Source organism: Stenotrophomonas sp. YJH_SMC_48-3 (genome assembly GCF_059369375.1).
The window spans coordinates 1-56294 of sequence record NZ_JCAFSQ010000002.1 but is presented as its reverse complement, the minus strand read 5'-3'; the positions used below and the strand labels follow the sequence as shown (position 1 = coordinate 56294).

Here is a 56294-nt window from a genome sequence, read left to right as displayed (position 1 = left end):
GCGTTGTTGCTCGCCAAATTCTTCCACTTGAACGACTGATAGGCGAAAGAAATCTCTAAGCCAAAGTCGAACAAAAGTGGCCACAACACGGGTACGTGACCACCTTGGCAAACGGAGTTCGTACTCACGAATGCAAATTCTGCGCTGCTGGCGTTGGAGTACATCGCCGCCTTGAAGAACCATCCTGTCACATAGTCGAGCGTGCCGGTTCTGCTGGTGTACTTTCCAAACACATTCTGAAGATCCTTCTTTTCTTCTGCCGACTGGTTTTTCGTCCCCTTGTATGGAGGGTTCCCGCAGATATAGGTTTCTCCTCCCTCATTCTCGAAATCGATCTCGGCCTGTTCCTTTGGAGTGTTGAACAGGTCGTTAGCAACCAGCTTCACGCCTAATCCAGTCGGCGGACATATTCCTAGCCAATCCACTTGCAAGGCATTTCCACACGTAATCCAGTTCTGGCTATCCAGCGGCAACACGTCCTTCAGCGCTTCCTTTTGGCCGCGATACAGCACGTCGCACTGGAACTCGGCGATGATCAAGGCAAGCCGTGCAATCTCAGCGGGGAAGTCGCGCAACTCGATCCCGCGGAAGTTGTTGATCGGGATCTCAGAGGGCAGATCCGCTTCACCGCGCAGCCGGTTGATCTGGGCTTCGATCTCGCGCATCTGCTTGTACGCGATGACCAGGAAGTTGCCGCTGCCGCACGCCGGATCGAACACGCGAATGCGGGCCATGCGCTTGCGAAGGTTCAGCAGCTTGATCTTGTTGTCGCCCGCCGCTTCCAGTTGCGCCCGCAGGTCGTCCAGGAACAGGGGGTTGAGCACTTTCAAGATGTTGGGCACGCTGGTGTAGTGCATGCCCAGGGCGCCGCGCTCCTCATCGTCGGCAACAGCCTGGATCATTGACCCGAAGATGTCCGGATTGATCTCCTTCCAGTCCAGCTGTCCCGCCTGATACAGGTAAGACCGCGCAGTGCGGGTGAACTTGGGCACGTCAGTGCTACCGGAGAACAGCCCGCCGTTGACGTAGGGGAATTCAATGGCCCAGCGCGGGATGCCAGCAGCCACTCGGTCTTCCGTCTTGGTGTTCATGGCACGGAAGATCGTGCCCAGCACCTCGTGGACGTTGGCCCCGTCACGCTCGCTCATCTGGTCCACGGTGGCCGTGAACATCGTGGCGCCGGGGAAGATGTCGGTGTCTTCGGCAAAGAAGCAGAAGATCAGGCGGGCCATAAAGTGGTTCATGTCCGGCCGACGCGCGGCCGTTGCCCAATCGGGGTTTTCGCGCAACAGCTCGACGTACAGCTTGTTCAGGCGCCCGGTGGCCCGAACGTCGATGGGGTTGTCCTTTATCTCCCGGATCGTGGAGATACCGGCCAGTGGCAGGAAGAAGCCGAAGTGGTCGGGGAACTGGCCGAACTCGCAGGCGATGGCGTCGCCCGTGGCTAGTTCCTCGGCCTCCAGAGTCGTGCCGTCGGTGGCCAGGACGAACTTGGCCCTGGCCTGGACGGTCTTGGGGCTGGCCTTCAAGGCGGTGAGGGTCTGCCCCACTTGGCCGGGCTCGGCCACGGCAATGTGGATGTGGTTGCGTTGCAGCACGCCACCCGGCACGTCCGAAGCGTTGCTTTCGCCCTTGCGCAAGCGGGCGATGGTGGTTGTCTTGTTGCCGAACGCGGCCAGAAACTGGAACGGGAACTCCGCGCCGTCGAACGCTTGCGCGGCAAGGTCTGATAGTGCCTGTTCGATCTCAACAGCATTCATGCAAGTGTGATTTCCAGCTCGTAGAGCGACCCGGATGGGTCAAAAATGGGCAATTTTGATTGTCCCACGCCACCACCGTGGAACAGAAGCCCGCCGCGCGTGAAACGTCCCACTTGGCCGGCTCAGGCAAACACTATTAGTCCAGCCGATGCCCATGCACAGTCTCTTCTCTCCGTGTCTCACTGGGTGATTCGCGGACTGCCCAGCATCCGCCGCTCTGCTCGTCCAGATCCCTCTACCCAGCCGATCAGGAGCCCTCCCCTGGTGGCCGTGCGAGGCGATCTATTGCCTCCCCAGCCCCATTGAGATCTAGGCATGTACGAACCAGCTGACCCGCTCCTGCTCGACCGCAACGCTTCTCAGGAGCAAGCCCGCGCTGTTCTGGGCGAACCCCTCGCGTTCCTGACCGACCTAGTGAATTACGGAACGCACCTGATCATCAAGGCGCTCGGTGCCGGGGAAGACGATACCTCCCGGCTGGTGGTGTGCGCCGGTCTGTTGAAGCACATCGTCGGCATGCTGGACGCTGCCGTCGTGCTGTTAGAGAACGGGCACTCGACCACGGCCCTCACGCAGGTTCGATCCGCATTCGAGGCCTCGCTTTACCTCGAACTGATCCTGCAGGAGGAAACAGAGTACAGGGCTCGGGTTTACCTAGTGGGCGAGTATCGAAGGAGGCTTGCGTTCCTCCAGCGGGCGCTCGATCCATCTACGGCGCCAGGCTCCTTCAATCACGACTACGCGCACATCGGGATGAGTACCCAGACGCTCAGTGAAGAAGCGAAGGCCTCAGGCGTTGACCATGTCGCCCACATTCAATCCGTCCTGGCTCAGCCCGGCTTGGCCACCATCGATGCGGCCTACCAGAAGAAGCGCGGCAACAAGCCCTTCGATCCCAACTGGTATGAGTTGCTGGGCCACAAGAGCATTCGACAGGTCGCCAAGGCGTTGAAGGAAGGGGCCGCATACGATCTTTGGTATGGTGGCGGCAGCCAGGTCGTCCACGCCCAGTCGCCCACCCAACATTGGTCTGTGCTGGGCGATGTCGCGGCACTGAAAGCCATCCGCCACTTGGAAGACGCCCACTCCGTGAAGGATGGCGTGGCGCAAGTGGCCCTGCATGCCTACAGGCTCGTCGTCCGAAAGTACCTCCCTGACGACTTCCCGGCCTTGCAGCAGAAGTATCTGGCTGACTGGCAAAAACCCTTCCGCAGCAGCGTCAAGGTTCAATACGAGTACCGGGGACAGTAAGGCCCTAGGCGGCTCACAGGTCTTTGAGGGGCCCTGGATCGACGTCGTTTGCCAGAGCAGCAGCGACGGCCGCCAACTGCGCGCGCCGACGCTCCGCTCGTTCGCGGAGATAAGCCCCAACCTCACTGTCGTACAAGTCCTGCGCCGCCTGGTCCAGCATGTCGGCAGTATCCATATCGCCCAAGGCTCGGGCCACCTGCGCCCAGAAGCGGTCGCGGTGGTAGTTCATGACGACCGCCTTGCGGCGGCGGGCGCCGCCCACGATGACGGGAGGCGACGGGATCTGTGGCGCCTTGGGCGTGGGCTCCAGATGCTCGGCCAGGTCAGGAAGCGGCATCTTCCAGGTGCCATCGCGCTTCACTGCCCCTGGAAGCTCGCCGTTGCGCATCCGCTCGCGCACCGTGTACGGGTGCTGCATGAGAACCTTGGCCGTCTCTTCTGCCGACAAATGCGTCTTGCCCGGCCATTGCCGGATCAACAGATCGAGCATGCGTTCGGACATCAGGCCCCCGACATCATCCTGTCCAAAGCCTCGCTGATCCGAGCTGCGCCGTCCACTTCCACCACGCGACCGGCCCCGTCAAAGTCGTGCAGGACCTCATGCTCCCAGGTGGCGTGATACGGCATGTACACGCCCCATCCGCCCAGCTCGACTACGGGTGCGATATCCGATTTCAGGGAGTTGCCCACCATGGCGAACTCGTGGGGCTGGACCTCGAACTCTTCCAGCAGCCGGCGATAGGTGGCCACGTCCTTCTCGGACACGATCTCTATGCGCTGAAACGCGGTCAATCCGCACAGCGCCACCTTCCGCTCTTGGTGAAACAGATCCCCCTTGGTGATCAGGACAACGCGGAAACGCTGGGCGACCTGCTCGACGGCTTCGGCAATCCCCGGCAGCAACTCCACGGGATGGACCAGCAGGTCCTTGCCCATGTCCATGATCGTGCGGATGTCCTTGGCCTCGATCCGACCACCCGTCAGATCAATGGCCGCTTCGACCATGGACAGGATCATGCCCTTCACGCCATAGCCGTACTGGGCCAGGTTGCCGCGCTCGGTGGCCAGCAGCGTTGCCCGCAGTCCCGCGGAGTCCAAGTCGATGTAGCGGGCGATGATCTCCTCGAAATCCAGCTGCGCCTGGTCGTAGAACTCCTGGCTGCGCCACAGGGTGTCGTCCCCGTCGAACCCCACGATCCGGATCATGCCGCCCCCGAAATCGTGGCAAAACCGAGGCAATTTTGGCTTACAACAGGCGCCATCTGACTACATGAACGCCCCTTTCGCAGGCGCATCCGCAAAGTTGAACTCATATAATTCAATCGCTTACAGCTCTTGGCACGCCTCCTGCTTGGGGGTACCTTCCGTTCCTGGTGGAACAGGTCGCCCTTGGTGATCAGCACCACCGGGTAGTGCTCGGCGATGGCCGCCACCGCTTCGCGCACACCGTCGATCAGCTCGACCGGGTGGCGCAGGGTGTCGTGGCCAATCTCCAGGATGCGCTGGATGTCCTTGGCCTCGATGCGCTGGCCGGTGATGTCGATGGCCGCTTCGATCATCGACAGGGTCATGCTCTTGACGCCGTAGCCGAAGGTGCCCAGGTGGCGCTGCTGCACTTCCAGCAGGTGGCGCGCGGTCTGGGTGTCATGCACGTCGACGTAGCGCGACAGCAGGTCAAGATAATCCTGCTCGGCCTTGCGGTAGTAGTCCTCGCTCTTCCACAGCGTATCGTCACCGTCAAAACCGACCAGGCCGATGGCGCGCGACGGCGCAGGCGTGGAGGTGTTCATCGCGCAAGGATACAGGGGCCGTGGTGACGAAAAAAACCCGGGCGGCCGAAGCCGCCCGGGTTCCCATACGCCCCGATACGGGTCTTACCTGCCCTGCGCACCCTGCGCTGCGCCGCCGGCGCCGGCCTGCTGGGCGGCCACATAGGCCTTGTACTCATCGGCGCTCAGCTCACCGTCCTTGTTGGTATCGGCCTGGTCGAACACCTGGGCCAGGCCGGCGTTCACCTGCGCCTCGGTCTTGCTGATGGTGCCGTTGCCATCGGTATCGATGCTGGCCCAGGTCTGGCCACCGCCGTTGGCCTGGGCCGAGGCCGCTGCGGCCGCATTGGTTGCCTGGTCAGCCGCCTGGCCCGCCTGTGCCGCTGCCTGCTGCGCCTGGGCGGCCTCGTTCTGTGCCTGCGCGGCCTGCTGCTTGGCCGACTGGGCCATCGCCGGGATGGCCAGCACGCTGCCGGCGGCGACGATCAGGGCGATCAGGGGCTTGCGGTTGCGAATAGTCATCAGGGGTGTCTCCTACCGATTGGGTGGTGTTGCGCGGCGTGTTGATTCCGCACGGCACCTACCCTGCCACCGCGTTTCTGAATCGATTTTGCGCCGCGACCGGCGCCCACACGCGCGATTAACCACTGGCCTCCACGCATGCTTTAGCGCGGTGGTTAGGGTGAAGTGAGTGGCTCATAAGATGCGCATTCAGCGCCTCTGCATTTAACCGGCAGGCAACGAAAAACCTGCGTCAGTCGACGGTTTTTTCCGATGACCGCGAACTGAACAACACCCATGCAAGAGCAACACCGGCGAGCGCACCGGCGATTTCCAGCACCACACGGCTGCCGAGCTCGTTGGGATCGTGGATGGTGGCCAGGAAGATGCGCGCGTACAGCGGCGATTCCAGCCGCACGATGCCCATGTAGAACAGCTTCCATGCATCGATGCCGGCGGAGATGATCACGGCGATGACGCAGGACCAGCCGATCGCATGCCCCGCTGTCCAGTGCAGGAGCCGGCACAGCTGCAACCACAGGAAGTACACCAGCAGCCCGACCAGCAGGGCGATGGCGCCAGCTTCCAGGGTACCGAGCAGGCCGAAGTGCAGAGGAAGGTTCATCGGGTGGGCAGGGATGAAGAGGCGGCCAGTGTAAGGGATCTGCGCCGGACCCAATCCGGCAGCCATAGTAGATCCACGCCATGCGTGGATGAATCTCCATCCAAATCGAATATCTCGACGATTGAACAAGGAGCAGCCGAGCATGGGCTCTGCTCTACAACGGACCACGCGGGAAACTGTCAGAGGCGAGGCGGTGCCGGAATGCGGGGTGTCAGCCGCATGGATGCGGCTGCCAAGCCTCCATGGACGGATTTACGGCGTCCCCGCACTCCGGCACCGCCCCGCCAACCCACGGAAAGCAAGCTGTTGCTGTTGCGTCTGATGTTGCCGGCCAGCGGCCGGCACTACCGCGGGTGCAAGGCGCAGCCCTGCCGATACCGCCTAAAGCACTGGCACGTCGTACGCGGTGCCGGAATCCGGTTCGGGCTGCAGGGTGTAATGCCACCACTCCTGCGGATAGTTGACGAAGCCACGGCGCGCCATCGCCTGCACCAGCTGCTGGCGGTTCGCCTGCTGCACAGTGCTCAGCCCGCTCGTCTGCGTATGCGCACGTGGCCCGAAGAAGTCGAAGTCAGTGCCCATGTCCAACGGCGCACATGCACCGCTGCGGCAATCCAGCAGGCCCAGATCCACCGTGGCACCGCGGCTGTGGCCGGAGCGCTCGGCGATGTAGCCGTCAGCCAGCAGGCGTGGCTTGTCCAGATCCGGGTACTGCTGCGCCTTGCGCGAGAGCTCGCGCGGATCGTTCACCCAGGCCATGAACGCCTGCACTGAACGCACCGGCCGGTAGCAGTCGTAGAGGCGCAGGCCGAAGCCATCGGCGCGCAGGTCCTTTTCCACCTGTGCCAGTGCCTTTGCCACCGGCGCCAGCAGATAGCACGATGGCGCCTCGTAGCCGGGCACGCGCGCACCGGTGAAGTTGTTGGCACCCGCATAGCGGATATCGAGCTCGATGCGCGGCGACAAAGTGCGGATCTCCACCAGTCCGGCGCTGGCCGCGTCGGTGGCCGGTGAAACGCGCGGTGGCTCAGCGGCGCCGGCGGTCGCCGCCAGGGCAATCGCCAGTACGAGTGAAATGCAGGTCCTGGAAGTCATAGCTGAAGTCGATGTCCGGATCGATGGCGCGCAGGTCCAGTGTCGGTGCCGGGCCCTCGCCTGGCCGCAGCGACGCCTGTGCATCGTCACCCAGCGTATCCCAGCGCAGCAGCCAGCGCCCCTGCAGCTGCAGCACGGCCCCCTGCAGGCGGGGCGACTTGTCCACGCTGAAGCGCAGGCCGTCCTTGCCTGGGCACAGCGATGCGGGCCCCAGCCAGGGATCGCTGTAGCGTCCCTGCCAACGCGGCAGATCGGAAGCCGACGCCTGCCGCGCATCCGACATCGGCGGCCGCTGGTGCCCGGTTGCCGCTCGAGCGGCCTGGTCCGCCTTCAGTTCGGCCAGGTATTCCATCGCCGGGCGCGCATCATTGGGGGCGGTGAAGCGTTTCAGTGCGGCCTGCATCAATGCGGTGCGCGCATCCTCGCCTTCACCGTTGATCAGCATCACCACGCCCACCTTGCGGTCAGGCAACAGTGCCAGCGACGAGTACATGCCCGACAGGGTGCCGGTGTGCGCCACCTTCCACTGCCCATCCATGTCCGACACCCGCCAGCCATAGCCGTAGCCATAGAAATGCGCGTTGTCCCAACGCCGCTGGCGTTCACCCAGCGCCATCGGCATGTGCAGGGTCCACAGCGTACGGCGCTGCTCAGCGTCCAACCAGCCAGGTGCCAGGGCGGGATCGAGCAGCACCTGCATCCAGCGCGTCATGTCGCGCAGCGAACAACGGATGCCGCCGGCCGCCATCGACGGCAGGTCCGGGCTGATCGCTCCATCCGCGTTCACTACCGCGTTGCGATCACCGCGCCAGGCATGCGGCTGCGCCACGTTGCCCACGCGCTTCACCGACCACGCCCCCACCTGGCAGCGCGTCATGCCCAGTGGTTCGAACACCTGCTCGCGCATCAGCTGGTCGTACGGCTTGCCATCCGCTGCCGCCGCCACTTCCCCGGCCACCACGTACATCAGGTTGTCGTAGGCGTAGCGGCTGCGGAAGCTGCTGACCGGTTTCAGGTGCGCCAGCCCCGCGATGATGTCCGCACGGGTGAACGCGTTCGGTTCCGGCCACAGCATCAGGTCACCGGCGCCCAGGCCCAGGCCGCTGTTGTGGATCAGCAGGTCGCGCACCTGCATCTGCTCGCCCACCCACGCATCGTGCATGCGGAAGCCCGGCAGATATTGCTGCACCGGATCCTCCCAGCGCAGCTTGCCCTGCTGCACCAGCCGCGCCAGCAGCGCGGCGGTCATCGCCTTGCTGTTGGAGGCGATCTTGAACAGCGTGTCCTGGTCGATGCGGCCGCCGTCGCCACGCGCGCCTTCGGCGTGGCGATAGACCACCTGCCCGTTGTCGACCACCGCCATGGCCAGCCCGGGCAGGTGCTCGTGCTGGACCACGGCGGCGACGTCGGCATCGAGGGAGGCGATATCGGTCGGCGAAGCAGACGGTGCGGCCAGTGCCGCCGCGACGATCAGCAGGTGGTACATGCGCGCAGCCCCTCCATTGCCCGCGCCGTCACGGTGGGCGGCGCGGATCGTGGCCTCAGAAGTTCCAGGTCACCACCAGCTGTGTATAGCGAGGGGCCTGCCAGCGCGTCCCGGTGGCGAACGTCGCTTCGCGGTACTGGCCGGGCTGCGCTTCATAGCGCTGGTGCACGTTGATGGTCTTCTGGTTGTTGAACAGGTTGTACACAGACAGCCGTGCACTGAGATCGATGCCCTCCACCGGCAAACGCCAGGTCACGTTGGCGCCCATGGTCCAGGTCCACGGCAGGCGACCGAACGCACCGCGTGGGCTGTACTCGAACTGCCGCTGGTTGTACGGGCCGGAACAGTTGGCCACGCACAGCCAGCCGGTACCACCGCCGCTACCCTCGCTGGAAGTACTGCCACCGGCGATGGAATCGTTTGGCCACATCACGCCGTAGGCAGTGATCGGGCCACCGGACTGCACCTGCAGCGTGGTACCGAACGACCATTGCTTGTTCAGCGCGTAAGCGGCACGCAGCTTGAACTGGTGGCGGAAGTCGTTGAACAGCACGCCATAGCGCTCGTTGGTGGCCGGATGGTCCCAGAACTGGACCATGCCGGTGTCGCCGTAGTTGGTATCGGAATTCACCGGGCCTTCGAAATTGCCCTCGCTCTTCGACCACAGGTAGGACGCGTTGAACATCCACTTCTCGTCCCAGGCACGGTCGATCTGGAACTCCAGTGCCTTGTAGGTGCGCTTGGGCTTGGAGTAACCGATCACCTCGCCGCTGCCGCCCTTCCGATAGCCGCTGTTGGCGGTGTCAATGGTGATCCAGCCTTCGGTGGCGCAGCCGATGCTCTTGTCGCCCCAGATCGTCAGGCTCTCGCCCGGGTTGGCGATCGGCCACAGCGTGCTGGGGGTCGGGCCGCATGGGGTGTAATTGAGGCGGATGTCGTCCAGCGCACGGGTCATGCGTCGATAGGTGGCGTTGACGCCCCACGACCATGCCTGGTTGATCATGTTCTGGAAGCCCAGGATGTACTCGTCCTGGTAGACCGCCTTGAGGTCGCGATCCACACTCTGGCGCAGGTCGGCACCGCCGGTGTTCATGCGGGTGTCGGTCGGCCCGATCTGCTGGCCGACGACCGGTGCCATGTACGGTGAGCCGGTCGGCGAGGTTTTCCGCTCCCAGCCATTGAGCACGTAGTAGCTGTACTCGTCGGTCAGGCCACCTGCGAAATTCACGTTGATGTTGTTGGTGACAGGCAGGTAGTAGCGGCCGGCGTTGCCGAACAGCTTGGTGCTGCCATCACCGCGCATGTCCCACGAGAAGCCGACGCGAGGTGCGATCAGGTCATCCATCTTGATGAACGCCTTGCCGGCGGCGGTACGGTTCTCGAAACGGTCCCAGCGCACGCCCAGGTTCAGCATCAGGTTCGGGGTGATGTTCCAGATGTCTTCCACGTACAGCGCATTGGCTTCGGTCTCGAACGTGCCGCCCGACTTGCGGTTGCGCGCACGCAGCATTTCGGTAACGCCAGCCGGTACGTAGGCATTGGCACCGTCCCAGACTTCATCGCCGGGGCGCGCCACGTAGGCGGTGTAGCTCAGTTCGGTCGGGCCGGGGTAGCGGGTGGACTGCTTTGTGGTCATCAGCTCACGGTCGACACCGAAGCGCAGCAGGTGGTCACCCAGCTGCCATTCGAAGTCCAGTCGCGCCACGTCACGGGTATCGTCACGCTCGGCCACTGCCGTGCCCGTGGGGTGGCAGCCTGCGCGCAGGCCCTGCAGCTTGCCCAGGCGCGGGCCGTAGGTACTGTCGGTGAACACGGGGCTGCAGGCCTGATCCAGCGATGAATTGGTGAACGCACGCTGGTTGTTCTGGCCGACCATGGCGCGCGCGGTGAAGTTCTGTCCGAAGTGGCCGGTGTAGGTGGCCGACCAGTTGCGGCCGCCGGTCTCGGTGACCGAATCGCCGCCCCAGGCGCCGAGCTGGTCGGCGTTCCAGTTGTAACCGTACGACGCATTGGTGACATCGCCCTCATCCGAGAACGCCAGCAGCGCCAGGCTGTGGTTGTCGTTGATGTTCCAGTCCAGCTTGGTGCCCCAGAAGCCGTTGCCGGAATCGTTCTTGAACCAGGTACTGCCATCGGACGAGGTGTTGTGTCCCTTGTCGCTGCGGTCTTCGTACATCGCGAACAGGAACAGCTTGTCCTTGACGATCGGGCCGGAGCCCCACACGTTGGTCTTCAGGAAGGAGTTGTTGTCGCGGCTGCCGTAGGAATGCGGGGTGCCGTCGCGGTGGAAATGATCGCCGCCACTGGCGCGCCACGCACTGGGCTCGGCGGTGACTTCAACACCGCCCTCGAATTCGTTGCTGCCCGAACGGGTCACCGCATTGATCACGCCACCGGTGGAGCGGCCGAACTCGACCGAGTAGCCACCGGTCTTGACCTGGAACTCCTTGAAGAAGGCGAACGGCGCGGTGCTGAAGCCGCGACGGGTATACATGTCGGTGACATTCAGGCCATTGATGAAGACCGCATTCTCGGCCACCGATGAACCAGCGAATGACAGGCCGCCGAATGACGAGTTGCCGCCGACCACGCCCGGCGCCATCAGCGCGACCGCAGACAGGTCCTGCGCCACCGGCAGCCGCGAGATCTCTTGGCGGTTGATGTTGAAGGATGTCTCGGTGGAGTAGACATCCACGCGGTTGACCACGCGGGTGCCGACCACCTGCAGTGCATCGAGATTGGTGACGCCGCCGCCACTGGCCAGGTTGACCGTGGTGGTACCGCCTACTGCCACACTGACACCAATCTGATCGCCCAGCTTCTGGCCATCGCGGCTGAGCTGCAACTGGTAGTCACCTACCGGCAGCTGGCCGAGGCGGTAGCTGCCGTCGGCGCCGACGGTGACGGTACGGGTCAGACCCGTACTGTTGCTGACCACGGTCACCTGGTCGCCCGCGGTTGCACGGCCGGCAACTGCGCCGCTCACGTTCTGTGCCATCGCGATGCCGGGCAGCACTACGCCCAGACACGCCCCAAGGGCGACGCACAACGCCGCCCGCTTGATGCTGTAAGCCTTCATCCCCTGCTCTCTCCTGCAAGAATTGAATGGTGTGGAATGCGGTGTGTCGCGCTAGCGTTGCCTGGCTGGCAGTACCCGCCACTGGAAGTCGTAGCTCCATTGGTCGAAGTACAGGTTGCCGCCTGCCCACTCGGCCTCGCCGCGCTGCGAGTCGACCGTTTCCGAGCGGAAGTGCTGCTTGGCCGGCACGAAGGGCTGGCCGAAATCGTCGTTGAAGGCGATGCGGTAGCCGTCGAGGCCACCCAGGTAGAAATCGCGCAGTGCAGGCACATCGCTGGCAAGCGCGCCGGTGGTCACGTCCATCGGCAGCCAGCCATACGGCGCCAGGTAGACCTGCCCCCAGTCATGCAGGTTGTTGTAGCCGCTGCCATCGCCGGAGAACACCATGCCCGACTGCCAGCGCGCGGGAATGCCGTTCATGCGCAGCAGCGCGATCAGCAGCAGGGTCTGTTGGCCGCAGTCGGCATGGCCGGCATGCAGCGCGTAATCGCTGATGTTGCTGAGCGTGGAGTATTCGCGCGCACCGGCCCAGGGAATGCGATCCACGGCAGCAAACAGCTTGCGCAGCACTTCATACGGACGTGTCTCGCCCTGCAGTACCTGGTCGGAGAACAGCTTCAGCGCCGGGGTGAAGCGCACATGCGGCAGCTGCTCGGCCAGATAGGGCTTCAAGGCCGGATCAGCCGGGGTTGGCTGTACCTTGGCCGGGTCGATCGCGGTATGCCGGGCGAGGATCGTGACCGCGTAGCGGATCTCGAAGCGCGTCGGCTGCCCAGCCACTGCCTTGGCTTCCAGGTACGCGGTGCGCTGCAGGGTACTGGCCGGTGCCACCCGCGCCTTGCCCGGGGTGCTGCCCAGCCACTGCACCTGTTCCTGCTGCCCGGGGATCTCGCGCGGGTACGGAATCCACGCGCGGATCGTTTCACCGGCGGGCACCACATCGGATTTCACCGTGAGCGACTGGGTGAATTCGTAGCGCTGCGGCAGTACCGACGCCTGGCCACTCTGTTCGGCCGCGGCAACCACGCCTGCGTGGTGGGCGTTGAGCACTTCGTTGGGGCCCGGAGGCGGCATCGGTGCATCCGTGCGGCGGCGCGCGCGTGCTTCGTCGCTGAGCAGGAACAGGTTCGACGGTGCGCGCTTGAAGTACCAACGCTCGCCATCGGTATCGAGATGCTCGATCAGGCCGAGTTGGTCCCAGCGCGCAAATTCCTCGTCGGTCAGATCGGGAATCCAGCGGCGCACGGCCGCCTTGGCCGCGGCCTCGTCGAGGGAAAAATCCAGGCGGATGCGGCGCATGCGCTCGCGCTGGAAGGTCCCCTCGGTGGTATCGCCTGCCGTTGCCAGCAGCGCTTCGGCATCGCTGAAGCGACCGCTGTCGATCAGATCGATCACCTGCGTCTGGCGCGCCCGCTGCTGGCTGCTATGCCCATCCGTCGCCTGCGTGGCCGACACCCACAGCAGCAACACGGCACCCAGGCCGGCGGCGGCAGTCAGACGCGGTTTGCGAACGGCAGGATCCACAGCGACACTTCCCCAGCGCGGGTGGTAATGGCTGTGTAACACGGGCCGGGATGCCGGTCAATAATTTATTCTTGCTTTCCATGCCGAAAGGAATAAATATTCCAACAGGCATTCGAGGAGGGTGTGCACCGCATGAGCCTGGCTTTCCGCGAACGGCACCGGCATTGGCCGCGCCGCTTGACCCTGGCCCTGTGCCTGCTGGCCGCTCCGGCCTTTGCACAGGCGGCCCCACCGCCCGACCCGGGTGCGCCGCTGCCCTATGTGATCGGCCTGCACGAGGCCTATCTGACCCCGCAGTACTGGGCCGCGCGCCTGGACAACGCCGATGCGCCGATTCTGGATCGCGCGCAGATCGAAGCACAGAACGCGCGGATGCGGGCGCAGGACAGCCACATCCAGGACATCGCCGCACTGCCCGCCCAGCTTGATGCGGCGACGGTTCGCGCCAGCATCACCGCGCTGTCGAGCTGGCCCACCCGCGCCCTCTACAACGACAAGGGCCAGGCGATCGCACCCGCGCTGCGCAGCGCGATCGAAGCCAACCTCGGCCTCGATGCGATTCCCGTCCAGGTGGCACCGGCCTACGGGCTGGTGGTGAAGCGCGCGGCACTGCGTACCTTCCCCACCCGCGAGCGGGTCTTCAGCACTGCCGGTGACACCGACATCGACCGCTTCCAGGAATCGGCACTGTTCCCCGGCGACAAGGTGACCGTGGTCCATCGCAGTACCGATGGCCATTGGCTGTTCGTGCACAGCGAGCGCTACAGCGCGTGGATCGAAGCCGACGCCATCGCCGGCGGCGACAAGGCCACGGTGCTCGGTTATGGCGCGAAGGGACCGTACCGGATCGTCACCGGCGCCACCGCACAGACCGCCTATACCCCGGAGGAGCCGCGCGTATCGCGCCTGCAGCTGGACATGGGCGTGCGCCTGCCGGTGCTGGCCGACTGGCCCGCTTCAGAACCGGTGAACGGCCAGCAGGCGCACGCCTCGTGGGTGGTGCAGTTGCCGGTGCGCGAAGCCGATGGCCGCCTGAAGCTGGTGCCAGCGCTGCTGCCGCGCTCGCAGGACACCGCCGCCGACTACCTGCCACTGACCCCGCGCCTGCTGCTGCAGCAGGCCTTCAAGTTCCTCGGCGAGCGCTACGGTTGGGGCCACGACTACGACACGCGCGACTGCAGCGGTTTCGTTTCCGAGATCTACCGCAGCTTCGGCGTGCTGCTGCCGCGCAATACCAGTGCACAGGCGGTCAGCCCGGCACTGGATCGCCTGCCGTTCACCGACAAGGTCGGCAAGGCCGCGCGCGACCGTGCGGTCACCGACCTGAAGGTCGGCGACCTGGTCTACATCCCCGGCCACGTGATGATGGCCATCGGCCACGTCGACGGCCGCACCTGGGTGATCCACGATACGGCGGGCGGCAGCTGGTTCGGTGCCGACGGCACGCGCGTGCAGGCCCATCTCAATGGTGTTTCGGTCACGCCGCTGGAGCCGATGATGGCCAGCGACACCGTCCGCTACATCGACCGCATCACCAACATCCAGCGCCTGCGGGCCAAGACTCCCGAATGAAGATCACCGCCATCGAACTGGGCATGCTGCGCGTGCCGTTGAAGACACCGTTCAAGACCGCGCTGCGCACGGTGGAAACCGTGGAAGACGTGGTGGTGCTGATCCGCACCGACAGCGGCAACACCGGCTATGGTGAAGCCCCGGCCACCGCCGTGATCACCGGCGATACGCACGGCTCGATCATCGAGGCGATCCGCCACTTCATCGCCCCGCGCCTGATCGGCCAGGACGTGGTCAACCTCAACCACCTGTGCACGCTGGTGCAGACCGCGATGGAGCGCAACACCAGCGCCAAGGCCGCGGTGGAGATCGCCCTGTACGACCTGTGGGCGCAGCTGCACGGTGCGCCGCTGTACCAGATGCTCGGCGGCGGCGACCCGGTGATCACGACTGACATCACCATCAGCGTGGACTACATCGACAAGATGGTGGCCGATTCGTTGTCGGCGATCGAACGCGGCTTCGAGTCGCTGAAGATCAAGGTCGGCAAGGACATCGGGCTGGACATCGAACGGGTCAAGGCGATCCATGCCGCCGTGGAAGGCCGCGCCCTGCTGCGCCTGGATGCCAACCAGGGCTGGACCGCCAAGCAGGCGGTGCATGCGATGCGCACGCTGGAGGAAGCCGGCGTGGTACTGGAGCTGCTGGAGCAGCCGGTGAAGGCCGCGGACATCAGTGGCCTGAAGTACGTCACCGACCGCGTCAACACGCCGGTGATGGCCGACGAAAGCGTGTTCAGCCCCAGCCAGGTGATGGACCTGATCCAGCAGCGCGCGGCCGACATCATCAACATCAAGCTGATGAAGACCGGCGGCCTGTCCAACGCTATCCGCATCGCCGACATCGCCGGCATCTACGGCGTGCCGTGCATGATCGGCTGCATGATCGAGTCGAGCATCAGCGTGGCCGCAGCCGTGCACCTGGCCGTGGCCAAGAGTGATGTGATCACCAAGGTTGACCTCGACGGTCCCTCGCTGGGCCAGTTCGACCCGGTCAGCGGCGGCGTGCATTTCAACGAATCGGAGATCAGCATCAGCGACGTGCCGGGGTTGGGCATCACCGAAGTGCGTGGGCTGGAGATGCTGGGGTGATTTCTGCCTTGCGGCTGACGTTGCGTGCCACTGGCGCTGGGTCGCGCGTTACTTTTCTTTTCGCGAAAAGAAAAGTAACCAGAAGAAACGCTCCGCCGGCCGCGAGCCGGTGCTACGCACCGGTTCCCTGCGCTCCTCGGCCCGTCGAGGGACGGCGCGGGAACTCGCTACGCTCAGACACCCGCGCCTCTTCGCCCTCGCCGGACCTGCGGTGCCCGGCTCGCTTGAAGGCGGACTCAACGTCAAAAGCAACAACTGCGCTCCGTAACCTCTTCGAGGCTGGAACCCGCTCGACCCATTCCATGACACGCTCTACGCTGCCAGCCGCAACGCGCCCACACATGCCCGGACACCCCGCATGCCGCCCCTGCTGAAGATCCGCACCGAGCGCGGGCAGATGTCGGCCATCGAGCGCCGCATCGCCGACTTCATCCTCGACAACGCCCACCTGCTGCGCGACTACTCGTCACAGCAGCTGGCCAGTGCGCTCGGCATCAGCCAGTCCAGCGTGGTGAAGTTCAGCCAGAAGCTCGGCTTCAAGGGCTACCCGGACCTGAAGTACTCCATCGGCCAGGACGTCGCCCGCGCCGGTGCCGATCCGCAGCAGGCGCCCGACGAACCCGACAGCGGCGATGACTACCTGCGCCTGGGCGAGGCGCTGCGCCGCAGCAAGGCGCAGGCCGAGGAGGAAACACGCCAGGCCAATCCACGCGCGGAGATCGAGCGCATCGTGCAGCTGCTCGACGGTGCGCCCAAGCTGTTCGTGTACGGCCTGGGAGACGACGGCCTGTTCGCCCGCGAGTTTGCCATGCGGCTGTCGCTGCTCGGGCTGCTGGTGGTACCCCATACCGACCCGATCCTGATGCTGGCCAACCTGTCGGCCGCGCGCCCGGGCGATGCGCTGCTGGTGTTCTCCGAATTCGGCAACCTGCCGCAGCTATCGCAGCTGTCGCGCCAGTTCCAGGACATGGGTGGCAAGATGATTTCCATCACCCGCCATACCGCCAACCCGCTGCGCGCGCATGCTGACGCAGCGCTGGTGGTGTGCGCGCACGATCGCACGCCGCAGGTCGCGCAGCTGCTGTACCGTAGCGCCATGCACGCCCTGCTCGATTTCCTGTTCGTGCTGCTCTGCCACACCAATCCGGATCGCCAGCAGCAGCTGGCGGTGAACCTGGAGCGGATCGACCACCTGCTGGATTCCTGACCGGAGCACCTGTTGATGAAATCGCTGGTCCGTCTCGCTACCGCTGCACTGCTGCTTGCCGCGGCGGTCTCCGTCCACGCCGCGCCGCTGGATGGTGCGCGCCAGCTGATCGTGGTTACCAGCGATGGCTGGGACAGCACCGAGGGCCAGCTGCAGGCCTATGTGCGCGATGGCAAGGGCTGGCACGCGCATGGACAGGCGTTCCCGGTGGCGCTCGGCCGCACTGGCAGTGCCTGGGGCCTGGGCCTGCACCCGGCGCAGGCCGACGGCCCGCAGAAGCAGGAAGGCGATGGCCGCAGCCCTGCGGGCGTGTTCGCGCTCGGCAGTGCGTTCGGCTATGCCGTCACCCGCCCGGGTACCGCCATGCCCTACCAGCCGATGCTGGACAGCAGCTACTGCATGGACGTACCCGGTTCACCGTTCTACAACCGCATCGTTGATGAAAAGAAGGTCGGCAATGCAGCGGTCAAGGGCTCCACCGAGCCGATGCGGCTGGATCTGCACAACAAGGGCGACGTGCGCTACCGGGAGGGCTTCGTGATCGCCCACAACCCGGACAACCAGCCCGGCAAGGGCAGCTGCATCTTCGCCCACCTGTGGCGCCAGCCCGGCGAGGCCACCGCCGGCTGCACGGCCATGCCACAAGCGCGCATGCAGGCGCTGCTGGACTGGCTGCGGCCGCAGGATACGCCGCGTTTCGTGCTGCTGCCGCGCGCGGAGTACAAGCGCCTGCAGGCGCAGTGGCAACTGCCCGCGCTGGCCGGAGACGTCCGTTGAGCACGCAGGACGAACCGCAGCTGCAACGCGCGGTCAGCCGCTGGCAGATCGTCGGCCTGTCGATCAACGATGTGATCGGCAGCGGCATCTACCTGCTGCCGGCCGCCACCGTCGCCCTGCTCGGCCCCTTCAGCCTGTGGGGCGTGGTCGCCGCCGGCATCGTCGTGGCCTTGCTGGTGCTGTGCTATGCGCAGGCCGCCAGCTACTTCGATGAACCCGGCGGCAGCTACCTGTATGCACGCGAGGCGTTCGGGCGCTTCGCCGGTTTCGAGATCGGCTGGATGATCTGGCTGACCCGCATCAGCTCGGCGGCCGCACTCAGCAACGCGCTGGCCGATGCCGTCGCGCGTTTCTGGCCGTGGGCCGGTGCCGGCATGGGGCGCATCGCGGTGATCGTGGTGTCGCTGGGCTTCCTGACCGGCGTCAACATCATCGGCGTGCGCTCGGCCGCGCGTACCGGCGTGGTGCTGGTGATCGGCAAGATGCTGCCGCTGCTGCTGTTCGTGGCCATCGGTGCGTTCTACATCGACCCGCAGCTGGCCTTCTCCGGCCAGCGCCCGGACCCGAACGACCTGCAACGGATGGGCGAGGCCGCCTTGCTGCTGCTGTACGCCTATGCCGGCTTCGAGAACATCCCGGCCGCCGCCGGCGAGTACCGCAATCCGCGCCGCGATATTCCGTTCGCGCTGATCACCATGATCATCACCGTCACCGTCATCTACGGCGCGGTGCAGGTGGTGGCACAGGGCACGCTGGCCGGCCTGGCCAGCTCGGCCACGCCGCTGGCCGATGCCGCTGCCGGCTTCGGAGGCGAAGCACTGGCGCTGATCCTGACGGTCGGCGCCACCATCTCCATCCTCGGCACCAACAGCAACACGATGATGATGGGCCCTCGCTTCCTGTTCGCACTGGCCCGCGATGGCTATGGGCCGAAGATCCTGGCGCAGGTGCATCCGCGCTTCCACACGCCGGCCGCGTCGATCCTGTGCCAAGGCCTGATCGCGCTGGGCCTGGCCCTGTCCGGTTCGTTCGTGCAGCTGGCCCTGCTGTCGATGACCACGCGCCTGTTCGCCTACATCGGAACGGCCGCTGCGGTACTGGTGCTGGCCAAGCGCTATGCGGACCGGCCGGGCGCACTGAAACTGCCGGGTGGCCCGCTGATTCCGGTACTGGCGCTGCTGCTGTGCCTGGCCCTGTTCGCCAGTGCCAGCTGGCAGAACATCGCTGCTGCGCTGGTGGCGTTCGCCATCGGCGCGGTGATCTACAAGCTGCCGCGCAAGGATGCCGACGCCGGATGACCGGTAGCGCCGGGCCATGCCCGGCGGATTGATCTGGTTATCACGCTGCCGGACCGGGCCGTTAACCGCCACGCAGGCACGATCAGGCTTCGTCCACAACGGAGCCTTCCATGACCGAGTACCAGATTCCCGGCCGCGTACCGGACGACAGCACGCCGCGCGACGCGGTCAGCAACTATTGGCGCGAACGCTACACGGCCGAGCCGTACTACGACGACCAGTTGTTCTTCGAGGACTACGAGCCTGCCTACCGCATCGGCCACGCCGCGCGTGCGCAGGACATGATCCGCGCCTACGAGCAGGTCGAAGCCGAGCTGGAATCGCGCTGGGCCAATGAACGTGGCCGCAGCCGGCTGGAATGGGCGCAGGCACGCAATGCCGTGCGCCGTGGCTGGGACGAAGCGCACCTGGCGGACCCGCTGTTGAAGCGATAGCGCCATGCTTCTGTAGAGCCGGGCCTACGCTCGGCTCTCGCACCACGCCTGTAACGTCGAGCCATGCTCGACTGAGCCGAGCATGGCTCGGCTCTACACCGGATCGATCACTCCTGTTCCGGCAGCGGCGGCACGATCGCGCGGTGCTTGCTCCCGCCACCACCGGCGGCGATCAGGTCGCGGGTGTTCTTCTGCACGGCCACCGCGCCGAACAGCGACAGTGCATACGCCATGCCGTAGAAGCCCTTCTCGCTCGATGCCAGCGTGGCATTCCACAGGCCAACCAGCAGCAGCATCAGCGCCGACAGCAACGCGAACCAGCACAGCGCGTAGTACAGGCCACTCACCGGAATGCCTTCGACGCGGTCGCGCACGCTCTTCTGCAGCGACACCGCCGCGAACAGGCCGAACAGCAGCAGGGTCAGGTAGTAGCCCTTCTCGTTGAGCGCCATCGTGGCGTTGAACAGGCCGATCAGGTAGGCCGCCGCACCCAGCAGCAGGGCCACCCATGAGGCGGCGATGAAGGCGGTGGAGGGCTTGTGGGGCATGGCAGTGTTCATTGCAGGTCCTTGGCAGGCAGACGGGCACGCTTTGCCCGGGCGTGCCCACCCTAGACGATCCCGCCGCGCTCGCACAGGGGTCGCAGGACCTTCGGGCCACGACGCTCACGGCGCCAGTGGTATACAAGGGACAGCCCGGCCATCCGCATCCCCGCACTGGAGATACCCATGACCCGCACGCCCCTGCTGCTCGCCCTCGGCCTGGTGCCGATCCTTGCCACCTCCGCCTGCAATGCCGCCGACCCGGCCGCCAACGGCGCCCAGACCGCAGCGCCTGCAGCCTCCACCACTGCCGACCAGCGCCCGTTCACCGCCACCGAAATCAGCCGGTTCGACCAGCCCTGGGCGATGACCTTCCTGCCCGACGGCAGCCTGCTGGTCACCGAAAAGCGCGGCAAGCTGCAGCACCTGGATCCGGCCAGCGGCCAGAAGCATGAGATCACCGGCGTTCCGAAGGTCGCTTACGGCGGCCAGGGCGGCTTCGGTGACGTGATCCTGCACCCGCAATTCGCGAGTAATCACGTGATCTACCTCAGCTACGCCGAGGAAGGCACGCTGGACACCCGCGGTGCTGCCGTGGCCCGGGCCACGCTGGCAATGGATGCCAACGGCGGTGGCCAGCTGAAGGACCTGAAGGTGATCTGGCGGCAGAGCCCCAAGGTCAGCGGCGAGGGCCACTACGGGCATCGCCTCGCGTTCGGCCCCGACGGCAAGCTGTGGATCAGTTCCAGCGAGCGCCAGAAGTTCGATCCGGCCCAGGACATGGGCGGCAACCTCGGCAAGATCATCCGTCTCAACGACGATGGCAGCCTGCCCGCCGACAACCCGTTCGCCTCACAGGGCGGCGTTGCCGCGCAGGTGTGGTCGCTGGGCCACCGCAACATCCTTGGCATGGCCTTCGACGCCAACGGCAAGCTGTGGGCACACGAGATGGGCCCGGCCGGCGGCGACGAACTGAACCTGATCGTGCGCGGCGCCAACTACGGCTACCCGATCGTTTCCAATGGTGACCATTACGACGGCCGGCCGATTCCCGACCACGACACGCGCCCGGAATTCGCCGCGCCGAAGGTGACCTGGACGCCGGTGATCTCGCCGGCCGGCTTCGTGATCTACAGCGGCAACCTGTTCCCGCAGTGGAAGGGCAGCGGCTTCATCGGTGGCCTGTCGTCGACCTCGCTGGTGCGTGTGGCCTTTGACGGCGACGGCGCGCGCGAAGCTGAGCGCTTCAACATGGGCGAGCGCATCCGCGAAGTGGAACAGGGTCCGGATGGCGCCCTGTGGCTGCTGGAAGACGGCAGCAAGGCGCGCCTGCTGAAGCTCACCCCGAAGACCTGATGCCCCGGTACTGCCGGCCGCTGGCCGGCACCTGGATCCTTCCGGCATCCGGCGGTTGCCGGCCAGCGGCCGGCACTACCCTGCCAAACGGCCCCGCACGCGGGGCCGTCTGCGTTTACTGGATGGTGATGACCTTCACCTCGGTCTTCGTGCAGGCCTGGTCCAGGCACTGGCCGCTCAACCACACCTGGCCGCTGCCGATCATCACGCCCTGCTGGTTGACGAACACCTTGCCGAAGTCCTGCTCGGACACCGCCTTGACCACCTCCGGGGTGATGATCTTCTCGTAGTTGCGCTGGAACTCTCCGGGGCCGGAGATCTTCTTTCCGCCGCTGATGTTCAACGGGAATCGCACTTCCTCGACCACCGCAGCGCGATCCCCGCCAACCACGGCGGTCTTGAACGCATTGAAGACCTTCTCGAACTGCGCGGCATCCCCAAGCAGCGACTCGATGCGCGCACGCGCATCCTCGGCGGGCGCCTCGGCTGCCGGTGCGGGCGGTGCTAAGTCGGCGGGTCCAGCAGCCGGCGCTGTCGGTTCAGCGGCAGGCGTCGCTGCCGCGCTGGCCTCCATCGGCGGCGGCGCATCCGCCGCAGGCTCGGCCGGCGGTGCCGCCGGCTGCGAACAGGCGGCCAGCATCAGGGCGGGAATCAGGTAGGCCATCCGGCGCATGCGCGCACTCCATCGAAACAGGAGGCCCGATGGTAGCGCCGCCACAGTGACGGCAACAAAAAGGGGACGGAGGGATTAAGTCGTTTGTGCCACTAACGACTTAATCCCCTCCGTCCCCTTTTTCTTCAATCAGGCCTTCAGCAGTTCGAACTGCACCGCTTCGCCAGCCGCCGAGGACGCGCACACCCACAGGTCGAACAGGCCCGGCTCGGCACGCAGCACGCCGTCGCGGCCGGTGAAGGCCAGCTGCTCGCGGGTCAGGGTGAACACCACGTCGGTCGACTCGCCCGGCTGCAGTGCCACCTTGCGGAAGTCCTTCAGTTCGCGCACCGGACGCACGCGGCTGGCCACACGGTCGTGGATGTACAGCTGCACGACTTCCTCGCCAGCAACGCTGCCGGTGTTGGTCAGCGTGGTGGTGATGGTCAGGGTGTCGTCCCAGCCGAGCTGTGCAGTGCTCAGCTGCGGCACGCCGTAGGCGAAGGTGGTGTAGCCGATGCCATGGCCGAACGGGTACAGCGGTTCGTTCGGAATCTCGCGCCAGCGGGCCTTGAACTCCGACATCGTCGGCAGTTCCGGGCGACCGGTGCGCGGGTGGTTGTAGAAGTACGGCTGCTGGCCGGACACCTGCGGGAAGCTGACCGGCAGGCGGCCGGACGGGCTGTAGTCGCCGAACAGCACATCGGCCACGGCATGGCCGGTCTGCGTGCCCAGGTACCAGGTCACCGCCACAGCCTGTGCATTGCGCACCGCGCCCTGCAGCGCCAGCGCGCGACCATTGCGCAGCAGCACCACCAGCGGCTTGCCGGTCATCGCCACGGCCTCGGCCAGCGCCTGCTGTGCCGGCGGCAGGGTGATCTCCACGCGCGACTGTGCTTCGCCGCTGTAGCGCTGCGGTTCGCCCAGCGCCAACACCACCACATCGGCGCGCAGCGCGGCAGCCACCGCCGCTTCGGTACCGCCCGGAATGGCCGCTTCCAGTTCGCAGCCCGGCACGATTTCCAGCATCGCTTCGTCGCCGATGGCGGCACGCACGCCGGTCTCCAGGTCCACGTAACGCTGCTTGTCGCCGAACAGCGTCCAGCAGCCTTCGATGTTCTCGCGGTCCTGCACGAACGGGCCGATCAGCGCGATCTTCTGCCCGGTCTTCTGCAACGGCAGCACGTTGTCGCGGTTGTTCAGCAGCACGATCGAACGCCGCGCGGCGTCGCGCGACAGTTCGTCATGCGCGTCGAGGTACGAGGTATCGGCTTCGCGTGCCGGGTCAAGCGAACGGTACGGGTCGTCGAACAGGCCGATGGTTTCCTTCAGCCACAGGATGCGCCGCACGCCCTCATCCAGCACCGCCATGGGCACCTCGCCGCTCTCGACCAGGCCCGGCAGGTGCTCGGCGTAGAAGCCGCTCTGCATGCTCAGGTCCAGGCCGGCGGTGAACGCCTTGGCGGTGGCATCGCGATCGTCGGCGGCATAGCCGTGGGCGACCAGCTCCATGTCGGCGGTGTAGTCGGAGATCACCACGCCCGGGAACTTCCATTCGCCGCGCAGGATGTCGGTCAGCAGTTCAGCGTTGGCACTGGCCGGCACACCGTTGATGTCATTGAACGAGGACATCACGGTGATCGCGCCGGCGTCGAAGGCGGCCTTGAACGGTGGCAGGTGCACGTCGCGCAGGGTCTGCGGCGAGATGTCCACCATGTTGTATTCCATGCCGGCCATCACCGCGCCGTAGGCGGCGAAGTGCTTCGGCGTGGCCAGCAGCGAATCGGCGGCGCGCAGGTCGCTGCCCTGGAAGCCGCGCACGCGGGCGGCGGCGAACGCACAGCCCAGCACCACGTCCTCACCGGCCCCTTCGGCGCCACGGCCCCAGCGCTGGTCACGGGCGATATCCACGGCCGGGGCGTAGGTCCAGTGCAGGCCAGCGGCCGTGGCCTCGATGGCGGTGGCGCGCGCGGTGCGCTCGGCCAGGTCCGGCTCGAAGCTGGCGGCCTCGCCCAGCGGAATCGGGAACACGGTGCGCATGCCGTGGATGACGTCGGCGGCCAGGATCACCGGGATGCCCAGGCGGCTCTCCTCGGTGGCGACCTGCTGGATGCGACGGCCCAGCTCGGCGCCCACGCCATTGAACAGCGAGCCGACCTTGCCCTCGCGCACCTGCTGCAGCACCTGGTCGGCATTGCGCACGTTGGCTTCCGGGTTCACGTCCGGGGCGAACGGGCGGACCATGTCCGCGAAGACACCCAGCTGGCCGACCTTTTCCTCGACGGTCATCTGGGCAATGAGGGATTCGATGCGTTCGGAGGCCACCGGCAGTCCTTGATGAAAACGTTTACAAGCCCGGCATTCTAGCGATCCCGAGCCATTTGGCGAGAGGTTTCTTCATTCAGTTTCAGCCACCAGCGGGGTCCGTATGGCTCCGCCGGGGCCACCGCAGCTTACTCCGAGCCGGCCAACTGGCGCTGCCCGGCCATCAACATGGCGTCGCTGGACGCCTGGAACACGCGCAGCCCGAAGGCTGGCAGGATCGCCAGCAGGTGGTCGAAGATGTCCGACTGCACGGCCTCGTACTCGCCCCAGGCGGTGCTGCGGGTGAAGCAGTACAGCTCCAGCGGCAGGCCCTCGGTGGTCGGCTGCAGCTGCCGCACCAGCAGGGTCATGTCGGTATGGATGCCCGGATGGCTGCGCAGGTAGCGCTCCACATACGCGCGGAACGTGCCCAGGTTGGTCACCCGGCGGCTGTTGACCTCGGCCATGCCCTGCTCGCGCAGGCGCCCGTTCCACTGCCCCAGTTCCTGTTCCTTGTCGCGCAGGTAGTCGCGCAGCAGCGCGAATTCGCCGAGGAAGGCCAGGTCGCCCTCGTCCAGGAAGCCGACGCTGTGCTGGTCCAGGTACAGCGCGCGCTTGATCCGGCGGCCACCGGCTTCCTGCATGCCGCGCCAGTTCTTGAACGACTCGGTCACCAGCTTCTTGGTCGGGATGGTGGTGATGGTCTTGTCGAAGTTCTGCACGGTGATGGTGTGCAGCGCGATGTCGATGACGTCGCCGTCGGCGTTCTGGCTGGGCATCTCGATCCAGTCGCCGATGCGCACCCGGCCATCGCCGCTGATCTGCACGCTGGCCACCAGCGACAGGATGGTGTCCTGGAAGATCAGCATCAGCACCGCCGTGGCCGCGCCCAGGCCGGTGACCAGATAGCGCAGGTCGACGCCCGCCAGGGTGGCAACGATCGACAGGCCGGCGATCACGAAGAGGACGATCTTGGCGACCTGCAGGTAGCCCTTGATCGGCTTGTTGCGTGCCTCGGGGCGGCGCTCGTACAAATCGTTGGCCGCATCCAGCGCATGCGAGATGGCCAGCACCACGGTCAGGATCGCCCACGCCTGGCAGGCGCCGATGATGAAGCTGACCAGGCCCGGCGGCAGGTCCGGCACGATGCGGATGCCCGAGGCGATCACCTGGCTGGGCACCACGTTGGACAGGCGCGAGATCACCCGCATCAGGTGGCTGCCGCGGCCGGTGTCAGCGCCGGGGAGGCGGCTGAGCAGGCGCCGCAGGCCACGCAGCAGGATGCGCTTGGTCACCCAGTTGGCCAGGCCGGCCGCGATCAGCAGCGCCGAGATCATCAACGCCAGGTAGGCGCCGGGATAGGGTTCCAGTGTGTTCTGCAGCCGTTCCAGCCACTGTACCGCCACCACCGCATCCACCATCAGTTGTCTCCTGTCTGTTTCGTTGTTGCCAAGGTTGCTGGCCAGCGGCCGGCACTACCGGGGTTGTCGGCCAACGGCCGGCACGACCGGGTCAGTCCCGCGTGCGTTCGATGATCACGCCCACCGCACGCGCGCCGCGCACCGCGCCCGGCTTGCTCAGCTTCAGGCGCAGCCACTTCACGTCGAATTCGTCCAGCACGATCTGCGCGCAGCGCTCGGCCAGCGTCTCGACCAGGCCGAACTCCGACTCGCGCACGAACTGTTCCAGGCGCTTGCTCACCGCCTTGTAGTTCAGGGTGTGGGCGATGTCGTCCGTGGCCGCGGGGCGACGGTTGTCGAAGCCCATTTCCAGGTCGAACACCAGGTCCTGGCGGATCCGTCGTTCCCAATCGTAGATACCGATCAGGGCGTCGATCGTCAGCCCTTCGATGAAAACCTTGTCCATTGCGCTTACCGGCACGAATACAGGCGGCCATGGTAACGGCACGGCGGTGAGCCTGCCCGGAACGGGCGGTGGGCCACCGGCGTGGGGCGGCCCGGAAAAAACAAAGGGCCCTGCTAGCGGGGCCCTTTGGTACTACCGTTTGTCCCCAGGGGGAGCTGGAATCCAGCCGCGAGTCCCGGTGGCGCAGGCACGCAGATTAGGCAAGGACCAGATCGCCGGTCAAGGCCAAATCCGACAGGACAGGTCAGGTATTCGTCCGAGGCAAAACGCAGAAAATCAGCCGCGCGGACAAGGACGTTCCCTGATGGTCGCCGCCGCCCACTCTCGCGAACATCGATCCCTTCTTCACCACCGCACATGACGATGGCTCCATACGATGTACTGCGGCGCGCGTTGTCAGCGGAGCGTCTGTCTACTTACGAGAGAATCGCATCGACCTGCGGCCCCGACGTCACAGCCGAATCCCTCTACCTCTGGAACATGCGGCTGTGCAGTGCACTGATGATGCCGGTCCATCTGTGCGAGGTGGTCACCCGCAACGCCGCGGCAATGGTTCTTGTTCGGCAGCACGGTCCACGTTGGCCCTGGAATGATGCCTTCAGACGCAGGCTGCCAACTTCGTCCAGTACTTCTCCACGCACGGCACTGGAACAACTTGCCAGTCGCGCAAGCGATACACCTGAAATCGTCGCCAACCTGCCTATGGTGTTCTGGCAGCAGCTATTCACATGTCGCTTCGATTCCACGCTGTGGATACCGGCACTCAGCGGAGTCCTGCGCCATGCGCCTTGCGCCCACCCCAGTGTCATCCGGAAAGCCATCCACGCGGATATTGGCCGCATCCGCCACCTGCGCAACCGCATCGCCCATCACGAGCCCATCCTCGAGCGCGACCTCGGTGCCGACCTGGCCGCGATCGGGCGGCTGATCCATGCCCGCTGCCCACACACCCTGGGCTGGCTGCAGCGCCATGAGCGGGCGACAACCGTGCTGGCGGCGTCGCCGTTGGCAGTGCATCGGTAATGCGTCCGCCGGGCATGGCCCGACGCTATCGGTTCACACCGCCGGCAGGGTCGCCATGTCCCAGCGCGGGGTCACATCCACCTTCGGCGGGCTGTGCTGGCCAGCCTGCAGCCGCAGCGCGCCAGCGAAGGCGATCATCGCGCCGTTGTCGGTGCACAGTGCAGGCCGCGGGAAGCAGGCGCGGCCGCCGAGGCGCTCGGCCATCTGCTGCAGGCGGGCGCGCAGGCGCTTGTTGGCACCTACACCGCCGGCAACCACGATCACGTTCGTCCCGGCCGCTTCCAGCGCGCGCTCGCACTTGATCGACAGGGTCTCGACCACCGCGTCCTCAAAGCCCCGGGCAATATCGGCGCGGGTCTGCTCGCTCTGGTCGCTGTCTCGCCAGGCCATCAGGACCTGGGTCTTCAGGCCGGAGAAGCTGAAATCCAGCCCCGGGCGGTCGGTCATCGGCCGCGCGAAGCGGTACGCGCCCGGCGTGCCCTGCTCGGCCAGCCTGGCCAGCTGCGGGCCGCCCGGGTACGGCAGGCCCATCAGCTTGGCGGTCTTGTCGAAGGCCTCGCCAGCCGCATCGTCCAGGGTTTCGCCCAGCAGCCGGTACTGGCCGATCGCATCCACCGCCACCAGCTGGGTATGGCCACCGGACACCAGCAGCGCAACGAACGGGGCCTGCGGCGGGTCGTCTTCCATCAGCGGTGCCAGCAGGTGCCCTTCCATATGGTGTACGCCGACGGCCGGGACCTCCAGCGCCCAGGCCAGTGATCGGGCCACGCCCGCACCCACCAGCAGCGCGCCGACCAGGCCGGGACCGGCCGTATAGGCGACGCCATCGATATCGCCTACACCCAGACCGGCGTCGGCCAGGGTCTGGCGCACCAGCGGCAGCAGCTTGCGGACGTGGTCGCGGCTGGCCAGCTCGGGCACCACGCCACCGTATTCGGCGTGCAGGGCGATCTGGCTGTAGACCGCATGGGCGCGCAGGGCTGCGCTGCCGGCCAGGTCGGTGTCATACACCGCCACGCCGGTCTCATCACAGGAAGATTCGATGCCAAGGACTCGCATGCCTGCTATTATGACGCCCCTGCCGTCCCCTCGGGGAGCGCGCAGATCTCACTGCTTTCGAACCGCCGGCCCGTATTCAGGGTTGGCCGCTTGCAGTTTGTCGATTCGCCGCTATAATGTGCGGCTCGCCGGGCGTGACCCGGTTCTACTGTGTCCCGGAGATTCCATGCCCAGCGTCAAAGTCCGCGAGAACGAGCCCTTCGAGTTTGCTCTTCGCCGCTTCAAGCGCACTTGCGAAAAGGCCGGTGTGCTGGCCGAAACCCGCAAGCGCGAGTTCTACGAAAAGCCGACCCAGGAGCGCAAGCGCAAGGCCGCCGCTGCTGTGAAGCGTCAGCTGCGCCGCTCGTCGCGCGACGTCACCAAGCGTCAGCGCCTGTACTGATCGGACGCATCTTCATTGCGGCGGGCCTGCCCGTTGCGATGGAGCCGAAGCCGGCACGCGCGAGCGTCGCCGGCTTTTTGCGTTTCCGGGTTCGGGCATCCGCCCCGCCCCACCTACCACCACGAGGTTCCTCATGAGCATGAAGCAGCAGCTCACCGAAGACATGAAGGCCGCCATGAAGGCGGGCGAGAAGCACAAGCTGGGCGTGATCCGCCTGATCAATGCCGCCATCAAGCAGCGCGAAGTGGACGAGCGCATCGAGCTGGACGACACCGCCGTGATCGCCGTGCTCGACAAGATGGTCAAGCAGCGCAAGGACTCGGTCAGCCAGTACGAAGCCGCCAACCGCGAAGACCTCGCCGAGATCGAGCGCGCCGAGATCGTGGTCATCGAAGCCTACCTGCCGGCCAAGATGGGCGAAGCCGAGATCGTGGCCGCCATCCAGGCCGCCATCACCGAGACCGGCGCCTCCGGCCCGGCCGACATGGGCAAGCTGATGGGCGCCCTGAAGCCCAAGCTCGCTGGCCAGGCCGACATGGGCCTGGTGTCCAAGCTGGTCAAGCAGCAGCTGGCGTAATCCGGCAACGGGGTCGGATCCCTTTCGCAACGCGAAAGGGCTCTGACCCCAATTGATGTACCCGTTTCACCGCACCTTCGTCGGTCGCCTGCTACAACCGCACACATGGTTGAACCCGAGCCCAACGTTCCCGTGTCCCTGCACAAGTACCTCAAGCGCCTGCAGGACAGCTTTCCGATGGCGGTGGCCAAGCGCTTCATCGACGTCGACGTGCTGACCCAGGCAGCCTCCGTCTCGTTCTACGCCCTGCTGTCGATGGCACCGCTGCTGGTGCTGCTGCTGTGGTTGACCGCTTCGCTGTACCCGCCGGCACAGCAGGCGCTGGTCGACCAGATCAGCTCGGTGGCCGGCAGCAGTGCTGCGATCGTGGCCGAGACCGTCCTGAAGAACGCCGACAACCAGCCCGACGTCGGCTCGTTGGCAGGGCTGTGGAGCACGCTGCTGCTGTTCGTGGGCGCCACCGCCGTGTTCGCGCAGCTGCAGAACGCACTGAACCTCATCTTCCGCACCAGCGGCGAGCGCCTGGAGGGCCTCAAGGCCTGGCTGCGCAAGCGCGTGTTCTCGTTCGGCGTGGTGCTGGCCCTGGGCTTCCTGCTGATCCTGTCGATGACTGCCACCACGGTACTGCAGGTGGCCTTCGCGCAACTGCCCTCGATCCTCCCCGCGCTGGGTTACGTCACCAGCCTGCTGCTGTACGCGGTGGGGTTCGCTTTCATGTACCACTACCTGCCCGACCGCCGCGTGGCGTGGCGCCAGGCCTTCATCGGCGGTGCCATCACCTCGGCGTTGTTCGCACTGGGCCGCTATGGCATCGGCGTCTACATCGCCACCGTGGCCCCCGGCAGTGCCTACGGCTCGATGGGTGCGCTGGTGATCTCGCTGGTCTGGATCTACTACGCCACCGTCGTGTTCTTCGTTGGCGCCCTGATGACGGCGGTGATCGATGAGCGCCTGCGCGCGCGCCATCACCTGGCCGCAGCCGGCATCGATCCGGCAACCGCCAGCCAGGTGCCCGACAGGGGGTAAACTAGGCCGACCGCCCCCGGTTCCGTCGCGTGGTCCTGCACCGCGCCCTGCCCTGTTGCCCATGGCCCGTATCCCCGACGCTTTCATCGACGACCTGCTCGCCCGCACCGACATCGTCGAGGTGGTGGGCAGCCGCGTGCCGTTGAAGCGCCAGGGCAAGGAGTACGCCGCGCGCTGCCCGTTCCATGACGAGCGCTCGGCCTCGTTCACGGTCTCGCCCACCAAGCAGTTCTATCACTGCTTCGGCTGCGGCGCGCACGGCACCGCGATCAGCTTCCTGATGAACTACGACCGCCTCGAGTTCCTCGACGCGGTGGATGAGCTGGCCAAGCGTGCCGGCATGGAAGTACCGCGCAACGAAAACCCGCGCAGCCCCCAGCAGCAGGACGACAGCCGCGAGCTGTACTCGGCGCTGGACGCCGCCACCAAGTTCTTCCAGAAGAATCTGGAAGGCAGCGAGAAGGCACGCGCGTATCTGGAAAGCCGTGGCGTGGACGAAGCGAACCGCGCGCGCTTCCAGATCGGCTACGCACCGGATGGCTACAGCGGCCTGCGCGATGCGCTGGGCAAGGACGAGCGCCGCATGAAGCTGCTCGACCGCGCCGGCCTGTTCTCCAAGAATGATCGCGGCCACGTCTACGACAAGTTCCGCGACCGGGTGATGTTCCCGATCTTCGACCGTCGTGGCCGGGTGATCGCCTTCGGCGGGCGCGTGTTCGAGAAGGACGACGGCCCCAAGTACCTCAACTCGCCCGAAACCGCGCTCTTCCACAAGGGCCGCGAACTGTACGGCCTGTGGCAGGTGCGCCAGGCCAACCAGAAGATCGAGCGGTTGATCGTGGTCGAGGGCTACATGGACGTGGTCTCGCTGTTCCAGTTCGGGGTCACCCAGGCGGTGGCCACGCTGGGTACGGCGACCACGCCGGACCACGCCGAGCTGCTGTTCCGCAACGCACCGGACGTGTTCTTCTGCTTCGACGGCGATGCCGCCGGCCGCCGCGCCGGCTGGAAGGCTCTGGAGTCGGTGCTGCCGCGCATGAAGGATGGCCGCCAGGCCTTCTTCCTGTTCCTGCCCGATGGCGAAGACCCCGACACCATCGTGCGCAAGGAAGGCGCCGAGGCCTTCAACGAGCGCCTGAAGCAGGCCACGCCGCTGTCGCAGTTCTTCTTCGATGAACTGACCCGCGAGATCAACCTGGGCACGCTGGACGGCAAGGCGCGCCTGGCCGAACGCGCAAAGCCGATGCTGGCGCAGATTCCCGACGGTGCCTTCGGCGACCTGATGAAGCAGCAGCTGGCGCAGCTGACCGGGCTCGGCGGCAACGCCCCGTCTGTGCGCGCACCGATGCCGCAACGCCAGCCACAGCGGGCGATCCAGCCGGTGGCCAGGCGCAGCCTGGTGCGAGGCGCGATCGCTGTGCTGCTGCAGCAGCCCTCACTGGCGCTGACCCTGGGCGGCCAGCACCACTTCCAGGGCCTTCGCCTGCCCGGTGTGGAACTGCTGCTGGAACTGCTGGGGCTGGTCGAACAGCGCCCGGACATCAGCACCGGCGCCCTGCTGGAACACTTCGACGGCCGCGAGGAACAGGCGTCGCTGCATACGCTGGCCGCTCAGACGCTGCCCGGCACCGAGGCCAGCTGGACCCAGGAACTGCACGATGCTGTGGCCCAGTTGGAGAAACAGCTGCTGGTGCAACGCCTGGAGGAGTTGTTGGCAAAGCAGCGCCAGCAGGGCCTGGATGATACTGACAAGTACGAACTGCGCGAGCTGCTGAAGGCGCGCGCCGGGCTGCGCCTGTAGCGGCAGAACGTTTTCACGGAGAGGACCATGCTGCTGCGCCTGACCTGCCTGCTGTTGTTGTCGCTCTGCCCGCCACTGGCGGCCCTGGCCGCAGATGGCCCGCTCAATGAAGTCCGCCCGGGCCTGTATGCCGGCGGCCAGCCCTCCGCCGCACAACTGCGCGAACTTGCCGCGCAGGGGGTGCGCACCGTGATCGACCTGCGCCAGCCCGGCGAGGACCGGGGTTTCGACGAAACCCGCCTCGCCGAATCATTGGGCCTGCGCTACGTGCGCATTCCGGTGGCCGGTGCCGACGGGCTCGATGCCGCCAACGTGCGCGCCGTGCACCAGGCCCTGCGGCAGAGCCAGGGGCCTGTGCTGCTGCACTGTGCGTCCGGCAACCGCGCCGGCGCCGTGCTCGGCCTGGTCAACGCACGCTACGAACATGCCAGCCCCGAACAGGCCCTGCAGCTGGGCCAGCGTGCTGGCCTGACCTCGCTGGAAGCCGCCACCCGCCAACGCCTGGCCACGCCGGTCACCTCGCCCTGAACCCTCCGCACCAAGGACTCTGCCCACCATGACCCGCTGGTGGTCGCGCCTGCGACCGGACAACTTCACCCTCGCCCTGCTGTGCACCGTCGGCCTGGCCTCCCTGCTGCCGATGAAGGGCGCCGCCGCCATCGTCCTGGACGATGTCACCACGGTCGCCATCGCGGCGTTGTTCTTCCTGCATGGCGCACGCCTGCCGCGCGAGTCGATCATTGGCGGCATGCTGCACTGGCGGCTGCACCTGACCATCCTGGCCTGCACCTTCCTCCTGTTCCCGCTGCTGGGGCTGATGTTCAAGCCACTGTCGGGCTGGCTGCTGACGCCGGAGCTGTACCTGGGCGTGCTGTTCCTGTGCACCCTGCCCTCCACCGTGCAGTCGTCCATCGCGTTCACCTCGATGGCGCATGGCAACGTGCCCGCAGCGGTGTGCAGTGCCTCGTTGTCGAGCATCCTCGGCGTATTCCTGACCCCGCTGCTGCTGACCGCGCTGGCGGGCACCTCCGGCGGCGTGCACGACCCGCTGCACGCGATCGGCGGCATCATGCTGCAGCTGCTGGTGCCGTTCGTGGCCGGCCACCTGCTGCGGCCGTGGATTGCCGGCTGGGTGGAGAAGCAGCGCGCGCTGCTGCGCTACACCGACCAGGGCACGATCCTGCTGGTGGTGTATTCGGCGTTCGGCGAAGCGGTGACCGAAGGGTTGTGGAGCAAGACGCCGCTGCTCTCGCTGCTGGCCGTGGCGGTCGTGGCCGCCGTGCTGCTCGGCATCGCCATGCCTCTGATCACCTTCATCGCCCGCCGCCTGCGCTTCAACCGCGAGGACGAGATCGCCATCGTGTTCTGCGGCTCGAAGAAAAGCCTGGCCACCGGCGTGCCAATCGCCAAGGTGCTGTTCGCCGGCGGCAGCCTCGGCGCCATCGTGCTGCCGGTGATGATCTACCACCAGATCCAGCTGATCGTCTGCGGCGTGATCGCGCAGCGGTACGCGCGACGCAAGCCCTGACCCGATGGGGAGAACATCCACGCATGGCGTGGATCTACTGCAGAGCCGAGCCCACGCTCGGCTGACACCTGTGATCCGGAGTAGATCCACGCCATGCGTGGATGGCTTGCCTGACGCTACGGATCCACCAGCGTCCCGACGCTCAGTTCCGGCATCCATACCCACAGGTCGTACGGCCGTTCCGCCCCTGCAGCGACCCGCGGCCCCGTGGCAACCTGCTTTCGAAGTGGCCGCGCCATGCAACCGCCCGCGCATCCCCACGTCTGACCACGTTGCGCACCCAACCGCACGCTGTAGATATCCAGGTCCCGCAGCTGGGAGGCCATCGGCCGCCTCTGCATTTCCGGCGGCATACCTTCCGGCCGCCGCAGCATGGCGTGGACATTGCCGGTCAGCACCAGCATGCGTGCATTGTCTGGCAACCCTCGATAGAGCCGTCGCAACTCGGCTGCCATGAAGTCATCGCGCGCCTGGTTGCCGCCACTGCTGGCATTGACGTCATAGCCAACCACTTCTATCACGCGCCCCTGCGCCTTCAGCACACGCAGGCCTTCGATCATCGCCAGCATGTCACGGCTGCGGCGACCATCATGCTGGTCATCGCGCACGGTCCAGAACGCGCGGCCGCGCAGGTGCCGGCGCGCCGTGGCCCCGCCATCGGATTCCAGATAGCCGCGCAGCACAGGGTTCTCGGCGCGTGGCAGTTCCAGCGCCAGCAGGACCGGGCCGTTGCGGCTGTAGTCGTCCACCAGCTGGCGTACCAGCAATGGGGTCTCGCGGGTGCCGTGGAATTCGCCCAGTACCAGCAGGCGGTGCTCACCGGCATGCTGGCGGATCTGCGCGGCGGTGTCATCGGCATGCGCGGTGAGGGCCACACCCAGCGCCAGCAGCAGCGCAGCGGTCCAACGGAAGATCGAATGCATCCCTGCGCCTTCCTTTCCTTTGCGGTCAGGAACAGTAATGGCGACGCCGCTGGAAGAGATCAAGTGTAGAGCCGAGCCCACGCTCGGCTGCTCTTCCAACCACCCCTCAGCCGAGCATGGGCTCGGCTCTACAGGTGGCGCTTTACAACCAGGGCAGGATCCAGTGGTCCACCAGCAGGAAGGCGAACAGCGCCATCAGGTAGACGATGGAGTAATAGAACATCTTCATCGAGAACAGCTCATCCGGCGGGTTGAGCATGCGCCAGGCGTACCAGAGGAACACCGCGTTGAGCACGATCGCGCCGCCCAGGTAGAACGCACCGCTCATGCCCACCAGGTATGGCAACAGGCACACCAGCGCCAGCACCACCGAATACGCCATGATCTGCTTGCGGGTATGCACCACGCCATGGGTCACCGGCAGCATCGGGATCTCCGCCTTGGCGTAGTCCTCGCGGCGGAAGATCGCCAGCGCCCAGAAGTGCGGCGGGGTCCAGATGAAGATGATCAGCACCAGCAGCGACGAGTACGCCCAGTCCGACGAGCCCTGCATGCCGGTCACCGCCGCCCAGCCCAGCATCGGCGGCATCGCGCCGGCCAGGCCACCGATGACGATGTTCTGCGAGGTCGCACGCTTGAGGTACACGGTGTAGATCACCGCGTAGCCGATCAGCGAGGCGAAGGTCAGCACGGCGGTGATCAGGTTCACCCACAGCACCAGGATGGTCATCGACAGCACGATCAGCACGCCGGCAAACACCAGCACCTGCCATGGCTTGACCTTGCCCACCACCAGCGGACGCCACGAGGTGCGCGCCATCTGCGCATCGATGTGCGCGTCCAGCAGCTGGTTGATGGCGGCTGCGGCCGAGGCCGCCAGCCAGATGCCGAGGAAACCGAGCACGCCGGCGCGCACCTGCTCCCAGGTGGGCACGCCCGGGATTGCCAGGACCATGCCGACCAGGGCGGTGAAGACGATCAGGGCAACGACCTTGGGCTTGGTCAGGTCCCAGTACTGGCGGTAATTGGAAAACATGGAGTCAGTCCGGGGCGCGCAGGCGGGCCAGCAGGCTGACCAGCACGAACAACAGGGCAACGGCCACGCCGTTGTGGGCCACCGCCACTTCCAGCGGCAGCGCCAGCTTCACATTGAGGATGCCGAGGGTGACCTGCAGCACCAGCAGCGCGATCAGCGCGCTGGCCCAGCCGCGCATGCTCGGCAACCGGAACAGGCGCACGCCCAGCCACAGCAGGTAGACGGCCACCACCACGGCGAACAGGCGATGGGCCATCTGGATGGCGATACGCGAGGCGCCATCGAGCACGCCGCCTTCGTAATCCACGCCGATGCCACGCCACAGGGTGAAGCCTTCGACGAAGTTGTGCTGCGGCCACCACTGGTTGGCACAGCGCGGGAAGTTGTCCAGCGAGGCGCTGCCGCCGCCGCAGGCCAGCGCCGCGTAGTTGGCACTGACCCAGCCGCCCAGTGCGATCTGGGTGACCAGCACCGCCACGCCGATGCGCAGCAACCACTTCAGCTTCGGTGCTTCGGCCAGAGTGATCGGCATGTGCGTTGCGCGCCAGGCCATCCACACCAGCAGCGCGAACATCAGCATGCCGCCCAGCAGATGGCCCATCACCACGATGGGTTTGAGCAGCAGGGTCACCGTCCACATGCCCAGCAAGGCCTGGAAGATCACCACGGCAAGGGTCAGCAGTGCAGCGCGCGCCAGGTCGATGTTGCTCCAGCGCAGCGCGGCGATCAGCAGGATCGCCTCGCCGATCAGAGCCAAGGTACTGGCGGTGCCATGCCAGCCCATCATGTACAGCGGTATGCCGGCGGCCACCAGCACGCAGGCGGTCACCACCGCCGTGCTTCCGAATCGCCGCTTGCGCGTGGCCAGCAGCGCCAGGGTCAGGATCTCGATGCCCAGTGCGCCGGCCAGGAACCGGTGCACCTGCTCACGCCAGGCCTTGTGGGTCTCCAGCGGGCGGATCTCCGCCGCCGGGTGGCCGATGGTCTCTTCCACGTGCTGCGGCCAGGTGGCCTGGCCATAGCAGGTCGGCCAGTCCGGACAGCTCAGGCCGGCATCGGACAGGCGTACGAACGCGCCGAACATGATCGTGCTCGCCGTCATGATCATGGCGAACCACGCCAGGCGGTGGAAATTGCGGTGCAGCGCCGGACGCGCGGAAAGGCTCATCAAACGGGACTCACTTCAGTTTCAGCAACGTGGCCATGTCCTTGCGCAGGCCGCCCAGATCACTACCGGGGGCATGGCGCATGATCACGAAGCCGTTCGGATCGATCACGTAGACCGGCAGTCCAGCCGGATCATCGACGCCGGGCAGCGCCGCGCGCAGGGCTGGCGACGGAGCCAGCGGCCGCAGCGCGGGCAGCGAGGCGATCGACGCCGGTGGCGTTCCCAGCCACAGGATCTCGACATTATCGGCGTTATGGCCGAACAGCTGCCACACCTTGCCCAGTCCCTGCGACAAAGTGACGCACGGCGCGTCGCAGGCGCCGGACGGTGCCACCAGCAGGCGCCAGGTACGGGCTTCGGGGTTCCAAGGGTACGGCTGGCCGTTGGCCAGGGTGGGCGCCTGCTGGCGCAGGTCCACCGGCGGCTTCAGCAGCTGGCCGGCATTGCGGTGCCCGGTGGGCTGCCAGCCAGAGAAGCGCAGCACGGCGGCCAGCGCCATCGCCCCGAAGAACACGGCAAACAGCAGCACCAGGGTCCGGCGGCCGGAACCGCGCGCCTGCGGGGACGTAGCAGTGTTCATGCGGGGCATTTTCTCATGGTTGGGTGAGGGATGCGGGTGTGACGCCGCGGTAGTGCCGGCCGCTGGCCGGCATCCAGGAATGCGGGGGTTGCCGGCCAGCGGCCGGCACTACCGGGCAGCACGTCGCCTGCGCCACTCCAGTACCAGCACGACCACCAGCACGGTCAGGGCCAGGCCGAACCACTGCACGGCGTAGCCCAGGTGGCGCTGCGGCGGCAGCGTGTTCGGCAGCAGGTCCAGATCACGTTCGTCGCCGAAGGGCAGCGCCGGGTCCAGGCGCAGTACACGATCGGGAAGTGACTGTACCCCCAGCGCGCGGGCCAGGCCTTCGGCCGGCAACCGGCTGGCCAGCCAGCGGCCCGCTTCATCGGTGGTGGAGAACGCCGGGCCCAGTGCCAGTCCTGCTGACGGCGGCGGCGCCAGCAACCCACGTACGGCCACCGGCGAAGGCGGCGACGGCACCTCCGGAAGCGTGCGATCCGGCGGCAGCGCGCGCCATCCCAGATCGACCAGCAACACACTGCCCTCGTCACTGCGGAACGGGCGGTAGATCTTCACGCCGGCACGGCCGTGCCGGGTCTGGTTGTCCAGCAGCACTACGCCGGGCAGGAAGCGACCGTGGTCGGCCACGCCATGCAACGCACCGGGCGCTGTCAGCGCCTGCGCCAACGACAGTACCTGCGCTGCGGCTGGACCCTGTGCATCCAACATTGCCTGTTTGGCATGCATGCGCTGCAGCTGCCACAGCCCCAATGCGGTGAAACCGGCGATGGCCAGCACGGCCAGCAGCCATCCGAGCACGCGCGTGTGCTGGCGCATCATGACAAGTCCGCGCAAACGCGGTCAGATAGGCACATCCACCCTGCCCTCGAGCCGCGCATGAGTGATTCGCTGAAGACCCTGCTGGTAATCGCGTTTCTGATCGTCATCGTCTGGAATCTGGGCGCCGGCCTGTATTACCTGCTGGTCGACCGCGGCCAGACCAAGCGCACGGTCAACGCACTGACACGCCGCATCGGGGTGTCGGTCGCGTTGATCCTGCTGGTGATCGTGAGCATCTACATGGGCTGGATCAAGCCGCACGGCGTCGGCGGCTGAGGCCACCGATGCGTGCGCGGTCAAAGCACGTAGACGAACAGGAACAGCATCAGCCACACCACGTCGACGAAGTGCCAGTACCACGCGGCGGCTTCGAAACCGAAATGGTTGTCGCGGGTGAAGTGTCCCTTGGCCGAACGCAGCCACATCACGATCAGCATGATCGTGCCCAGCAGCACGTGCGCGCCGTGGAAGCCGGTCAGCATGAAAAAGGTTGAACCGTAGATGCCCGAGCCGAGCGTCAGGTTCAGTTCCTTGTAGGCGTGGATGTACTCCTCCGCCTGCAGGGTCAGGAAGCCTAGCCCGAGCACCACGGTCAGGCCCAGCCAGATCAGCAGCTGGCGGCGGTTGCCGGCCTTCAGCGCGTGGTGGGCGATGGTCAAGGTCACGCCGGAGGTCAGCAGGATCAGCGTATTGATCAGCGGCAGGCCCCAGGCCGGGATGGTCTGGAACGCGCCACCGATCGCCGCCGGCCCGTTGGTCGGCCAGCCGGCGGAATAACCCTGCCAGAGCAGCTCGTTGGTCATCACCCCGCGGCCTTCGCCGCTCAGCCACGACAGGCCCAGGTTGCGGGTGTAGAACAGCGCGCCAAAGAAGGCGCCGAAGAACATCACTTCGGAGAAGATGAACCAGATCATCCCCATCCGGAACGAGCCATCGACCTGGTGGTTGTAGTTGCCCGCCTGCGATTCGCGCACCACGTCGCTGAACCACCAGAACAACGTCAGCACCAGCATCGCGATACCGATGTAGAACGTCCAGCGCCCCCAGCTGGCATCGTTGAGCCAGCTGGCTACGCCCACCATGGTCACCATCATCGCGATGGAGCCCACGAACGGCCATTTGCTCTGGGCCGGGACGAAGTACACGTTGGCGTCGGTCGGTGTCTGGGCCATGTCGGTATCCGGGTCAGGGTGCGGCGTGCGCGCCGTCCGAGGTGGCGGCCGGGGCCAGCCGATCGGACAGCGCGTCGTTGCGGTAGAAGGTGTAGGACAAGGTGATCGTCTTGATCTCCGGCGGCAGGTCCGGATCGACGATGAAACGCACCGGCATGTCGCGCTTCTCGCCGGCCTGCAGCGTCTGCGCGGTGAAACAGAAACATTCGGTCTTGCTGAAGAAGCCCGAGGCACGCGCCGGCGCCACCGAAGGCACCGCACTGCCGACCACCGCCTGCTGGCTGTCGTTGCGGGCGAAGTACAGCGCCTCGTTGAGTTCGCCGGGCACCACATCCATGGTCAGCTGCTCGGGATGGAACGACCACGGCAGGCGCGAATTGACGCCGCCATCGAACTCCACCCGCACGGTGCGCTTGCCAGCTGCAGCACCCGTACTGGCTTCACCACCCGGGCCGCGTTCCAGGCGCACGCCGAATACCTTTTCGCAGGCAATGCGGTACAGCGGCACCAGCGAGAAGGTCAGCAGGAACACCGCCACCGCCACGCCGATCAGGCGCGGCAGCCCGGCACTGCGAGACGGTGTGCTGGCTGGCGCCTCGCTCATCGGCCGATCACCCCGCTGAGGATGAAGCCGACGTAGACCAGCACCGCGATGGCGCCGACCCACATCGCCGTGCGCCTGGCGCGCTGGCGCTGCTGTTCGATGCCGTTTTCCGGGGCGTCGCCCGGGCTGTTGTAGAGCCGAGCCATGCTCGGCTGCTCCACGTCAGCCGAGCATGACTCGGCTCTACAGGTTTGCAGTGGGCTCTCGTTATGCATGCCCCACCTCAATGCGTGATGTCGTCATGCGCCAGATCGCCCGGGCGGATGGTCGGCGGCGTGGTGAAGGTATGCGCCGGTGCCGGCGACGGCAGCGTCCACTCCAGCCCGCGTGCACCTTCCCAGCTGCGTGCTTCGGCCTTCTCACCGCTGCGCAGCGACGACAGCAGGATCGCGGCCATCATGAACGGGGTGACGAACATGCCGAACGCACCGATCGAGCTGATCAGGTTCCAGTCGGCAAACGCCACGCTGTAGTCGGGAATGCGGCGCGGCATGCCGGCCAGGCCGAGGAAATGCTGCGGGAAGAACAACAGGTTGACGAATACGATCGACCACCAGAAGTGCACCTTGGCCCACTTCTCGCTGTACATCCGCCCGGTCCACTTCGGCCACCAGTAGTACACCGCGGCGATCAGCGCGAACACCGCACCGGTCACCAGCACGTAGTGGAAGTGGGCGACCACGAAGTAGGTGTCGTGGTACTGGAAGTCGGCGGCGACGATCGCCAGCATCAGGCCGGAGAAGCCACCGATGGTGAACAGGATGACGAAGGCCACCGACCACAGCATCGGTGCCTCGAACGTCAGCGAGCCACGCCACATGGTGCTGACCCAGTTGAACACCTTCACGCCGGTCGGGATCGAGATCAGCATGGTGGCGAACATGAAGTAGATCTCGCCGCCCAGCGGCATGCCCACGGTGAACATGTGGTGGGCCCAGACGATGAACGACAGGAACGCGATCGCGGCGGTGGCGTACACCATCGCCTGGTAGCCGAACAGCGGCTTGCGGCTGAAGGTCGGGATGATCTCGCTGACCACGCCGAAGGCGGGCAGGATCATGATGTAGACCTCGGGGTGCCCGAAGAACCAGAAGATGTGCTGGTACATCACCGGGTCACCGCCACCGGCGGCGTTGAAGAAGCTGGTGCCGAAGAACTTGTCGGTCAGCAGCATGGTCACCGCACCGGCCAGCACCGGCATCACCGCGATCAGCAGGAAGGCGGTGATCAGCCAGGCCCAGCAGAAGATCGGCATCTTCAGCAGGTCGATGCCCGGCGCGCGCATGTTCAGCACAGTGGCGATGATGTTGATCGCACCCATGATCGAACTGATGCCGGCCACGTGGATGGCGAACACGCTGAAGGCCACGTTGTAGCCGCCCTGCAGCGACAGCGGCGGATACAGCGTCCAGCCACCCGCCGGGGCACCACCGGGTAGGAACAGGGTCAGCAGCAGCAGGCTGAAAGCCACCGGCAGCAACCAGAACGACCAGTTGTTCATGCGCGGCAGCGCCATGTCCGGCGCGCCGATCTGCAGCGGGATCATCCAGTTGGCCAGGCCGACGAAGGCCGGCATCACGCCACCGAAGATCATCACCAGCGCATGCACGGTGGTCATCTGGTTGAAGAACTCGGGCTTGACGAACTGCAGGCCCGGCTGCGCCAGCTCGGCGCGGATCACCACGCTCATCGCCGCGCCGATGATGAACATGATGAAGCTGAAACCGAGGTACAGCGTGCCGATGTCCTTGTGGTTGGTCGAGAAGAACCAACGCTCGAAGAAGCTCTGGTGGTGATGGTGATCGTCGTGCCCAACTGCCGAGTGCGCCATTGCAAAACACCTCTCAGAATCGGTTGTCACCACGGCCGCGAGCGGCCGCGGGCTTTACATCACGCTCCGCTGGCCGCGCTGGCAGGCGCGCTGCCCGCTTCGGCAGCAGCAGGCGCAGCCGGTGCCTCGCCCGCCGGTGCAGTCGGTTCGGCAGGTGCCGCAGGCGTGGCGGGCTCGGCGGGCGGCGCCGGCTTGCGCTGCGCCAGCCACTTCCTGAAGTCCTCCTTGGACACCGCCTCGACCACGATCGGCATGAAGCCGTGGTCCTTGCCGCACAGCTCGGCGCACTGGCCGCGGTAGACACCGGGCTGCTCGATGCGGGTCCAGGCTTCGTTGATGAAGCCGGGGATGGCGTCCTGCTTCCAGCCCAGCGCCGGCACCCACCAGGCGTGGATCACATCATCGGAAGTGATGACGAAACGCACCTTGGTATCGACCGGCAGCACCAGGCGGTTGTCGACATCCAGCAGGTAGTGCGGATGGCTTTCGCGGGTCGGCACGATGCCACTCTGCCGCACGCGGTCGGACTCGCGGTCCAGGCGGCTGGTGAAGGTGACGTTCTCGCCGAGGTATTCGTATTTCCACATCCACTGGTAGCCGGTGACCTTCACCGTCATCTCGGCATCGCGGGTGTCGTACATCTTGATCAGGTTGGCGGTGGCCGGCCAGGCCATCACGATCAGGATGATCACCGGGATCACCGTCCAGATGATCTCGGCCTTGGTGTTATGGCTGAAGGTGGCGGCGACCGCGCCCTTGGATTTGCGGAACTTGAAGATGGCGTAGGCCATCGCGCCGAACACGATGACGCCGATCACCGTGCAGATGATCAACGAAAGGTTGTTCGATTCCCAGGCCAGGCGCGAGGTCTGGGTCACCCCCTTGCCCATGTTCAGCTGCCACGGCTTCGGATCGGCCGCCTGGGCCCAGGCCAACGCCGGCATCAGTCCCCCGGTCGCCAGCACTGCGGCAACCGCGTTCACGCACTTCGTGCCCCACCTGCTGCTTTGCTTCATTGCCTAGACCCTTAGCGTCGTCGGTTGCCGCCATCGCTGGCGGCGAGCAAGCTTTCAAGTGTCTCTGCAAGCGTCTGACGTTCGGCCGGCGCGAGGAAACTCCCCACCTCCACCTGCCGGCCGCTGGACGCCAGCCGGACCCTCTCATCGTCGGTGAGCAGGCGCACCCAATGGGGGTGGGCCCGGAACACCGGCGATCCACCGGGTACGGGGATGACCTCCACGTACGCCGGCACTACCCGGATCTCCTCCTGCCGTTCACCGCTGCGCCACAAGGCACGCAGCGCCGCCGCCAGCACCAGGCTGTACAGCAGCGCGAACAGGGGGGCGAATGCATTGCCGGCCCACCACCCGAGGGCGGACACCAGCCACATCGCACCCGACAACACGGTGAACAACAGGACGAACTGCCGGGCATCGAGCGCCCGTGGGGGACGCAGCCGCAGCTGCGTACCTGACCCATCCGGAGCTGGAAGCACCTCGATCATGTCGCAACCGCGTTCCTGCCGCGGGAAACGTCTCGATGGTAGCCCCGCCCTCTCGCCGGTAGCAAGGGTGCATTCACACTTTTTCCGATGCTGCAACACAGCATGCGGTCGGCGGCACGGATGACGAATTCAGCACAAATATTGCCGAGCTTGCTGAACACGCTGAATGCACCGCAGCTAGGGACTATCAGCGCGTCATGAAGGTGTCTCCGCGGCACTTCCGATGGGCTCAAAAATGATTAAAATCGCCAAGTTTTCCACTGGCCGGACCGGCATGAACGCACCTTCCTCCTCCCCTGCCGCCCACGACGCCCCGCGTCCGGGCGCGCTGCTGTCGCCGGAACTGCCGGCGCCCCCCAACCCGTTCCGCCAGGCCATCACCGATGCCTGGTTGAAGGACGAGGCGAGCCACGTGCGTGAACTGCTGGCGCAGGCCCGCCTGCCCGCCGACGAGCAGGCCCGGGTGCAGGCACTGGCCGCCGACCTGGTCGGCCGCGTGCGCGTGCGCGCCAAGGACCAGGGCGCCATCGAAGCCTTCATGCGCCAGTACGACCTGGGCAGCGAGGAAGGCGTGCTGCTGATGTGCGTGGCCGAGGCACTGCTGCGTATTCCGGACCAGGACACCGCCGACAAGCTGATCCGCGACAAGCTGGCCGATGCCGACTGGGAAAAGCACCTGGGCGGCAGCGACTCGGTGCTGGTCAACGCCTCCACCTGGGGCCTGATGCTGACCGGCAAGCTGGTGCAGATGAACGACGCCACCCGCGCCGATGCCCCCAGCGCGTTCAAGCGCCTGGTCGGCCGCGTCGGTGAGCCGGTGGTGCGCCTGGCCGTGCGCCAGGCCATGAAGATCATGGGCCACCAGTTCGTCATGGGCCGCACCATCAGCGAAGCGCTGGCGCGCTCGCACAAGGGCGACAACGCCAGCTACCGCTACTCGTTCGACATGCTGGGCGAAGGCGCGCTGACCATGAAGGACGCGCTGCGCTACCTGGAAGACTACCGTCGTGCGATCCACGCCATCGGGGGCGATCACAAGGCACGCGGCGGCCGTCCGGATGGCGACGTCAACAACGCGCCGGGCATCTCGATCAAGCTGTCGGCGCTGTACCCGCGCTACGAGCACGCCAAGCGCGAGCGCGTGCTGAAAGACCTGGTGCCGGGCGTGCTGGAACTGGCGCAGCTGGCCAAGAGCTATGGCATCGGCTGCACCGTCGACGCCGAAGAGTCCGATCGCCTGGAACTGTCGCTGGACATCATCGAGCAGGTGTTCTCCGACGCCTCGCTGGCCGGCTGGGATGGCTTCGGCGTGGTCGTGCAGGCCTACCAGAAGCGCACGCCGTACACGATCGACCACCTGGCCGACATGGCACGCCGCGCCGGCCGCCGCCTGCAGGTGCGCCTGGTCAAGGGCGCCTACTGGGACGCCGAGATCAAGCGCGCGCAGATCGAAGGCTACCCGGGCTACCCGGTGTTCACCCGCAAGCAGAACACCGATGTGTCCTACCTGGCCTGCGCCAAGCGGCTGTTCACCCATGCGGACGCGATCTACCCGATGTTCGCCACGCACAACGCGCACACCATCGCGGCCGTGCGCAGCATCGCCAACGGCGGCGTGTACGAGCACCAGAAGCTGCACGGCATGGGCGACGACCTGTACGCCGAAGTGGTGCCGGCCGATCGCTTGAACCTGCCCTGCCGCGTGTACGCCCCGGTCGGTTCGCACGAAGACCTGCTGCCGTACCTGGTGCGCCGCCTGCTGGAAAACGGTGCCAACTCCAGCTTCGTCAACCGCATCACCGACGAGCGCGTGCCGATCGCCGACCTGATCCGCGATCCGGTCGAGATGGTCGCCTCGTTCGAATCGATTCCGCATCCCAAGATCCCGCTGCCGGTTGACCTGCTGCGCAGCCAGAACCACGACAGGAAGAACTCCATGGGCGCCAACCTCGCCAACGACAACGAACTGCGCGCCCTGGCCGAGCAGCTCAACGCCGCCGTGAAGCCGTGGCAGGCCTCGCCGCTGGTACCGGGTGCCAACCCGGCCGGCGCCGCGCTGCCGGTGACCAACCCGGCCGACACCCGCGAAGTGGTCGGCCAGTGGCTGGCCGCCGATGCCGCCACCGTGCAGAAGGCCCTGGCCAACGCCGTGGCCGCACAACCGGCCTGGAACCGCACCCCGGCCGCCAGCCGCGCCGCCATCCTCGAACACGCCGCTGACCAGCTGGAAGCGCGCATGCCGGAGTTCATGGCGCTGTGCGTGAAGGAAGCCGGCAAGAGCCTGCCCGACAGCATCGCCGAAGTGCGCGAAGCCGTGGATTTCCTGCGCTACTACGCCAAGCAGGCGCGCGAGCAGTTCAGCCACGCCGAGAAGCTGCCGAGCCCGACCGGTGAATCCAACGAGCTGCAGCTGCACGGCCGCGGCGTGTTCGTCTGCATCAGCCCGTGGAACTTCCCGCTGGCGATCTTCCTGGGCCAGGTCGCTGCCGCCCTGGCCGCCGGCAACAGCGTCATCGCCAAGCCGGCCGAGCAGACCAACCTGATCGGCTACTACGCGGTGAAGCTGCTGCACGACGCCGGCGTGCCGGCCGAGGTGGTGCAGTTCCTGCCGGGCGACGGTGCTACCGTCGGTGCCGCGCTGACCGCCGACCCGCGCGTGGCCGGCGTGGCCTTCACCGGCTCCACCGACACCGCCCGTGCGATCAACCGCGCGATGGCCGCGCGTGACGCCGCCATCGGTGTGCTGATTGCCGAGACCGGCGGCCAGAACGCCTTCATCGCCGATTCGTCGGCGCTGCCGGAACAGCTGGTCAAGGACGCGATCGGTTCGGCCTTCACCTCCGCCGGCCAGCGCTGCTCGGCCGCGCGCGTGCTGTTCGTGCAGGACGACATCGCTGACAAGGTGATGACCATGCTGGCCGGTGCGATGAAGGAGCTGAAGGTCGGCAACCCGGGCCTGCTGTCCACCGACGTCGGCCCGGTGATCGACGCCGATGCGCTGAAGATCCTGCAGGATCACGCTGAGCGCATGGACCGCGAAGCGCGCCTGATCGCCGCCGCCGAGCTGTCCGCCGAAACGGCGCACGGCACCTTCTTCGCGCCGCGCGCATACGAACTGAAGGATCTGGGCCAGCTGCAGAAGGAAGTGTTCGGGCCGGTCCTGCACGTGATCCGCTGGAAGGGCGACCAGCTCGACGCGGTGATCGACCAGATCAACGCTACCGGCTACGGCCTGACCCTGGGCGTGCATTCGCGCATCGACGAAACCGTTGACCGCATCAGCAACGGCGTCCACGTCGGCAACGTGTACGTCAACCGCAACCAGATCGGTGCAGTGGTCGGCGTGCAGCCGTTCGGCGGCCAGGGCCTGTCCGGCACCGGCCCGAAGGCCGGCGGCCCGCACTACCTGCTGCGCTTTGCCACCGAAAAGACGGTGACGGTGAACACCACCGCCGCCGGCGGCAACGCCTCGCTGCTGACCCTGGGCGACTGATCGCCCGGTTGATGCGGCAAACGAGAAACCCCGCGAAAGCGGGGTTTTTTGTACTTTGCCTGTAGAGCCGAGCCCACGCTCGGCTTTCCTGGCGCAGCCGAGCGTGGGCTCGGCTCTACAGGAATTCAGGTGCCGTCGTGGCCTCGGCCCGCATCAGATTGCGCCAGTGCCGGAGGGCGACCAGTGCATTGACCCAGAAACCGATGTACAGGATCGAGGTCAGGTGCAGGCCACGGCTGTAGTACAGCGGCACTGCAACGGTGTTTACCAGCAGCCAGACCCACCACGACTCCAGCTTGCGCCGCATCATCAGGATCTGCGCGATGACGCTCAGCACCAGTACCGCCGAATCGATGTACGGCGCATAGGCATTGGTCAGTCGGGTCAGCATCCAGCCGTAGCCGAAGGTGGCCACTACCGCCAGCGGCGCCAGCCAGGCCCAGGCACGCGGCCGCAATGAAGTAATCGGCAACGGCGCTCCATGATCGCCGCGCAGCCACTGCCACCAGCCCAGCACGCTGATGGCGATGAAGAAGAACTGCAGCACCATGTCCGCGTACAGGTGCGAGCGTTCGAACACGGCAGCAAACAATGCACAGCCGACGATGCCCAGCCACCAGGTGTGCACGTTGTTGCGGCCGGCCAACAGGATCGAGCCGGCGACGGCGATGTTGGCGGCCAGCTCCAGCTGGAAGCTCGGGTCGGACAGGTTCATCGCACCATTGTCGCGTAGATCCGCGCCCTGCGTCGTCGGACCAATAGATCCACAGCACGCGTGGATGGAATCAAGGCCGCGCGCGCACCAACAACTGCTGTCTCTCTCCGCTTCCCCAACGTCCTGGCTGCAGGCCGGCTGAAGAGAGCAACGGCGCAAGCCAGTCAGGCGGAACGATGTCCCAGATCACGCCATCGAACGGATGCGGCCATGGGGTTCTCTGAGGATTCGGCGAATGCAGGAACAACGCACTCTGACCGGTATCCGGCGCCAGCGTCACCCAACACTGCACATGCTCCCGCTCGCTCGACGCAACCCGTTCAAGCAGCCGCAGGAGCCCTGCGGCAACGGCGAAGCGATCACTGATATGGCGATTGCCGCGCCCCATCCAGTCAAGATGCGTGTGCCAGTAGTCGAACCATTCCGACTCCAGCACGCGATCCAGAGTCGCGTTCGCCTTGGCCTCTTCCCGAGCCCAGTATCGGATCATCCGCTTCTGGTAGCGACGATCAACCATTTTGTATTCGCCTGCACTGCGTAAATCCCGGCAAGGTGGCAGGCACTCCCAATAAAGTCACGAGCCGGAAGCGTCATCCATGCATAAAAAAAGGCCCCGCCTGCGCGGGGCCCTCCTTGTCCTGCTTCAGGCAATCGCCCGAATCAGAACTTGTACTGCATCGACGCCGCCAGCACGTCGCCGCTCACCTTGTACTTGCCGGTCACGGTGTTGGCAGTGGCCGAGGTCGAGGTGATGTTCGGATCCTTGGTGAACAGGTGGGTGTAACCCACGCTGTATTCCATCTTGTCCGAAGCGGCGTAGGTCAGGCCCAGCGACAGCCACTTGCGGGTGGTGTCCGGCACGCGCACGTCACGGTGGGCGTCGGTGGTCGGGGTCTGGTCGTAGGCCAGGCCGCCACGCAGGGTCAGCTTGTCGTTCACGCGGAAATCGGTACCGATCGACGCGAAGGTGGTGTCGCGGTAGTGGAACGGCAGCACGCTGTCCGGCTGGTTGGAGTCATAGTCGACGGTGACCTGGTCGAACTTGCTCCACGCCGTGCGCGTGACCTCGGCCATGATCTGCCACTGGTCGTTCACGCGATGGGTGAAGCCCATGGTGGCGCTGGCCGGCAGGGTGATGGTGGCGCGGCCGTTGCTGTCGATGAAGGTACCCGGGGCGGCAGTGGCCAGGAAGGCGGCAGCGTTCTGCGGGATGGTGAAGTCGGCCTTGCCGTCGGTGATCTTGTGCTCGACCTTCGAGCGGTAGCTGAAGGCGATGTTGGTGCCTTCCACCGGGGTAACCGTCATGCCCAGGGTGTAGCCGACCGACACTTCGTCGCCCTTGATGCGCAGGTAGCCATCGGCGGTGCCCGGCGAGAAGCCGAGCTGGGCGGCCTGGCGTGCAGCCGCCTGCGACGCCGCCGCAGCCTGGGCCGGGGTGCCGCCTGCAGCCAGCACACGCGCCGCCGCGGTGCGCTGGGCGGTGGCGTTGATCGCGGTGCCGGTGTCGACAGCGCTGGTCAGGTCGACGTTCAGGCGCTCAGCGAACACCGAAGCACCGAACGACAGGTACGGGTTGACGTCATAGGAGAACGCCACGCCCAGGTCGATCGCCTGCAGCTCGGTCTTGACGCCATTGTAGCGGCCGACCCAGTCGCGGTCGTATTCGGTCTTGAAGCCGAACGGCACGGTCAGCGATGCACCGAAGTGCATGTTGTCGTTCTCGCCGAACGGCACGTGGAAGTACGCGGCCGGAACCGGGGCGATCATGCCGGCGTCGCCGCCGTTGCCACCGGAAATCGGCGCGCCGTTGCCGTACTGGCCCTGGCCGCGGAACTTGGCGCCGAAGCTGATGGCGCTGACGTCGCCCTGGACCAGGGTGCCGTCGAGCAGGCGCATGGAGGCCGGGTTGGTGGCGATGACCGAGGCGTCACCTTCGGTCGAGGTGGAGCCGGCGAACGCGCGGCCCAGGCCCTTGGCGCTGTTTTCCTTCAGCTGGAAGGCGGCAGCATTGGCATCGGCGGCGGCCAGCGCACCGGCAACGCCGACGGCCAGCAGGGTCAGTCGGGCAATGGTGGAAGCGGTTTGCATCGTAGTTCTCTCTCTCTCCGGTAAGCGGTGATGGTGCTCTGAGTGCGCCTGCGCCCGACAGGTCCTGGGACCCATCGGAGCGCGCCGGATTCCCCTCCCGACATACGACGCCGTATGCGAGTATTACCCAGAGCCGTTAATGAAACAATAACGGTGCGGTCGGTTTTCTCGTCTCGAAAGCTGAACAGGACAATCCCCGCCGCAAGCGCCCGCACGCTAGGCTAGTGCCATGTTCGTCTCCCTCCCGTCCCGCAAGAAGGCGGCCCTGCGCTGGGCCACGCCCGTGCTGTTTGCGGCACTGTGGTTGGCGTTCCTGTGGTCGATCTCGCGGCCGGACGATGCCCGCGGCAGCCTCTGGCTGGACTGGGGCGCCCTGTCCACCGGACTGACCCACCCGCTTGACTGGTGGGCGACCCTGCAGGACGGCAGCGTGCTGCGCCTGTTCACCGCCCTGTTCCTGCACGCCGACTGGTCACATCTGCTGGGCAACCTGGTGTTCCTGCTGATCTTCGGCCTGCCCGCCGAGCGGGTGCTGGGGCCGTGGCGGCTGCTGCTGCTGTTCCTGGTCGGCGGCGCAGTGTCGAACCTGGTCGCGATCTACACCATGGGCAGCCCGGACCAGATCATCATCGGCGCCAGCGGCGCGGTGTCGGCCCTGATCGGTGCGTATCTGGCCCTGTTCCCTGGCGCGCGGCTGGGCGTGGTGATCCCGCTCGGCCTGTTCCTGGAGTTCGTGCGCGCGCCGGCCTATCTGTTGATCGGCGTCTGGGCGGCATTGCAGGTGGTGTTCGCCCACATCGGCCCCAGCTTCGGCATGGTGGCTTGGTGGGCGCACATCGGCGGCTTCGTGTTCGGCGTGGTGTACGGGGTCTACGTGCGGGCGGCCATCGCCCCCCGCCTGCGCAAGCGCCACGGCTTCTGACGCCGGGTAGTGCCGGCCGCTGGCCGGCATTTGTTTTCTTCTTCCGCCCTTGAGCCGACGCCGGGCATGGCCCGGCGCTACCTCACGGCTTCGCCGGGGCCGGTGCGGGCTTTGCTTCCGGCTTTGCTTCCGGCTTAGGTTCGACCTTCGCTTCCGGCTTCGCCGCAGCGGCCTTCGCGGTCTTGGCGGCATCCGCCTTCTCGGCCTCGGCCTTCAACCGTGCAGCCACCGAACCGGGGTTCTTCAGCTCGGCCAGCGCGTCGTTGATCGGGCCGTCGCCCGGCAGCACCGCACCGGCGTGGTAGCCCTCGGTGCCTTCGTCGTCGCCGCGCAGATGGCCTGGCAGGGTGGCTTCGCTGTAATCGCTCAGGCTGGCCGGCAGGGCATCCTCCGCCGACGTAGCGGCGGGCTTCAACTCAACATCCGGCACGATGCCGGTGGCCTGGATCGACTTGCCGCTGGGCGTGTAATAGCGCGCGGTGGTCAGCTTCACCGAATCACCGTTGTCCAGCGGCAACACGGTCTGCACCGAGCCCTTGCCAAAGGTGCGGCTGCCAACCACTCGGGCGCGCTTGTTGTCGCGCAGCGCGCCGGCGAGCACTTCCGAGGCACTGGCCGAACCGGCATCGGCCAGTACCACCACCGGTGCACCCTTCAGCAGGTCGCCTGGGGTCGCGTCGAATCGGGCATCGCTGATGCTGATGCGGCCACGGGTGCTGACGATGTTGCCCTTGTCGAGCAGATCGTCGGCTACCTGCACGGCGGCCGTCAGCAGGCCACCCGGATTGCTGCGCAGATCCAGCACCAGGCCCTTGAGCTGGCCACCGGACTGCTTCTGCAGCTGCTGCACGTGCTTCTGGAAGTCCGAGCCGGTATCGGCCTGGAAGGTGCTCAGGCGGATGTAGCCATAGCCGGGTTCCAGCAGGCGGCTGCGCACGCTGGTCACGCGGATGGTCTGGCGGGTGAGGCTGACATCGAACGGCTTCGGCTTGCCTTCGCGCACGATGGTCAGCACCACCTTGCTGCCGGCTGGGCCGCGCAGCGGTTCACTCGCATCGATGGCGCTGATCGGCTTGCCGTCGATGGCGATGATCAAATCGCCGGCAAGGATGCCGGCCTTGGCTGCCGGCGTGTCGTCGATCGGCGCGATCACCTTCATGCTGGCGTTGTCCGGCTGCTGCTGCAGCTCCACGCCGATGCCCTCGTAGGCACCGTTGGCCTGCTCGTCGAAAGCCTGCGCGTCTTCCTTGTTGAAGTAGGTGCTGTGCGGATCAAGGTCGAGCAGCAGGCCACGCACGGCTGACTGCATCAGCTTCTTGTCATCGACCGGGTCGACATAGGCGGCGCGCACCGCGTTGTACACGGCCACGAACCGGCGGATTTCCTCCAGCGGCACCTTCGAGGTCACCGCCTCCTCGCTGTTCGCTGCCTGCCCGCTGGTTTCCTGGCTTGGGGCAGGCGCGGTCTGCTGCGCCCAGGACAGCGCTGGCAACAGGGCCAGCAAGAGGGTGGCGGTACGGGCTGCGCGCATGGATCACTCCTGTCGACGGTGGCATGGTGCCCAAGGCACATGCACCGATTATGCGCGAAGCACAGCTAAATTCCCGTTGAATCCGGCCCGTGCGTAACGAGCCGGGTTCAGCGCCGCTGCAGCCAGCTGTCCGGGTTGACCGGCTGCCCGCCACGACGCAGCTCGAAGTACAGCGCGGTGACACCTTGGCCACCCGAATTGCCGACCTTGGCCACTGCATCACCGCGGCTGACCCGCGCACCGGCATCCTTCAGCAGGGTGTCGTTGTGCGCGTACAGGCTCATGTAGCCGTTGCCGTGGTCGACGATCAGGATCATGCCGTAGCCGGTCATCCAGTCGGAGAACACCACGGTGCCATCGGCCACGGCGGTGACCGTGCTGCCAGCCGGTGCGCCGATCAGCACGCCACTGCTGGTGCGGCCATCGGGCAGCTTGCCGCCATAGCGGGCCAGCAGGTTGCCGGACAACGGCCAGCCCAGGCCGCCCACCTTCGGCGCCGGTGCCGATGCGACCGCAGGCGGCACCTTGGTCGGTGGCGGTGGCGGCCGGCCCTGTGCGGCGGCTTGGCGTGCAGCACGTTCGGCGGCGGCCTTCTCCGCTGCCGCACGGCGTGCAGCCGCGCGGCGCTCGGCCTCGGCACGGGCAGCGGCCGCTCGCAGGTTGGCCAGCAATGTTTCCAGCGCCTTGGCGTCCTGGCCCAGCGCCTGTTCCTTCTCGCGCTGGTCCTTGAAGCGCTCTTCCAGCGAGGCAACGGTCTTGGCGCGATCGCGGCGGTCCGCTTCCAGGGCGGCTGCCTGCTGTTTCTGGTCCTGCTGCGTCCCCTGCAGCTTCTGCTTGCGCTCGGCGATCTGCGCCTGCAGTGCTTCCAGTTCCTTCAGGTCGGCGGTCAGCGTGGTGATCCGCTGCGCACGCTCGCGCTGCAGGTAGCGATGGTAGGCCAGGGCGCGGTTGGCATCGGCCACCGTATCTTGCGACAGCAGCAGCTTCAGCGGTGCGTGGTTGCCCAGCTGATACGCCGCGCGCAACAGCCCGGCCAGTTCGCGGTGCTGCTGGGCCAGGTTGCCCTGCAGCGTGCTGCGGCGCTGCTCGGCTTCGGCCAGGGCGCGGCCCTGCTCGCGCAGCGCGGCTTCCGTCTGCGCAAGGGCACGGCCGGTGCGGGCTACCTTCTCGTCGGCCTCGCGCAGCTGCCGCGATGCCTGCCCGCGCTGGCCCTCGATCTGCCGTCGCTCCTGCGCCACGCCCTTCAGTTCGGTACGCAGTTTCTGCAGCTTGCGCTCGGTCTCGCGGGTGGTCTGCGCACCGCTGGGCAGCGGCAGGGCCAGCGCAAACGCCAGCCCCAGCAGCAGGCAGCGACCGCCGCGGGCAGCGGCGATGTGATGTCGGCGTGATGGGAAGACGTTGTCGCGCAAGGGCTTTCCAGTGACTTCAGGCAGTTGCGGGGGCTACCGGGGAATGGTGACATCTCCGCACGCGGCCTGCCAGCCGCACTTCCATCGAGGTCGCCATGAAAGTTCTTTCCATTCCGCTGCTGTTGGGCGTACTGCTGGCCACCGGGCCGGTCTGTGCGCAGGAGAACATCAGCAAGGTCAACGGCAGCATCAGCGCCGAACCCGGCCAGCGCTACGGCAAGCTGGACACCGTCAACGGTGGCATCCGCGTCGGCGAAGGCGTCGAGACCGGCAGCATCGACACCGTCAACGGCGGGGTCAAGGTCGCCGACGGCGCGCGCACCGGCAAGATCGAAACGGTCAACGGCGGCGTACGCCTGGGCCGCGAAGTGATCGCCAGCGGCGGCGTCAGCACCGTCAACGGCAGCATCTTCACCGATCGCGGCAGCCAGGTCGAAGGCGGTGTCGAGACCGTCAATGGTGGCATCGGCCTGGTCGAAAGCCGCGTCGGCAAGGATGTGGAGACCGTCAACGGTGACATCACCGTCGGTATCGGTTCGCAGGTCAACGGCGGCGTGCATGTGCGCAAGCCGAACTTCAGTGTCTCGCTGACCGCCAGCCGCAAGCCGCGTGTAATCATCGGCCCGAATGCCGTGGTCAAGGGTCCACTGCAGTTCGAACGCGAGGTGGTGCTGTACGTGCATCGCACTGCGCGCATCGGCCCGGTCACCGGCGCCGAGCCGATCCCGTTCGACACCGAAACCGCTCCCGCGGACTGAGCGCACCGCGCCTTCGGGTTCGGTGATACTCGCTGACACCGGTCGTGCACGACGCGCGGCCGCCCTTTGTTACCCAGGAATCGACGATGCCCCGCAAACTCCTCCTGTGCCTGGCCGCTGCGGCCGCGCTCAGTGCCTGCAAAGGCGAAGACACTCCGGCGCCCGCGCCGGCCACCGATACCGCAGCTGCCAAGCCGGCTGCGCATGCGTTCTCCCCGGAGATCAATGCCGGCGACTTCGCCGAGATGGTCAAGACCCTGGCTTCGGATGAGTTCGAAGGCCGCGCGCCGGGCAGCAAGGGCGAAGAACTGACGGTCAACTACATCCGCGACCAGATGCAGCGCATCGGCCTGCAGCCCGGCAACGGCGACAGCTGGTTCCAGGATGTACCGATGACCGAGACCACGGCCGACGAATCGACCGTGCTGAAGATCACCCAGGGTGGCAAGACCACCGAACTGAAGTTCGGCACCGACATGGTGGTCGGCACCCGTACCGGCCAGGCCGAGGTGAAGGTCGATGCCAGCGACCTGGTGTTCGTCGGCTATGGCGTCGATGCGCCGGAGCAGAAGTGGAACGACTACGCCGGCCAGGACTGGAAGGGCAAGACCGTCGTGATGTTCGTCAACGATCCGGGCTTCCATATCGACGACGAGAAGCTGTTCGACGGCAAGCGCATGACCTACTACGGCCGCTGGACGTACAAGTTCGAGGAGGCTGCCCGCAAGGGGGCCGCTGCCGCGCTGATCGTGCACGACACCGCCGGCGCGTCCTACGGCTGGGACGTGGTGAAGAATTCCTGGGCTGGCCCGCAGTACGACCTGCCGGCCAAGGATGACCCGGAAGCCCGTATTCCGGTGCAGGGCTGGCTGAGTGCCGACGCGGCCAAGGCGCTGTTTGCCGGAGCCGGCCTGGACCTGGCGCAGGCCTACAAGGATGCCAGCAAGCGCGGTTTCAAGCCGGTGCCGCTGAAGGCCACCGCTGCGGTCGACCTGAAGAGCCAGATCGCACAGAAGCAGTCGCGCAACGTGGTGGGTGTGTTGCCGGGTAGCAAGCGCGCTGACGAGGCGGTGCTGTACATGGCGCACTGGGATCACCTGGGCAAGCATGAGGGCGAGACCGGCGACAACATCTACAACGGCGCCGTCGATAATGCGACCGGCGTCGCCGGTATTCTCGAAGTGGCCGAAGCCATGGCGCACCAGGATCCGAAGCCGGAGCGCTCGGTGGTGTTCCTGGCGGTGACCCTGGAAGAATCCGGCCTGCTGGGTTCGAAGTACTACGTTGCCCATCCGACTTTCCCGCTGGACAAGATTGCTGGCGTGATCAACATCGACGCGATGTCAGTGGCCGGCCGTGCCAAGGACGTGACCGTCACCGGCTTCGGCAGTTCGGAGCTGGAGGACATCCTCAAGCCGCTGGCCGCTGCCCAGGACCGCACGCTGCATGGTGAGACGTCGGTGCAGAGCGGCTTCTACTTCCGCTCGGACCACTTCAACTTCGCCAAAGCCGGCGTGCCGGCCCTGTACGCCGATGGCGGCGAGGACCTGCGCGAGGGCGGCGTTGACGCTGGCCGCAAGGCCGCAGCCGACTACGGCGCCAACCGTTACCACGGCCCGAAGGACGAGTTCGACGCGGCCACCTGGAAGCTGGACGGTACCGTCGAAGACCTTCAGTTGATGTACGGCGTGGGCAAGGAACTGGCCGGTGGCGATCGTTGGCCGAACTGGTACGAAGGCAACCCGTTCAAGGCTACCCGCGACGCGTTGATGAAGGACAAGGCTGCGGCCGCTGCAAAGTAGGGTCGAGCCATGCTCGACTGAACATCGTTGAGGTCAAAGCGGCGCCCCGTGGGGCGCCGCTTTTTTTGTACGCTCTGCCATTGGTGGGTGCCAACCTCGGTTGGCACCGCCTTCCGTGGGGACCATCTTACCCACGCATGGCATGAATCTACCGGGCGATGTAACGCCATCGGGTTGCCGGCCAGCGGCCGGCACTACCGGCGTTTGCTACGCACAAAGAAAAACCCCGCTGCGTAAGCAGCGGGGTTTTGGGTGTAAACCCTGGCGATGACCTACTCTCGCATGGCTTGAGCCACACTACCATCGGCGCAGCTGCGTTTCACTTCCGAGTTCGGGATGGGATCGGGTGGT

51 protein-coding genes, 1 rRNA gene and 1 pseudogene (1 of these 53 running past the window's edge) are annotated in these 56294 nt (G+C 66.2%); 20 read left to right on the top strand and 33 right to left on the bottom strand.

Annotated elements, in window-relative coordinates:
* Positions 1 to 1760: the 5' portion of a class I SAM-dependent DNA methyltransferase gene (locus AC5P65_RS03170; protein ID WP_329867453.1), read on the bottom strand. It extends 1012 nt beyond the left edge of the window; the window shows 1760 of its 2772 coding nt (coding positions 1-1760); its start codon is at positions 1758 to 1760; the stop codon falls past the left edge of the window.
* Positions 1761 to 2075: 315 nt separating this feature from the next.
* On the opposite strand from AC5P65_RS03170, the gene AC5P65_RS03165 reads away from it, so the two are divergent.
* Positions 2076 to 3011 (top strand): DUF5677 domain-containing protein, encoded by a 936-nt coding sequence (locus AC5P65_RS03165; RefSeq protein ID WP_329867455.1) that lies wholly within the window; start codon positions 2076 to 2078, stop codon positions 3009 to 3011.
* Positions 3012 to 3024: 13 nt separating this feature from the next.
* On the opposite strand, the gene AC5P65_RS03160 is transcribed toward AC5P65_RS03165, so the two are convergent.
* The 9 genes and pseudogenes from AC5P65_RS03160 to AC5P65_RS03120 form a co-directional block, all read right to left on the bottom strand.
* Positions 3025 to 3513: a helix-turn-helix domain-containing protein gene (locus AC5P65_RS03160; RefSeq protein ID WP_180844820.1), complete on the bottom strand. Its 489-nt coding sequence runs from the start codon at positions 3511 to 3513 to the stop codon at positions 3025 to 3027.
* The gene (locus AC5P65_RS03155) at positions 3513 to 4217 is read right to left on the bottom strand and encodes an HAD family hydrolase (protein WP_161613997.1); all 705 of its coding nucleotides are present in this window, start codon (positions 4215 to 4217) and stop codon (positions 3513 to 3515) included. Before AC5P65_RS03155 ends, AC5P65_RS03160 begins: the two co-directional genes overlap by 1 nt.
* A 152-nt stretch (positions 4218 to 4369) precedes the next feature.
* Positions 4370 to 4801 (bottom strand): annotated as a pseudogene (locus AC5P65_RS03150) (HAD family hydrolase); the annotation flags it as partial.
* Between the two features lie 84 nt (positions 4802 to 4885).
* On the bottom strand, positions 4886 to 5302 hold the full coding sequence (locus AC5P65_RS03145; protein WP_019662197.1) for an EF-hand domain-containing protein: 417 nt from the start codon (positions 5300 to 5302) through the stop codon (positions 4886 to 4888).
* Between the two features lie 232 nt (positions 5303 to 5534).
* A complete protein-coding gene (locus AC5P65_RS03140) occupies positions 5535 to 5906 on the bottom strand; it encodes a hypothetical protein (protein ID WP_180832986.1) in 372 nt (123 codons plus the stop codon).
* A gap of 381 nt (positions 5907 to 6287) precedes the next feature.
* Entirely contained in the window at positions 6288 to 7001 is a 714-nt protein-coding gene (locus AC5P65_RS03135; RefSeq protein WP_021202953.1) for a M15 family metallopeptidase, read from the bottom strand.
* Entirely contained in the window at positions 6934 to 8487 is a 1554-nt protein-coding gene (locus AC5P65_RS03130) for a serine hydrolase domain-containing protein (protein WP_495215419.1), read from the bottom strand. The genes AC5P65_RS03135 and AC5P65_RS03130 overlap by 68 nt, the downstream gene beginning before the upstream one ends.
* Positions 8488 to 8542: 55 nt before the next feature.
* The gene (locus tag AC5P65_RS03125) at positions 8543 to 11566 is read right to left on the bottom strand and encodes a TonB-dependent receptor domain-containing protein (protein ID WP_197575889.1); all 3024 of its coding nucleotides are present in this window, start codon (positions 11564 to 11566) and stop codon (positions 8543 to 8545) included.
* Positions 11567 to 11617: 51 nt separating this feature from the next.
* Positions 11618 to 13090 carry a transglutaminase-like domain-containing protein gene (locus AC5P65_RS03120; protein WP_197597674.1) on the bottom strand — a complete coding sequence of 491 codons (1473 nt, stop codon included), beginning with the start codon at positions 13088 to 13090 and terminating at the stop codon, positions 11618 to 11620.
* 132 nt (positions 13091 to 13222) lie between these two features.
* On the opposite strand from AC5P65_RS03120, the gene AC5P65_RS03115 reads away from it, so the two are divergent.
* The 6 genes from AC5P65_RS03115 (at position 13223) to AC5P65_RS03090 (ending at position 19469) form a co-directional block, all read left to right on the top strand.
* Entirely contained in the window at positions 13223 to 14662 is a 1440-nt protein-coding gene (locus AC5P65_RS03115) for an SH3 domain-containing protein (RefSeq protein ID WP_495215418.1), read from the top strand.
* The gene (locus AC5P65_RS03110) at positions 14659 to 15753 is read left to right on the top strand and encodes a dipeptide epimerase (protein ID WP_005415027.1); all 1095 of its coding nucleotides are present in this window, start codon (positions 14659 to 14661) and stop codon (positions 15751 to 15753) included. The genes AC5P65_RS03115 and AC5P65_RS03110 overlap by 4 nt, the downstream gene beginning before the upstream one ends.
* Before the next feature lie 358 nt (positions 15754 to 16111).
* Positions 16112 to 16960: a MurR/RpiR family transcriptional regulator gene (locus AC5P65_RS03105; RefSeq protein ID WP_019662204.1), complete on the top strand. Its 849-nt coding sequence runs from the start codon at positions 16112 to 16114 to the stop codon at positions 16958 to 16960.
* Between the two features lie 15 nt (positions 16961 to 16975).
* Complete coding sequence (locus AC5P65_RS03100; RefSeq protein ID WP_188249979.1) at positions 16976 to 17737, top strand: L,D-transpeptidase family protein; 762 nt, start codon at positions 16976 to 16978, stop codon at positions 17735 to 17737.
* Positions 17734 to 19035, top strand: coding sequence for an APC family permease (locus AC5P65_RS03095; protein WP_021202946.1), 1302 nt, complete (start codon positions 17734 to 17736; stop codon positions 19033 to 19035). The genes AC5P65_RS03100 and AC5P65_RS03095 overlap by 4 nt, the downstream gene beginning before the upstream one ends.
* Before the next feature lie 110 nt (positions 19036 to 19145).
* Positions 19146 to 19469, top strand: a complete 324-nt coding sequence (locus AC5P65_RS03090) for a hypothetical protein (protein WP_069139911.1) — start codon at positions 19146 to 19148, stop codon at positions 19467 to 19469.
* 107 nt (positions 19470 to 19576) lie between these two features.
* On the opposite strand, the gene yiaA is transcribed toward AC5P65_RS03090, so the two are convergent.
* Positions 19577 to 20029, bottom strand: a complete 453-nt coding sequence (gene yiaA / locus AC5P65_RS03085; RefSeq protein ID WP_111102247.1) for an inner membrane protein YiaA — start codon at positions 20027 to 20029, stop codon at positions 19577 to 19579.
* Between the two features lie 168 nt (positions 20030 to 20197).
* Between yiaA and AC5P65_RS03080 the strand changes: the two genes are divergently transcribed.
* A complete protein-coding gene (locus tag AC5P65_RS03080; RefSeq protein WP_111102246.1) occupies positions 20198 to 21367 on the top strand; it encodes a PQQ-dependent sugar dehydrogenase in 1170 nt (389 codons plus the stop codon).
* A 115-nt stretch (positions 21368 to 21482) separates the two neighbouring features.
* Here the strand turns inward: AC5P65_RS03080 and AC5P65_RS03075 are convergent, their stop codons facing one another.
* The 4 genes from AC5P65_RS03075 to folB form a co-directional block, all read right to left on the bottom strand.
* Positions 21483 to 22040: a hypothetical protein gene (locus AC5P65_RS03075; RefSeq protein ID WP_111102245.1), complete on the bottom strand. Its 558-nt coding sequence runs from the start codon at positions 22038 to 22040 to the stop codon at positions 21483 to 21485.
* A gap of 129 nt (positions 22041 to 22169) precedes the next feature.
* Positions 22170 to 24344: a glycoside hydrolase family 3 N-terminal domain-containing protein gene (locus tag AC5P65_RS03070; protein WP_111098415.1), complete on the bottom strand. Its 2175-nt coding sequence runs from the start codon at positions 24342 to 24344 to the stop codon at positions 22170 to 22172.
* A 128-nt stretch (positions 24345 to 24472) separates the two neighbouring features.
* Complete coding sequence (locus AC5P65_RS03065; protein ID WP_021202941.1) at positions 24473 to 25744, bottom strand: mechanosensitive ion channel family protein; 1272 nt, start codon at positions 25742 to 25744, stop codon at positions 24473 to 24475.
* A 91-nt stretch (positions 25745 to 25835) separates the two neighbouring features.
* Positions 25836 to 26189, bottom strand: coding sequence for a dihydroneopterin aldolase (gene folB / locus AC5P65_RS03060; protein ID WP_005407807.1), 354 nt, complete (start codon positions 26187 to 26189; stop codon positions 25836 to 25838).
* A gap of 357 nt (positions 26190 to 26546) precedes the next feature.
* Between folB and AC5P65_RS03055 the strand changes: the two genes are divergently transcribed.
* On the top strand, positions 26547 to 27212 hold the full coding sequence (locus tag AC5P65_RS03055) for a hypothetical protein (RefSeq protein WP_206621594.1): 666 nt from the start codon (positions 26547 to 26549) through the stop codon (positions 27210 to 27212).
* A 33-nt stretch (positions 27213 to 27245) separates the two neighbouring features.
* On the opposite strand, the gene tsaD is transcribed toward AC5P65_RS03055, so the two are convergent.
* Positions 27246 to 28271, bottom strand: a complete 1026-nt coding sequence (gene tsaD / locus AC5P65_RS03050; protein ID WP_058981476.1) for a tRNA (adenosine(37)-N6)-threonylcarbamoyltransferase complex transferase subunit TsaD — start codon at positions 28269 to 28271, stop codon at positions 27246 to 27248.
* A 166-nt stretch (positions 28272 to 28437) separates the two neighbouring features.
* Here tsaD and rpsU point away from each other — a divergent pair, with 166 nt between their 5' ends.
* From rpsU to AC5P65_RS03020, 6 genes are all read left to right on the top strand, one after another.
* Entirely contained in the window at positions 28438 to 28653 is a 216-nt protein-coding gene (gene rpsU / locus AC5P65_RS03045) for a 30S ribosomal protein S21 (protein WP_002808376.1), read from the top strand.
* A gap of 133 nt (positions 28654 to 28786) precedes the next feature.
* Positions 28787 to 29230, top strand: a complete 444-nt coding sequence (locus tag AC5P65_RS03040; protein WP_021202938.1) for a GatB/YqeY domain-containing protein — start codon at positions 28787 to 28789, stop codon at positions 29228 to 29230.
* Between the two features lie 105 nt (positions 29231 to 29335).
* Positions 29336 to 30256 carry a YihY/virulence factor BrkB family protein gene (locus AC5P65_RS03035; protein ID WP_164144983.1) on the top strand — a complete coding sequence of 307 codons (921 nt, stop codon included), beginning with the start codon at positions 29336 to 29338 and terminating at the stop codon, positions 30254 to 30256.
* Positions 30257 to 30317: 61 nt separating this feature from the next.
* Positions 30318 to 32057, top strand: a complete 1740-nt coding sequence (gene dnaG / locus AC5P65_RS03030; protein WP_021202937.1) for a DNA primase — start codon at positions 30318 to 30320, stop codon at positions 32055 to 32057.
* A 27-nt stretch (positions 32058 to 32084) separates the two neighbouring features.
* A complete protein-coding gene (locus tag AC5P65_RS03025; RefSeq protein WP_164144982.1) occupies positions 32085 to 32585 on the top strand; it encodes a protein tyrosine phosphatase family protein in 501 nt (166 codons plus the stop codon).
* Between the two features lie 28 nt (positions 32586 to 32613).
* On the top strand, positions 32614 to 33585 hold the full coding sequence (locus AC5P65_RS03020; RefSeq protein WP_049453414.1) for a bile acid:sodium symporter family protein: 972 nt from the start codon (positions 32614 to 32616) through the stop codon (positions 33583 to 33585).
* A 116-nt stretch (positions 33586 to 33701) separates the two neighbouring features.
* Here AC5P65_RS03020 and AC5P65_RS03015 read toward each other — a convergent pair whose 3' ends face one another.
* The 5 genes from AC5P65_RS03015 to AC5P65_RS02995 form a co-directional block, all read right to left on the bottom strand.
* The gene (locus AC5P65_RS03015; RefSeq protein WP_495215417.1) at positions 33702 to 34508 is read right to left on the bottom strand and encodes a calcium-binding protein; all 807 of its coding nucleotides are present in this window, start codon (positions 34506 to 34508) and stop codon (positions 33702 to 33704) included.
* Positions 34509 to 34650: 142 nt separating this feature from the next.
* Entirely contained in the window at positions 34651 to 35544 is an 894-nt protein-coding gene (cyoE, locus tag AC5P65_RS03010; protein WP_111098419.1) for a heme o synthase, read from the bottom strand.
* Between the two features lie 4 nt (positions 35545 to 35548).
* Positions 35549 to 36712, bottom strand: coding sequence for a COX15/CtaA family protein (locus AC5P65_RS03005; protein ID WP_021202932.1), 1164 nt, complete (start codon positions 36710 to 36712; stop codon positions 35549 to 35551).
* A 10-nt stretch (positions 36713 to 36722) separates the two neighbouring features.
* The gene (locus AC5P65_RS03000) at positions 36723 to 37292 is read right to left on the bottom strand and encodes a redox-active disulfide-containing membrane protein (RefSeq protein WP_031269939.1); all 570 of its coding nucleotides are present in this window, start codon (positions 37290 to 37292) and stop codon (positions 36723 to 36725) included.
* Positions 37293 to 37400: 108 nt separating this feature from the next.
* Positions 37401 to 38114 carry an SURF1 family protein gene (locus tag AC5P65_RS02995; RefSeq protein ID WP_346484326.1) on the bottom strand — a complete coding sequence of 238 codons (714 nt, stop codon included), beginning with the start codon at positions 38112 to 38114 and terminating at the stop codon, positions 37401 to 37403.
* Positions 38115 to 38171: 57 nt separating this feature from the next.
* Here AC5P65_RS02995 and AC5P65_RS02990 point away from each other — a divergent pair, with 57 nt between their 5' ends.
* The gene (locus tag AC5P65_RS02990; RefSeq protein ID WP_021202930.1) at positions 38172 to 38390 is read left to right on the top strand and encodes a twin transmembrane helix small protein; all 219 of its coding nucleotides are present in this window, start codon (positions 38172 to 38174) and stop codon (positions 38388 to 38390) included.
* Between the two features lie 20 nt (positions 38391 to 38410).
* On the opposite strand, the gene AC5P65_RS02985 is transcribed toward AC5P65_RS02990, so the two are convergent.
* From AC5P65_RS02985 to AC5P65_RS02960, 6 genes are read right to left on the bottom strand one after another with little or no spacing between them, the layout of a single operon-like run.
* Positions 38411 to 39286, bottom strand: coding sequence for a cytochrome c oxidase subunit 3 (locus AC5P65_RS02985; RefSeq protein WP_005407793.1), 876 nt, complete (start codon positions 39284 to 39286; stop codon positions 38411 to 38413).
* A 13-nt stretch (positions 39287 to 39299) separates the two neighbouring features.
* Entirely contained in the window at positions 39300 to 39890 is a 591-nt protein-coding gene (locus AC5P65_RS02980; RefSeq protein WP_019662223.1) for a cytochrome c oxidase assembly protein, read from the bottom strand.
* The gene (locus AC5P65_RS02975) at positions 39887 to 40105 is read right to left on the bottom strand and encodes a hypothetical protein (RefSeq protein WP_111102238.1); all 219 of its coding nucleotides are present in this window, start codon (positions 40103 to 40105) and stop codon (positions 39887 to 39889) included. Before AC5P65_RS02975 ends, AC5P65_RS02980 begins: the two co-directional genes overlap by 4 nt.
* A gap of 8 nt (positions 40106 to 40113) precedes the next feature.
* A complete protein-coding gene (ctaD, locus tag AC5P65_RS02970; protein ID WP_111102237.1) occupies positions 40114 to 41721 on the bottom strand; it encodes a cytochrome c oxidase subunit I in 1608 nt (535 codons plus the stop codon).
* Between the two features lie 59 nt (positions 41722 to 41780).
* Entirely contained in the window at positions 41781 to 42737 is a 957-nt protein-coding gene (coxB, locus tag AC5P65_RS02965; protein ID WP_206621592.1) for a cytochrome c oxidase subunit II, read from the bottom strand.
* An 11-nt stretch (positions 42738 to 42748) separates the two neighbouring features.
* The gene (locus AC5P65_RS02960) at positions 42749 to 43225 is read right to left on the bottom strand and encodes a DUF2244 domain-containing protein (protein WP_021202927.1); all 477 of its coding nucleotides are present in this window, start codon (positions 43223 to 43225) and stop codon (positions 42749 to 42751) included.
* A 274-nt stretch (positions 43226 to 43499) separates the two neighbouring features.
* On the opposite strand from AC5P65_RS02960, the gene putA reads away from it, so the two are divergent.
* Positions 43500 to 46718 carry a bifunctional proline dehydrogenase/L-glutamate gamma-semialdehyde dehydrogenase PutA gene (gene putA, locus AC5P65_RS02955; RefSeq protein WP_180833003.1) on the top strand — a complete coding sequence of 1073 codons (3219 nt, stop codon included), beginning with the start codon at positions 43500 to 43502 and terminating at the stop codon, positions 46716 to 46718.
* A 115-nt stretch (positions 46719 to 46833) separates the two neighbouring features.
* Here the strand turns inward: putA and pnuC are convergent, their stop codons facing one another.
* The 3 genes from pnuC to AC5P65_RS02940 form a co-directional block, all read right to left on the bottom strand.
* Entirely contained in the window at positions 46834 to 47433 is a 600-nt protein-coding gene (pnuC, locus tag AC5P65_RS02950; RefSeq protein ID WP_021202925.1) for a nicotinamide riboside transporter PnuC, read from the bottom strand.
* Positions 47434 to 47503: 70 nt separating this feature from the next.
* Positions 47504 to 47950 carry a hypothetical protein gene (locus AC5P65_RS02945; RefSeq protein ID WP_171953311.1) on the bottom strand — a complete coding sequence of 149 codons (447 nt, stop codon included), beginning with the start codon at positions 47948 to 47950 and terminating at the stop codon, positions 47504 to 47506.
* A 143-nt stretch (positions 47951 to 48093) separates the two neighbouring features.
* Positions 48094 to 49521, bottom strand: coding sequence for an outer membrane protein transport protein (locus tag AC5P65_RS02940; RefSeq protein ID WP_021202924.1), 1428 nt, complete (start codon positions 49519 to 49521; stop codon positions 48094 to 48096).
* Between the two features lie 229 nt (positions 49522 to 49750).
* Here AC5P65_RS02940 and AC5P65_RS02935 point away from each other — a divergent pair, with 229 nt between their 5' ends.
* Positions 49751 to 50443 carry a rhomboid family intramembrane serine protease gene (locus AC5P65_RS02935; RefSeq protein ID WP_495214101.1) on the top strand — a complete coding sequence of 231 codons (693 nt, stop codon included), beginning with the start codon at positions 49751 to 49753 and terminating at the stop codon, positions 50441 to 50443.
* Positions 50444 to 50525: 82 nt separating this feature from the next.
* Here the strand turns inward: AC5P65_RS02935 and AC5P65_RS02930 are convergent, their stop codons facing one another.
* Together AC5P65_RS02930 and AC5P65_RS02925 are read right to left on the bottom strand one after the other, a co-directional pair.
* Positions 50526 to 51974, bottom strand: coding sequence for a S41 family peptidase (locus AC5P65_RS02930; RefSeq protein ID WP_134735034.1), 1449 nt, complete (start codon positions 51972 to 51974; stop codon positions 50526 to 50528).
* A 107-nt stretch (positions 51975 to 52081) separates the two neighbouring features.
* Entirely contained in the window at positions 52082 to 53383 is a 1302-nt protein-coding gene (locus AC5P65_RS02925; RefSeq protein ID WP_134731217.1) for a murein hydrolase activator EnvC family protein, read from the bottom strand.
* A gap of 95 nt (positions 53384 to 53478) precedes the next feature.
* Between AC5P65_RS02925 and AC5P65_RS02920 the strand changes: the two genes are divergently transcribed.
* Together AC5P65_RS02920 and AC5P65_RS02915 are read left to right on the top strand one after the other, a co-directional pair.
* A complete protein-coding gene (locus tag AC5P65_RS02920; RefSeq protein WP_111098425.1) occupies positions 53479 to 54141 on the top strand; it encodes a DUF4097 family beta strand repeat-containing protein in 663 nt (220 codons plus the stop codon).
* 86 nt (positions 54142 to 54227) lie between these two features.
* Entirely contained in the window at positions 54228 to 55943 is a 1716-nt protein-coding gene (locus AC5P65_RS02915) for a M28 family metallopeptidase (protein WP_180833005.1), read from the top strand.
* Between the two features lie 259 nt (positions 55944 to 56202).
* On the opposite strand, the gene rrf is transcribed toward AC5P65_RS02915, so the two are convergent.
* Positions 56203 to 56294, bottom strand: a 5S ribosomal RNA gene (rrf, locus tag AC5P65_RS02910); the annotation flags it as partial.

Excerpts from the sequence above, each read along its gene's own strand:
- coxB (WP_206621592.1), bottom strand. The coding sequence starts at position 42,737 with ATGAAGCAAAGCAGCAGGTGGGGCACGAAGTGCGTGAACGCGGTTGCC.
- tsaD (WP_058981476.1), bottom strand. The coding sequence starts at position 28,271 with ATGCGAGTCCTTGGCATCGAATCTTCCTGTGATGAGACCGGCGTGGCG.
- AC5P65_RS03075 (WP_111102245.1), bottom strand. The coding sequence starts at position 22,040 with ATGCGCCGGATGGCCTACCTGATTCCCGCCCTGATGCTGGCCGCCTGT.
- yiaA (WP_111102247.1), bottom strand. The coding sequence starts at position 20,029 with ATGAACACTGCCATGCCCCACAAGCCCTCCACCGCCTTCATCGCCGCC.
- AC5P65_RS03005 (WP_021202932.1), bottom strand. The coding sequence starts at position 36,712 with ATGAGCCTTTCCGCGCGTCCGGCGCTGCACCGCAATTTCCACCGCCTG.
- AC5P65_RS03130 (WP_495215419.1), bottom strand. The coding sequence starts at position 8,487 with ATGTACCACCTGCTGATCGTCGCGGCGGCACTGGCCGCACCGTCTGCT.
- AC5P65_RS02985 (WP_005407793.1), bottom strand. The coding sequence starts at position 39,286 with ATGGCCCAGACACCGACCGACGCCAACGTGTACTTCGTCCCGGCCCAG.
- folB (WP_005407807.1), bottom strand. The coding sequence starts at position 26,189 with ATGGACAAGGTTTTCATCGAAGGGCTGACGATCGACGCCCTGATCGGT.
- AC5P65_RS03110 (WP_005415027.1), top strand. The coding sequence starts at position 14,659 with ATGAAGATCACCGCCATCGAACTGGGCATGCTGCGCGTGCCGTTGAAG.
- AC5P65_RS03035 (WP_164144983.1), top strand. The coding sequence starts at position 29,336 with ATGGTTGAACCCGAGCCCAACGTTCCCGTGTCCCTGCACAAGTACCTC.
- AC5P65_RS02980 (WP_019662223.1), bottom strand. The coding sequence starts at position 39,890 with ATGAGCGAGGCGCCAGCCAGCACACCGTCTCGCAGTGCCGGGCTGCCG.
- AC5P65_RS03080 (WP_111102246.1), top strand. The coding sequence starts at position 20,198 with ATGACCCGCACGCCCCTGCTGCTCGCCCTCGGCCTGGTGCCGATCCTT.
- AC5P65_RS03140 (WP_180832986.1), bottom strand. The coding sequence starts at position 5,906 with ATGAACCTTCCTCTGCACTTCGGCCTGCTCGGTACCCTGGAAGCTGGC.
- AC5P65_RS02920 (WP_111098425.1), top strand. The coding sequence starts at position 53,479 with ATGAAAGTTCTTTCCATTCCGCTGCTGTTGGGCGTACTGCTGGCCACC.
- dnaG (WP_021202937.1), top strand. The coding sequence starts at position 30,318 with ATGGCCCGTATCCCCGACGCTTTCATCGACGACCTGCTCGCCCGCACC.
- ctaD (WP_111102237.1), bottom strand. The coding sequence starts at position 41,721 with ATGGCGCACTCGGCAGTTGGGCACGACGATCACCATCACCACCAGAGC.
- AC5P65_RS03160 (WP_180844820.1), bottom strand. The coding sequence starts at position 3,513 with ATGTCCGAACGCATGCTCGATCTGTTGATCCGGCAATGGCCGGGCAAG.
- AC5P65_RS02945 (WP_171953311.1), bottom strand. The coding sequence starts at position 47,950 with ATGGTTGATCGTCGCTACCAGAAGCGGATGATCCGATACTGGGCTCGG.
- AC5P65_RS03055 (WP_206621594.1), top strand. The coding sequence starts at position 26,547 with ATGACGATGGCTCCATACGATGTACTGCGGCGCGCGTTGTCAGCGGAG.
- AC5P65_RS03020 (WP_049453414.1), top strand. The coding sequence starts at position 32,614 with ATGACCCGCTGGTGGTCGCGCCTGCGACCGGACAACTTCACCCTCGCC.
- AC5P65_RS03025 (WP_164144982.1), top strand. The coding sequence starts at position 32,085 with ATGCTGCTGCGCCTGACCTGCCTGCTGTTGTTGTCGCTCTGCCCGCCA.
- AC5P65_RS03000 (WP_031269939.1), bottom strand. The coding sequence starts at position 37,292 with ATGAACACTGCTACGTCCCCGCAGGCGCGCGGTTCCGGCCGCCGGACC.
- AC5P65_RS02915 (WP_180833005.1), top strand. The coding sequence starts at position 54,228 with ATGCCCCGCAAACTCCTCCTGTGCCTGGCCGCTGCGGCCGCGCTCAGT.
- AC5P65_RS03155 (WP_161613997.1), bottom strand. The coding sequence starts at position 4,217 with ATGATCCGGATCGTGGGGTTCGACGGGGACGACACCCTGTGGCGCAGC.
- AC5P65_RS03115 (WP_495215418.1), top strand. The coding sequence starts at position 13,223 with ATGAGCCTGGCTTTCCGCGAACGGCACCGGCATTGGCCGCGCCGCTTG.
- AC5P65_RS02930 (WP_134735034.1), bottom strand. The coding sequence starts at position 51,974 with ATGCGCGCAGCCCGTACCGCCACCCTCTTGCTGGCCCTGTTGCCAGCG.
- AC5P65_RS02960 (WP_021202927.1), bottom strand. The coding sequence starts at position 43,225 with ATGATCGAGGTGCTTCCAGCTCCGGATGGGTCAGGTACGCAGCTGCGG.
- rpsU (WP_002808376.1), top strand. The coding sequence starts at position 28,438 with ATGCCCAGCGTCAAAGTCCGCGAGAACGAGCCCTTCGAGTTTGCTCTT.
- AC5P65_RS03145 (WP_019662197.1), bottom strand. The coding sequence starts at position 5,302 with ATGACTATTCGCAACCGCAAGCCCCTGATCGCCCTGATCGTCGCCGCC.
- AC5P65_RS03105 (WP_019662204.1), top strand. The coding sequence starts at position 16,112 with ATGCCGCCCCTGCTGAAGATCCGCACCGAGCGCGGGCAGATGTCGGCC.
- AC5P65_RS03100 (WP_188249979.1), top strand. The coding sequence starts at position 16,976 with ATGAAATCGCTGGTCCGTCTCGCTACCGCTGCACTGCTGCTTGCCGCG.
- AC5P65_RS03165 (WP_329867455.1), top strand. The coding sequence starts at position 2,076 with ATGTACGAACCAGCTGACCCGCTCCTGCTCGACCGCAACGCTTCTCAG.
- AC5P65_RS03090 (WP_069139911.1), top strand. The coding sequence starts at position 19,146 with ATGACCGAGTACCAGATTCCCGGCCGCGTACCGGACGACAGCACGCCG.
- AC5P65_RS02990 (WP_021202930.1), top strand. The coding sequence starts at position 38,172 with ATGAGTGATTCGCTGAAGACCCTGCTGGTAATCGCGTTTCTGATCGTC.
- AC5P65_RS03135 (WP_021202953.1), bottom strand. The coding sequence starts at position 7,001 with ATGACTTCCAGGACCTGCATTTCACTCGTACTGGCGATTGCCCTGGCG.
- AC5P65_RS03015 (WP_495215417.1), bottom strand. The coding sequence starts at position 34,508 with ATGCATTCGATCTTCCGTTGGACCGCTGCGCTGCTGCTGGCGCTGGGT.
- pnuC (WP_021202925.1), bottom strand. The coding sequence starts at position 47,433 with ATGAACCTGTCCGACCCGAGCTTCCAGCTGGAGCTGGCCGCCAACATC.
- AC5P65_RS03125 (WP_197575889.1), bottom strand. The coding sequence starts at position 11,566 with ATGAAGGCTTACAGCATCAAGCGGGCGGCGTTGTGCGTCGCCCTTGGG.
- AC5P65_RS03065 (WP_021202941.1), bottom strand. The coding sequence starts at position 25,744 with ATGGTGGATGCGGTGGTGGCGGTACAGTGGCTGGAACGGCTGCAGAAC.
- AC5P65_RS02940 (WP_021202924.1), bottom strand. The coding sequence starts at position 49,521 with ATGCAAACCGCTTCCACCATTGCCCGACTGACCCTGCTGGCCGTCGGC.
- putA (WP_180833003.1), top strand. The coding sequence starts at position 43,500 with ATGAACGCACCTTCCTCCTCCCCTGCCGCCCACGACGCCCCGCGTCCG.
- cyoE (WP_111098419.1), bottom strand. The coding sequence starts at position 35,544 with ATGTTTTCCAATTACCGCCAGTACTGGGACCTGACCAAGCCCAAGGTC.
- AC5P65_RS02975 (WP_111102238.1), bottom strand. The coding sequence starts at position 40,105 with ATGCATAACGAGAGCCCACTGCAAACCTGTAGAGCCGAGTCATGCTCG.
- AC5P65_RS02995 (WP_346484326.1), bottom strand. The coding sequence starts at position 38,114 with ATGATGCGCCAGCACACGCGCGTGCTCGGATGGCTGCTGGCCGTGCTG.
- AC5P65_RS03040 (WP_021202938.1), top strand. The coding sequence starts at position 28,787 with ATGAGCATGAAGCAGCAGCTCACCGAAGACATGAAGGCCGCCATGAAG.
- AC5P65_RS02935 (WP_495214101.1), top strand. The coding sequence starts at position 49,751 with ATGTTCGTCTCCCTCCCGTCCCGCAAGAAGGCGGCCCTGCGCTGGGCC.